At 74.8% G+C, this 57,671-nt stretch carries 45 protein-coding genes and 1 pseudogene (2 of these 46 only partly in view); 21 read left to right on the forward strand and 25 right to left on the reverse strand.

Going from position 1 to position 57,671, the window contains the following annotated elements:
• From B446_RS28835 to B446_RS28845, 3 genes are all read right to left on the reverse strand, one after another.
• Positions 1-1,253 carry the 5' portion of a hypothetical protein gene (locus B446_RS28835; protein ID WP_020942963.1) on the reverse strand. It extends 91 nt beyond the left edge of the window, so only the first 1,253 of its 1,344 coding nucleotides appear in the window; its start codon is at positions 1,251-1,253; its stop codon lies beyond the left edge, outside the window.
• Positions 1,254-1,476: 223 nt separating this feature from the next.
• Entirely contained in the window at positions 1,477-2,796 is a 1,320-nt protein-coding gene (locus B446_RS28840; protein WP_193384509.1) for a helix-turn-helix domain-containing protein, read from the reverse strand.
• Between the two features lie 348 nt (positions 2,797-3,144).
• Positions 3,145-4,782 (reverse strand): acyl-CoA dehydrogenase family protein, encoded by a 1,638-nt coding sequence (locus tag B446_RS28845; RefSeq protein ID WP_043476625.1) that lies wholly within the window; start codon positions 4,780-4,782, stop codon positions 3,145-3,147.
• Positions 4,783-4,912: 130 nt separating this feature from the next.
• Here B446_RS28845 and B446_RS28850 point away from each other — a divergent pair, with 130 nt between their 5' ends.
• The 3 genes from B446_RS28850 (at position 4,913) to B446_RS28860 (ending at position 8,245) form a co-directional block, all read left to right on the forward strand.
• Positions 4,913-6,088, forward strand: a complete 1,176-nt coding sequence (locus B446_RS28850) for a YihY/virulence factor BrkB family protein (protein WP_043476628.1) — start codon at positions 4,913-4,915, stop codon at positions 6,086-6,088.
• Positions 6,089-6,564: 476 nt separating this feature from the next.
• Positions 6,565-7,545 carry an AraC family transcriptional regulator gene (locus tag B446_RS28855; RefSeq protein ID WP_020942967.1) on the forward strand — a complete coding sequence of 327 codons (981 nt, stop codon included), beginning with the start codon at positions 6,565-6,567 and terminating at the stop codon, positions 7,543-7,545.
• Between the two features lie 10 nt (positions 7,546-7,555).
• Positions 7,556-8,245: a helix-turn-helix domain-containing protein gene (locus B446_RS28860; protein WP_020942968.1), complete on the forward strand. Its 690-nt coding sequence runs from the start codon at positions 7,556-7,558 to the stop codon at positions 8,243-8,245.
• Here B446_RS28860 and B446_RS28865 read toward each other — a convergent pair.
• Positions 8,225-8,629 carry a VOC family protein gene (locus B446_RS28865; protein ID WP_043479303.1) on the reverse strand — a complete coding sequence of 135 codons (405 nt, stop codon included), beginning with the start codon at positions 8,627-8,629 and terminating at the stop codon, positions 8,225-8,227. The two genes, B446_RS28860 and B446_RS28865, sit on opposite strands and share 21 nt — an antisense overlap.
• 105 nt (positions 8,630-8,734) lie before the next feature.
• Here B446_RS28865 and B446_RS28870 point away from each other — a divergent pair, with 105 nt between their 5' ends.
• A complete protein-coding gene (locus tag B446_RS28870) occupies positions 8,735-9,808 on the forward strand; it encodes a hypothetical protein (RefSeq protein ID WP_234967573.1) in 1,074 nt (357 codons plus the stop codon).
• Positions 9,809-9,875: 67 nt separating this feature from the next.
• Here B446_RS28870 and B446_RS28875 read toward each other — a convergent pair whose 3' ends face one another.
• The 4 genes from B446_RS28875 to B446_RS28890 all read right to left on the reverse strand — a co-directional run bounded on the left by B446_RS28875 (position 9,876) and on the right by B446_RS28890 (position 12,884).
• Entirely contained in the window at positions 9,876-10,754 is an 879-nt protein-coding gene (locus tag B446_RS28875) for a GNAT family N-acetyltransferase (protein WP_020942971.1), read from the reverse strand.
• 485 nt (positions 10,755-11,239) lie between these two features.
• Positions 11,240-11,869, reverse strand: a complete 630-nt coding sequence (locus B446_RS28880) for a VOC family protein (RefSeq protein WP_020942972.1) — start codon at positions 11,867-11,869, stop codon at positions 11,240-11,242.
• Between the two features lie 8 nt (positions 11,870-11,877).
• Positions 11,878-12,063 (reverse strand): DUF397 domain-containing protein, encoded by a 186-nt coding sequence (locus tag B446_RS28885; RefSeq protein ID WP_020942973.1) that lies wholly within the window; start codon positions 12,061-12,063, stop codon positions 11,878-11,880.
• Positions 12,060-12,884, reverse strand: a complete 825-nt coding sequence (locus tag B446_RS28890; RefSeq protein WP_043476631.1) for a helix-turn-helix domain-containing protein — start codon at positions 12,882-12,884, stop codon at positions 12,060-12,062. The genes B446_RS28885 and B446_RS28890 overlap by 4 nt, the downstream gene beginning before the upstream one ends.
• Before the next feature lie 278 nt (positions 12,885-13,162).
• On the opposite strand from B446_RS28890, the gene B446_RS28895 reads away from it, so the two are divergent.
• Positions 13,163-14,026 (forward strand): isocitrate lyase/PEP mutase family protein, encoded by an 864-nt coding sequence (locus B446_RS28895; protein ID WP_020942975.1) that lies wholly within the window; start codon positions 13,163-13,165, stop codon positions 14,024-14,026.
• Positions 14,023-14,286 carry a hypothetical protein gene (locus B446_RS28900; protein WP_020942976.1) on the forward strand — a complete coding sequence of 88 codons (264 nt, stop codon included), beginning with the start codon at positions 14,023-14,025 and terminating at the stop codon, positions 14,284-14,286. The genes B446_RS28895 and B446_RS28900 overlap by 4 nt, the downstream gene beginning before the upstream one ends.
• 105 nt (positions 14,287-14,391) lie before the next feature.
• On the opposite strand, the gene B446_RS39310 is transcribed toward B446_RS28900, so the two are convergent.
• From B446_RS39310 to B446_RS28915, 3 genes are all read right to left on the reverse strand, one after another.
• The gene (locus tag B446_RS39310) at positions 14,392-14,595 is read right to left on the reverse strand and encodes a hypothetical protein (RefSeq protein ID WP_020942977.1); all 204 of its coding nucleotides are present in this window, start codon (positions 14,593-14,595) and stop codon (positions 14,392-14,394) included.
• A 127-nt stretch (positions 14,596-14,722) separates the two neighbouring features.
• A complete protein-coding gene (locus tag B446_RS28910; protein ID WP_020942978.1) occupies positions 14,723-15,754 on the reverse strand; it encodes a DMT family transporter in 1,032 nt (343 codons plus the stop codon).
• Complete coding sequence (locus B446_RS28915; RefSeq protein WP_020942979.1) at positions 15,751-16,356, reverse strand: TetR/AcrR family transcriptional regulator; 606 nt, start codon at positions 16,354-16,356, stop codon at positions 15,751-15,753. The genes B446_RS28910 and B446_RS28915 overlap by 4 nt, the downstream gene beginning before the upstream one ends.
• Before the next feature lie 200 nt (positions 16,357-16,556).
• Between B446_RS28915 and B446_RS28920 the strand changes: the two genes are divergently transcribed.
• Positions 16,557-18,125, forward strand: coding sequence for a carboxylesterase/lipase family protein (locus tag B446_RS28920; RefSeq protein WP_193384510.1), 1,569 nt, complete (start codon positions 16,557-16,559; stop codon positions 18,123-18,125).
• A 19-nt stretch (positions 18,126-18,144) separates the two neighbouring features.
• On the opposite strand, the gene mmuM is transcribed toward B446_RS28920, so the two are convergent.
• A complete protein-coding gene (mmuM, locus tag B446_RS28925; RefSeq protein ID WP_020942981.1) occupies positions 18,145-19,080 on the reverse strand; it encodes a homocysteine S-methyltransferase in 936 nt (311 codons plus the stop codon).
• Between the two features lie 120 nt (positions 19,081-19,200).
• Between mmuM and argG the strand changes: the two genes are divergently transcribed.
• The 3 genes from argG to B446_RS28940 all read left to right on the forward strand — a co-directional run bounded on the left by argG (position 19,201) and on the right by B446_RS28940 (position 23,045).
• Complete coding sequence (gene argG / locus B446_RS28930) at positions 19,201-20,649, forward strand: argininosuccinate synthase (RefSeq protein ID WP_020942982.1); 1,449 nt, start codon at positions 19,201-19,203, stop codon at positions 20,647-20,649.
• Positions 20,650-20,851: 202 nt separating this feature from the next.
• A complete protein-coding gene (locus B446_RS28935) occupies positions 20,852-22,636 on the forward strand; it encodes a DUF2264 domain-containing protein (RefSeq protein WP_020942983.1) in 1,785 nt (594 codons plus the stop codon).
• Positions 22,637-22,676: 40 nt separating this feature from the next.
• Entirely contained in the window at positions 22,677-23,045 is a 369-nt protein-coding gene (locus B446_RS28940; protein WP_020942984.1) for a VOC family protein, read from the forward strand.
• A gap of 24 nt (positions 23,046-23,069) precedes the next feature.
• Here the strand turns inward: B446_RS28940 and B446_RS28945 are convergent, their stop codons facing one another.
• From B446_RS28945 to B446_RS28965, 5 genes are all read right to left on the reverse strand, one after another.
• A complete protein-coding gene (locus B446_RS28945) occupies positions 23,070-23,786 on the reverse strand; it encodes an alpha/beta fold hydrolase (protein ID WP_020942985.1) in 717 nt (238 codons plus the stop codon).
• On the reverse strand, positions 23,779-24,363 hold the full coding sequence (locus B446_RS28950; RefSeq protein WP_043476634.1) for a TetR/AcrR family transcriptional regulator: 585 nt from the start codon (positions 24,361-24,363) through the stop codon (positions 23,779-23,781). The genes B446_RS28945 and B446_RS28950 overlap by 8 nt, the downstream gene beginning before the upstream one ends.
• Positions 24,364-24,403: 40 nt before the next feature.
• Complete coding sequence (locus tag B446_RS28955; protein ID WP_020942987.1) at positions 24,404-27,274, reverse strand: glycoside hydrolase family 2 TIM barrel-domain containing protein; 2,871 nt, start codon at positions 27,272-27,274, stop codon at positions 24,404-24,406.
• 67 nt (positions 27,275-27,341) lie between these two features.
• The gene (locus tag B446_RS28960; protein WP_020942988.1) at positions 27,342-28,589 is read right to left on the reverse strand and encodes an ROK family protein; all 1,248 of its coding nucleotides are present in this window, start codon (positions 28,587-28,589) and stop codon (positions 27,342-27,344) included.
• A gap of 165 nt (positions 28,590-28,754) precedes the next feature.
• Entirely contained in the window at positions 28,755-30,032 is a 1,278-nt protein-coding gene (locus tag B446_RS28965) for an FAD-binding protein (protein WP_020942989.1), read from the reverse strand.
• Between the two features lie 144 nt (positions 30,033-30,176).
• On the opposite strand from B446_RS28965, the gene B446_RS28970 reads away from it, so the two are divergent.
• The 5 genes from B446_RS28970 (at position 30,177) to B446_RS28990 (ending at position 37,614) form a co-directional block, all read left to right on the forward strand.
• The gene (locus B446_RS28970) at positions 30,177-31,184 is read left to right on the forward strand and encodes a hydroxyacid dehydrogenase (RefSeq protein ID WP_020942990.1); all 1,008 of its coding nucleotides are present in this window, start codon (positions 30,177-30,179) and stop codon (positions 31,182-31,184) included.
• Between the two features lie 157 nt (positions 31,185-31,341).
• Positions 31,342-32,661: a radical SAM protein gene (locus B446_RS28975; protein WP_020942991.1), complete on the forward strand. Its 1,320-nt coding sequence runs from the start codon at positions 31,342-31,344 to the stop codon at positions 32,659-32,661.
• Positions 32,662-32,831: 170 nt separating this feature from the next.
• Positions 32,832-34,334 (forward strand): cellulose-binding domain-containing protein, encoded by a 1,503-nt coding sequence (locus B446_RS28980; protein WP_020942992.1) that lies wholly within the window; start codon positions 32,832-32,834, stop codon positions 34,332-34,334.
• 305 nt (positions 34,335-34,639) lie between these two features.
• Positions 34,640-35,734: a ribosome small subunit-dependent GTPase A gene (gene rsgA, locus B446_RS28985; RefSeq protein ID WP_020942993.1), complete on the forward strand. Its 1,095-nt coding sequence runs from the start codon at positions 34,640-34,642 to the stop codon at positions 35,732-35,734.
• A gap of 461 nt (positions 35,735-36,195) precedes the next feature.
• Positions 36,196-37,614, forward strand: a complete 1,419-nt coding sequence (locus B446_RS28990; RefSeq protein WP_020942994.1) for a DNA-3-methyladenine glycosylase 2 family protein — start codon at positions 36,196-36,198, stop codon at positions 37,612-37,614.
• A gap of 272 nt (positions 37,615-37,886) precedes the next feature.
• On the opposite strand, the gene B446_RS28995 is transcribed toward B446_RS28990, so the two are convergent.
• Positions 37,887-41,195: a TIM-barrel domain-containing protein gene (locus tag B446_RS28995; RefSeq protein WP_020942995.1), complete on the reverse strand. Its 3,309-nt coding sequence runs from the start codon at positions 41,193-41,195 to the stop codon at positions 37,887-37,889.
• Positions 41,196-41,511: 316 nt separating this feature from the next.
• Between B446_RS28995 and B446_RS29000 the strand changes: the two genes are divergently transcribed.
• A complete protein-coding gene (locus B446_RS29000) occupies positions 41,512-42,786 on the forward strand; it encodes a GDSL-type esterase/lipase family protein (RefSeq protein WP_020942996.1) in 1,275 nt (424 codons plus the stop codon).
• A 42-nt stretch (positions 42,787-42,828) separates the two neighbouring features.
• Here B446_RS29000 and B446_RS29005 read toward each other — a convergent pair whose 3' ends face one another.
• Positions 42,829-43,311: a DUF456 domain-containing protein gene (locus B446_RS29005; RefSeq protein ID WP_020942997.1), complete on the reverse strand. Its 483-nt coding sequence runs from the start codon at positions 43,309-43,311 to the stop codon at positions 42,829-42,831.
• A 45-nt stretch (positions 43,312-43,356) separates the two neighbouring features.
• Positions 43,357-44,346 (reverse strand): helix-turn-helix transcriptional regulator, encoded by a 990-nt coding sequence (locus B446_RS29010; protein WP_020942998.1) that lies wholly within the window; start codon positions 44,344-44,346, stop codon positions 43,357-43,359.
• Between the two features lie 922 nt (positions 44,347-45,268).
• Here B446_RS29010 and B446_RS36495 point away from each other — a divergent pair.
• The 3 genes from B446_RS36495 (at position 45,269) to B446_RS29030 (ending at position 49,554) form a co-directional block, all read left to right on the forward strand.
• Entirely contained in the window at positions 45,269-46,933 is a 1,665-nt protein-coding gene (locus B446_RS36495) for a protein phosphatase 2C domain-containing protein (RefSeq protein ID WP_420010349.1), read from the forward strand.
• Positions 46,934-47,002: 69 nt separating this feature from the next.
• Complete coding sequence (locus B446_RS29025) at positions 47,003-48,745, forward strand: pyruvate dehydrogenase (RefSeq protein WP_020943001.1); 1,743 nt, start codon at positions 47,003-47,005, stop codon at positions 48,743-48,745.
• 359 nt (positions 48,746-49,104) lie between these two features.
• The gene (locus B446_RS29030; RefSeq protein WP_020943002.1) at positions 49,105-49,554 is read left to right on the forward strand and encodes an ATP-binding protein; all 450 of its coding nucleotides are present in this window, start codon (positions 49,105-49,107) and stop codon (positions 49,552-49,554) included.
• Between the two features lie 94 nt (positions 49,555-49,648).
• On the opposite strand, the gene B446_RS29035 is transcribed toward B446_RS29030, so the two are convergent.
• On the reverse strand, positions 49,649-50,692 hold the full coding sequence (locus B446_RS29035; RefSeq protein WP_020943003.1) for a DUF2637 domain-containing protein: 1,044 nt from the start codon (positions 50,690-50,692) through the stop codon (positions 49,649-49,651).
• 415 nt (positions 50,693-51,107) lie between these two features.
• Positions 51,108-51,615, reverse strand: a pseudogene (locus B446_RS29040) (iron-sulfur protein); the annotation flags it as partial.
• 168 nt (positions 51,616-51,783) lie between these two features.
• Between B446_RS29040 and B446_RS29045 the strand changes: the two are divergent.
• On the forward strand, positions 51,784-52,581 hold the full coding sequence (locus tag B446_RS29045; protein ID WP_020943005.1) for a GntR family transcriptional regulator: 798 nt from the start codon (positions 51,784-51,786) through the stop codon (positions 52,579-52,581).
• 749 nt (positions 52,582-53,330) lie between these two features.
• Here B446_RS29045 and B446_RS29050 read toward each other — a convergent pair.
• The 3 genes from B446_RS29050 to B446_RS29060 form a co-directional block, all read right to left on the reverse strand.
• Entirely contained in the window at positions 53,331-53,897 is a 567-nt protein-coding gene (locus B446_RS29050; protein WP_020943006.1) for a DUF2231 domain-containing protein, read from the reverse strand.
• Positions 53,898-54,035: 138 nt separating this feature from the next.
• The gene (locus tag B446_RS29055; protein ID WP_043479323.1) at positions 54,036-54,818 is read right to left on the reverse strand and encodes a hypothetical protein; all 783 of its coding nucleotides are present in this window, start codon (positions 54,816-54,818) and stop codon (positions 54,036-54,038) included.
• Between the two features lie 151 nt (positions 54,819-54,969).
• Positions 54,970-56,643 (reverse strand): PucR family transcriptional regulator, encoded by a 1,674-nt coding sequence (locus B446_RS29060; RefSeq protein ID WP_020943008.1) that lies wholly within the window; start codon positions 56,641-56,643, stop codon positions 54,970-54,972.
• A gap of 346 nt (positions 56,644-56,989) precedes the next feature.
• Here B446_RS29060 and B446_RS29065 point away from each other — a divergent pair, with 346 nt between their 5' ends.
• A protein-coding gene (locus B446_RS29065) for an FAD binding domain-containing protein (RefSeq protein ID WP_020943009.1) crosses the window boundary here: on the forward strand, positions 56,990-57,671 show its 5' portion. Its footprint extends 212 nt past the window's final position; only the first 682 of its 894 coding nucleotides appear in the window; its start codon is at positions 56,990-56,992; its stop codon lies off the right edge, out of view.

The following is a 57,671-nucleotide window of genomic DNA, read 5'->3' on the forward strand; positions in this document are numbered from 1 at the left end:
GACAGCGCCCCCGGGCCCTGGGCCCAGCAGCGGTGGGAGGCGTCCGAGCCGCAGCGGTCCGCCTTCGCGCCCTTGCGGTCCTGCCGCCAGAGGCCGCCGTGACCGTCGGTGTCCCCGCCGTTCGCGGACACGTGTCCCACATACCAGGACGGGCCGGCCGCCCCGGGCCGCCGGTACGACAGCACGCCCCGGATCCCGGTCGCCCGGGTGCGGTAGGCCTCGACCGGGTCCACCCGCCCGGCGGCGCCGGTGGCGAGCAGTCCCTCGCGGGCGGGGTCGGTGCTGAACGCGTACCGCCACAGCCGTGCGCGCCGCTCGCTGCCCGGGGCCGTCCACTCGGCCGCCACCAGGCTGTCGGGCGCGGTGCCGCGGTCCAGGGACAGCCCGGCCGGGCAGGGCGGCCCCGAGGCGCCGCAGCGGCCGGCGGTGAAGCGGTAGGAGCCCACGGCGGGCATCACGTACCGGTACCCGCCGCCCGACCAGCCGCCGTGCACGCGGCCGATCGCGGCCCGGTCGGCGGTGGTGCGCTGGATGCGGTCGAGGTCGTAGACGTAGAGCGCGTCGGCGCTGCCGCCGCGCGTGGTGACCAGCAGCTTGTCCTGGTACCAGACCATCCCGGAGACCCCGGAGGCCAGAGCGCGGTAGTCGCGGCCGCCCTCGACCGGCACCACCAGGAGCACCCAGCGGTAGACGGGGTGCCGCGGGTCGTCGGCGTCGACGAACGCGACCCTGGCCAGGCCCCGCTCGGCGGCGGGCCCGGTGGCGGTGTCATGGGTCCAGCCGGTGAGGATCACACGGTGGCTGCCCCAGACGCCGTCGTCGTCGGCGTCCCCCGAGGTGGTGACCGAGGCCGGCTGCCAGGCGGTGTCCGCGGTGTCGGCCCGGTCCCAGCAGTAGGCGCGGGTGACGGCCGGGGCGACGGGCAGGGTCTCGCGGTCCTCGGAACCGCAGCCGGCGCCCTGGCGCAGCGAGCGGTCGGCGCTGCGCAGTACGGCGTCCACGCCGACCGGGCGGCCCATGGAGGCGGCGAGCCGGTTCAGGGTGCGGGCGGGCACGAGGTGCTCGCGCAGCCGCAGCGGGGCGGTGTCCGCCCGGGAGGTCAGCGGCCGCAGCGCGCCGGGGTTCGCGGCGACGGTGGCCTGAGAGGCGCTGATCAGGGTGGCGGTCGCGGTGAGCGCCAGCGCGGCCCCGGCGAGGACCGCGCGCAGAGCCGCGCCCCGCCTGCGTCTGCGGTGTCTGCCGCGTTGCTTCATGTCTCCTCCCGAGCGGGCCAACTGCGCCTGGTGGTCCGTGAGTTGACCAAGGAGCAGGTGGGGAGGCCCATAGGGATGCTACGGCAGTAACGGGCGCCGTGGGGCCAAGACCCGCAAATATGCGGAAGGCACGCGCACGGAACGGACCGCCCCGCACACCCCTCCGCCCGCGCCTCGGGCCGCACCTCGGCCCGCCCCTCGGGCCGCCCCTGCGCCCGTCCCGTCAGCCGGCCCCGGCCCCGGCCGTCGCCCTGCGCCGCGCGACCGCCGGTGCCGTCGAGCGGGGCAGCAGGTCGCGCGGGTCCTCGGGCAGCAGCACCTCGACCTCCGCGTCCTCCCGGAAGCGGTAGGGCCGGTGGCGCAGAACCTCCCCCAGATAGCGGCGGATCCGGGACATCTCCGCCCGTACGGTGACCGTGCGGGACGGATCGCCGAACAGGTCCTCGGCGAGTGCCGCCGCACCGCGCCCCGTGCGGTGTTCGGCCAGCAGGTACAGCAACTCCGCGTGCCGGGGGCTGAGTTCCCGGGACCAGGAGCCGGCGGTCCCCGTCACCGTCACCGAAGTGCGGCCCGCCCGGCCCAGATCCAGCTCGACCCTCAGGCCGGTGGCCGGCGGCGGTTCCTCGGCGGCACGCAGCAGCCAGCCGCCGGCCAGCGGCTCCACCGCGCAGGTGCCGAGCGCGGGCAGCCGGTGCGCGCCCGGCGTCAGCGACCTGGGCAGCGACACGCGCCGCACGTACGGCATCCCCGTGACGGCCGCCGTCCAGCCGTCCCGGTCCACCGCCAGCGCCCCGCCGTCCAGCCGGGCCAGTATCGGCGCCGCCACCGCCCGCAGCCCCTCCAGGGAGTCCCGGTGCAGTTCCCGCAGCCGGGCCTCGGCGAGCCTGGCCACCGCGTCCACCCAGGCGAGCGTCGCCGGATGCATGGTCTCCAGCGGGCCGCTGACGTCCACCACGCCCAGGAGGCTGCCGTCCCGGGGATCGGTGATCGGGGCGCCCGCGCAGGTCCAGGAGGTGTGGGTGCGCACGAAGTGCTCACCGGCGAAGACCTGCACGGGCCGGCGCACGACCGCGGCCGTGCCCACGCCGTTGGTGCCGACGACGTCTTCGCGCCAGTCGGCCCCGAGTTCGAACCCGAGCCCGTCGGCCTTGCGCAGCACCGCGGGGGAGCCCTCCCGCCACAGGACGCGTCCCTCGGCGTCCGCGACCACCATGATGTGCGCGTCGGCGTCCGCGACCGAAAGCAGCCCCTGCCGCAGCACGGGCAGCACCCGCCCGAGCGGCGACTCCTCCCGTCTGCGCCGCACCTCCTCGGCCGACAGCGGCCGGGACCGCACGTCGCGGTCGGGGTCGACGCCGCCGCGCAGCATCCGCCCCCAGGACTGCTCGATCACCGGGCGCGGCGCGATCCGCGCACGTCGTCCGGACAGCGTCGCCTCGCGCACCTGGTGCAGCACCCGCGCCGCCTGCGCCGCGTCCACGGCGGCCAGGCGCGCCACGTTCACCGGCGGGTTCACCACTGGGGTCCTCCCGGGAAAAGGCATCGAACACAACTGTCAAGCCGTCCGGGCGGCGGTTTCCGGTCCGGCCGTGCCTCCCATAGTGCCGTCCGGCACGGGCCGGAGGCACGCACTCCGTCCACCGTCACCGACAAGTTGCAACCCCCTGCAACCCTGGCGATTCACCCGCCAGTGGCCGAGACTTGACCACGACGCCGCCCCCGGGCGGCGTTTCGTGCCCTTCAACGGGCCCATGAGGCGGGGGTGGTGCCGTGTCGGCGCAGCACCACCCCCAGCCGCAAGCAGTCCAGCCGCAGACGCTCCGGCCGCCGGCCCCCGGCAGGCACGCGCCCCGGGCAGGCGCCCGCCCTCCGCAGGGACCCGCGCCGCCGCCTACGGCACCGGCCGGGCCCGTTCCACCACCGACGCCAGGTCCAGCCCCGACGGCAGGGTGCCGAAAGCCGCGCCCCGGTCGCCGCCGAGACGGGAGGCGCAGAACGCGTCGGCCACCGCCGGCGGCGCGTACCGCACCAGCAGGGACCCCTGGAGCACCAGCGCGAGCCGCTCCACCAGGCGCCGCGCCCGGGCCTCGACCCCGTCCAGGTGGGCGAGTTCGGTGAACAGGTCCTTGACCGCACGGTCCAGCCGGTGGTCGGCGCCGTGCGCCCGCCCGATCTCGGTGAGGCACGCGTCCAGCGCGCCCGGCTCGCGCCGCAGCGCCCGTAGCACGTCCAGCGCCTGCACGTTCCCCGCGCCCTCCCAGATCGAGTTCAGCGGCGACTCGCGCACCAGCCGGGGCAGCCCCGACTCCTCGACGTACCCGTTGCCGCCCAGGCACTCCGCGGCCTCCACCGCGAGCGGCGCGCAGCGCTTGGTGATCCAGTACTTGGCGGCCGGCACCGCGAGGCGCAGCAGGGCCAGCTCCTGCTCGCCGCCGTCGTCGTGGGCGGCCGCGAGCCGCAGCGCCAGCGCGGTCGCCGCCTCCGACTCCAGCGCCAGATCGGCCAGCACGTTGCGCATCAGCGGCTTGTCGATCAGCTTCCCGCCGAACGCCTCCCGGTGCGCGCAGTGGTGGACGGCCTGGGCGACCGCCTGCCGCATCAGGCCGGCCGAGCCGAGCGCGCAGTCCAGCCGGGTCGCGGCCACCATCTCGATGATGGTGCGCACCCCGCGCCCCTCCTCGCCGACCCGGCGGGCCCAGGTGCCGTCGAACTCGACCTCCGCGGAGGCGTTGGACCGGTTGCCCAGCTTGTCCTTGAGCCGCTGGATCAGGAACGTGTTGAGCGTGCCGTCCGGCAGCACCCGGGGGACCAGGAAGCAGGTGAGCCCGTCAGGGGCCTGCGCGAGCACCAGGAAGCCGTCCGACATCGGCGCCGAGCAGAACCACTTGTGCCCGGTCAGCGCGTACGTCCCGGCCTCGGCGAGCGGCCGCGCCCCGGTGGTGTTCGTCCGGACGTCGCTGCCGCCCTGCTTCTCCGTCATGCCCATGCCGAACAGGGCGCCGGCCTTCGACGCGGCCGGCCGCAGGTCCTGGTCGTAGATCGTGGACGTCAGCAGCGGCTCCCACTCGGCCGCCAGCTCCGGATCCGCCCGCAGCGCGGGCACCGCCGCGTGCGTCATCGACAGCGGACAGCAGGTGCCCGCCTCGACCTGCGTCCAGACCAGGAAACCGGCCGCCCGGCGCACATGCCCCGCGGGCCGCGTCCAGGCGGCCGTCAGCCCCGCCGAGACCCCCTTGCCGAGCATCCGGTGCCAGGCCGGGTGGAACTCGACCCGGTCGATCCGGTGGCCGTACCGGTCGTGGGTGCGCAGCCGCGGCGGGTACTCGTTCGCGAGCGCACCCCACTCCTGCACCTGCGCCGCGCCCGCCGACGTCCCGAGCGCCGCCAGTTCGGCACGCACCTCGTCCAGCGTGTCCGCCGCGGTGTGCCGCTCGACGGCCTCCACGAGGGCCCGGTCGGCGGTGAAGACGTCGTAGGCCACCAGCGGAGGCGGCTGGTTCGTCACGGTGTGGGTCGAGTTGCCTGCCATGATTGCGAACCTACCCGGGATCGCGGCGATGCTGGCATCCAGAGTGGCACAGCGCGCCCGCCGGTGCGCCCGGCCCGTCCACCGGCACCGGAAGGTGAGGCGGGCCCGGTCCGGCGGATACGGTTGGATCGTGCAGCCAGGAAGTGAAACCCCCGAGCGGCCCCCGGGCCGGCTCCACCGGGCCAGAGCCCTCTACCGCAACGTCTCCAAGCGCAGGACCGCCTGGCTGCTGCTCAAGGACACCGTCAACTCCTGCATGGAATACCGCATCCTGGGCCTCGCGGCCGAGGCGGCGTTCTTCACCCTGCTGTCCGTGCCGCCCCTGCTGCTGAGCCTCATCGGCCTCCTCGGCTACGTGGACGCCTGGACCGGCGCCGACACCATCGCCAGCCTGGAGCACAACCTGCTGGACGCCTCCCGCACGGTCCTGTCCGACCGGGGCGTCAAGGAGATCGCCGAGCCGATCCTGCACGACGTGATGAAGGGCGGCCGACCCGACGTCATCTCCATCGGCTTCCTCTTCGCCCTGTGGTCCGGCTCCCGCGCGGTGAACGTCTTCATCGACACGATCACCGTCATGTACGGCCTCGACGGCGTCCGCGGCATCGTCAAGACCCGGATGATGTCCTTCCTGCTGTTCATCGTGGCCCTGCTGATCGGCTCGGTGGCGCTGCCCCTGATGGTGGCCGGACCCGACGCGGTGGTGCGCGTCGTGCCCTGGTCGGCGACGGTCGTCCAGGTCCTGTACTGGCCGGTCGTCATCGTGCTGTCCATCGTCTTCCTGACCACGCTCTACCACGTGTCCGTGCCCGTCCGCTCCCCGTGGATCGAGGACGTGCCCGGCGCCCTCGTCGCCCTCGCCATGTGGGTCCTCGGCAGCTTCCTGCTGCGCATCTACCTGACCAGCACGATCGAGGGCGCCACCATCTACGGCTCACTCGCCGCCTCGGTCGCCGTCCTGCTGTGGATCGGCGTGTCCGCCTTCGCCGTGCTCGTCGGCGCCGCCGTCAACGCAGCGATCGACCGCGTCTGGCCGGCCGCCGCCACCGGCGCCGCCCGCGCGGCCAACGAACGGGTCCTGGAGGCCCAGGTCGCGGAGTACGTCGCCCGCGCCGCCGCCGCCCGCGACAGCGACCCCGACGACCCCGACATGCCCTCCGAGTTCCCCGAGCGCTGGTCCCGCTTCCTCCCCCCGGAGGACGTGACCGCCCGGCTGCGCACCCACGCCCGTAACCCCCACCACCACGCGCACAAGGACCACGGCGCCGGCGGCCCCGAAGGCGACACCCGCCCGCCCGGCAGGTGACCACCCGGCCGGCACGGCCACCCGCGCCCCACCGCCCACGCACGACCGCCGGCACGGCCCGCATGCGCCACCACCCGCGCACGACCGCCGGCACGCCCCCCCATGCGCCACCACCCGCGCACGACCGCCCGCGCACGACCGCCGGCACAGCCAACCGCGCACCGTCGCCCGCGCATGACTGCTGGCATGGCCACCCCGCGCACCACCACCCGCGCACCACGGCCCGCACATCACCGGCCACGCACGACCGCCAACACGGCCCCCCCACGCCCCGCCGCCACCGACGCGTCGTCGCCGGCACCACCACACAAGCACCGCAGCGCCGCCCCCGTACCGCATCGCCCCCGGCGGCTCGGCCCGCCCGGCACGGCCCGCGAGCGTGCCGCACGGCAACGGCTCCGCCCGCGAACGGCACCGCCCCGGCGGTTCCGCCCACCCGGCGCCCGCGCCCCGGCCCGCGCCTCTACCCTGACCCCATGGACGCTCCTCCGGGCCCGGTCACCCCCTCGCGCGGGGACCCCCTCGCCAGCCTGCTGGACGGCCCCCGGGCCCGTGGCGCCTTCATGATCCGCGCCTGCTTCGAGCCGCCCTGGGCGGTCCGCGTGGAGGACCGCGCCCCGCTCACGGTCATGCTGATGGCACGCGGCGACGCCTGGATCACCCACGACGCCGACGGCGACGGCGAACCGGTCCGGCTGCGCCCCGGCGACCTGGCCATCACCCGCGGCCCCGCCCCCTACACCTGCGCCGACGCCCCCGGCACCGCCCCGCAGGCGCTGATCCTGCCCGGCGGCGCGTGCCACCACCCCGACGGCCGCCCGCTCAACGGCTCGATGGACCTCGGCGTCCGCACCTGGGGCGACCGCCCCGACGCCCCCACCGTCATGCTGATCGGCACCTACCTCGTGCGCGGCGAGATCAGCGGCCGTCTCCTCGACGCCCTGCCACCCCTGCTCACCCTCCCCGCCGAGACCTGGCCCAGCCCGCTCGTCCCGCTGCTCATGGACGAGGTCGTCCGCGACGAACCCGGCCAGGAGGTCGTCCTCGACCGCCTGCTCGACCTGCTCGTCATCAGCGCCCTGCGGGCCTGGTTCTCCCGCCCCGGGGCCGCCGCGCCCGGCTGGTACGGGGCCCTCGCCGACCCCGTCGTGGGCCGCGCGCTGCGCCTCATCCAGGACGACCCCGCCCACCCCTGGACGGTGTCCGCGCTCGCCGCCAAGGCCGGCGTCTCCCGCGCCGCCCTGGCCCGCCGCTTCACCGAACTCGTCGGCGAGCCGCCCATGACCCACCTCACCGCCTGGCGCCTCGCCCTGGCCGCCGACCGCCTCCGCGACACCGACGACACCCTGGCCGCCATCGCCCGCCAGGTCGGCTACGGCAGCGCGTTCGCGCTCTCCAGCGCCTTCAAACGGGTCTACGGCGTCAGCCCCCAGGAACACCGCGCCCGGGCGGCGTAGCCTGGCCCACGTGTACCAGGAGCGGCCGTCCCGGCTGACCGGCGCGGTGGTGTGGTGGCGCACCCCCGAGGACCCCGCCGTCCGCCCGGTGCTGCCCGACGGCTGCATGGACCTGCTGTACAGCGAGGGCCGGCTGCTGGTCGCGGGCCCGGACACCCGCGCCCACGTCCCCGCCGGGCCGCCCCGCGCCTGGGCGGGCGTCCGCTTCCACCCCGGCACCGCACCCACCCTGCTCGGCGTCCCCGCGCACGAACTGCGCGACACCCGAGCCGAGTTGACCGACCTGTGGCCCGCCGACCGGGTCCGGCGCCTGCGCGACCGCCTCGCGGCCGCATCCGACCCCGCCACCGCCCTGGAGGACATCGCCCTGGACCTGGCCGCCCGCGCCGCGCCCCCCGACCCGCTCCTGCGCCTGCTCGTCGAACGCCTGGACGCGGGCCGCCCGGTGGCCGCGACGGCGGACGAACTCGGCATCGGCGCCCGCCAGTTGCACCGCCGTTCGCTGACCGCGTTCGGCTACGGTCCCAAGACCCTGGCCCGCATCCTGCGCCTGCGGCGCGCCCTCGCGCTCGCCCGCTCCGGCGTCCCGTACGCCGAGACCGCGGCCCGCGCGGGCTACGCCGACCAGCCCCACCTGGCCCGCGACGTCCGGGAACTCGCGGGCACCACGCTCGGCGCGCTACTCGGCCCCGGCGGCTAGCGGCGCGAACAGGTCGACGCCGTTGCCGTCGGGATCGTGCACGGTGGCGTAGCGCTGCCCCCAGAACGCGTCCCACGGCTTCAGCTCCCCGTGGTACCCGGCGCCCACCAGATCCTCGTACACGGCGTCGACCTCGCCGGGCGAACCGCACCGGAAGGCGAGCGCGACCCGCCCCCCGCCGGCGGGCGCCCGCCACTCGGGATGGAACGACCGGACGGTCGCCTCGGTGTCCAGCGCGAGCACCAGCTCACCGGGCAACTCGGCCTCGACGTGAGGCTGTTCCTCGGCCCCGTCCGGGAAGACCAGACCGAGGCGACGGTAGAAGGCGAGCGAGGCGGCCAGATCGGAGGCCACCACGCCGATCACGGCGAATCGTGGAGTCATGACCGCACCGTAGGGCCGCCACCAGCGGCCGGTCTTGAACGAATCGGACACGGCGGCGCGGCCCGCACGTCGCATAACCGGTTGCGCACCCCCACCGCCGTCACGATGATCCGACTGTCCGAGGACGGGGAGTGGCTGTTGGCCGACATGTTCGTGTGCGGGGAGTGCGGTACGGAACTGACCGCTCCCGTCACCCGGGTGGCGTTTCCGGTGCGTGCCCACCACCACTACGGGCACGAGATGCTGCCCGCCCTGATGGAGCCGGGCACCTACGCGGTCGACCCGGAACCCCGAGGCGGACCCTGGCGGCCCTGGGCCGAGGTCGGGGAAGAGGCGGCGGCGGCCCTCGGGGTGTTCGCCCCGGTGCACTCCCTCCCCTCCGGACCGCCGGGCGCGGTCGTCGTCGCGCCGGGCGACACCCGCGCCACCGTGTTCATCGCGGGCCGGTGCGACGGCTACTGCCTGGGCCTGGACGGCCGCGACGGCCCGAACCTCGCCTGCGAGAGCTGCGGCCGGGCGGTGGCGACCCGGATGGACGACTGCTCGATCTGGCAGGCCGTCTGGCTCGACCCGACCGCCGTGCGACGGGTCCCGGGACCCGAACCCCGGACCGCCGACTGGACCACCCTGCTCGCCGAGGAGCGCGGCACACCCCCCGTCGAACAGCCCGGCCGCTGGAGCCCCCAGTGGGAGGCGTCCGCCGGAGCGGCACTCGCCCACCTGCTGGCCGCCTCGGCGGGCGAACCCGTCGCCCTGCCCGCGGGACTCCTCTCCGACATGTTCGGCCGCGCCCTGACCCTGCTGCTCCCGCCCGGACGCCCGGCGCGGACGCTGTCCCTGGCCGGGCCCGGCCTGCCCGTGCCCACCGGCGCGGAGATCGTCGTGGTCCCGGTGCACCCCCGGACCGGCGACCCGTGGCGGCCGCCCGGCGAACCGGCGACCGTACCGCTGCCCCTCGACGTGTGGCTGGGCCTGGCCTTCCCGCAGGACCGGTCGCTGCTGCCGGTGACCGGCGGGCTGCCCCGGGACGTACGGCGCGACGACCCGCTGCCGGCCCACCCGAACTGGATGTTCCGCCCCGACCGGTGGGTGTTCCTGCGCACGCTGGCCCGGCTCCCCGAGGTCCGCCGGCCGTGGCTGCGCGCGGTCTACGACCGGCTGCGGGACGAACGGTGCTAGGGCGTGTATCGGAAGCGCGGACAGGCCGGGCGGGGTGATGCCCCCGGCCCGGCCTGTCCGCTCTCTGCTAGAGGTCGAGCTGATGCTGGTGTGTCGTGTGCGTGGGTGTGTAGCCGAGACCGTCGTTGATCCGTCGCATGTGCGCGTTGCTGTCGGCGGTGTCGGTCAGGAGGCCATCGAGGTCCGGATAGTCCCTGTGGGCCTGTCGGATCGACTCGGCCTTCATCCATCGGCCGAGGCCGTGACCACGGTGCTCGGGCAGCACGCCCGTGCCGTAGTGCTGGCCGTCACCTGCGCCGTTGCCGGGGATGACGAGTTCGGTGAAGGCGGCGATCGAGCCGTTGGAGGCGTCGATGGCGACAACGGTGTGCAGGTGGTCGCCTCGCTGTTCGACGGCCTTCGCCGCGGCCCGCACGCGGTCCACGTCCCAGGCCACGGTGCCGTACTCGGCGTCGTCCATGGGCATGTCGTCCATGGCGCGGCGTGAGGCGGCGAACGTCTGGGCGAGGTCGTCGGGGACGGTTCCCTGCCATGACGTCAGCCGGTAGCCGGGATGAGGACGCTCGACGATCCCAGCGAGGACGGTGGTGTCCACCTCGGCCATTGCCAGGCGGGTGTACCTGAAGGTGAGGACCTTCCGGAAACCGCGCGCCGCCAGGAAGCGGTCGCCGGGCGATCCGGCTTCTGCCTGTGCGACGACGCGGCGTCGGGCGTTGTCCCGGGCGGTGGTCACGGCGGTGTCGAGGAGCCGGGAGCCGACGCCCTTGCGGCGCTCCGCAGGATGAACGCAGAGGTCGAGCTCGGCCAGATGCTCTTGTCCGCCGTCGAGCAGGCGCAAGAAGGCGGTCCCGGCAGGGATGGAGTCCGCGTCCGACGCCAGCCAGGCGAGACGCCGGCCGTGCGGCCCGCAGGTGGGGTCGGTCAGTGGGGTGATGCGAAGGGACAAGGTGTCTCCGTCGTGAGGAGGTGGCACAGGTCAGTACGCGAGCTCAACTCCTGGGCACTCGTGCGCATGTGCTCCACACCTCCTCATCGACAGCGCCGGCCTGCACCGATGCGGGCGGCTGGGTGAACCTAGCCGGCTGACGGACCTCTGGGCAACGGATTAACGAAGAGGCGGTATGCGTGTGTGGTCACAGCCACTCGGCGTTGACGATGAGGTTCCAGGCCGTTCCGTCACCGTCGTCGCCGTCCCACCAGGTTGCGAACGCGCCGGCCAGCCGTTGCGCCTTGGCTTTGGCGCTCTTGCCGGTGTAGGTGGTGGCGAGTTCGACGTCGTGGTCTGTGAGGGCTGGTTGTCAGTGCAGCCTCATTCGATGAAGTCCTGCTGCCCCTGTCGAAGAAGTACATCCAGGGGGACCCGGAATCTTCAGATCTCCACACCCCACGCTTCTTGATCGCTACGACCTTGATCGATCTTCGCGACAGGCCCTAGAAGGTCACCGGACCCCGTGGTGTCTCCACGGTGAAGGACAGCGCGAACGGCCCCTCGCTCACCGGGAGTTCGGTGCCCAGCGCGGCCAGCGCGAGCCGCACCCCGGCCGGGTCGGGCGCGGTGGCCCGGACCTCCAGCAGCGGCGTGACGGGCAGCCCCGAGCCGGTCGGGTGCACCGAGTCACCCCAGTCGATGAGGAACGGGACCAGCCCGCCGTGGGGCGCGGTGCCGCTGTCGGTCAGCCGCCACCGCAGCAGGGTGCCGTCGGGCGTCCGGCGGCTCATCGGGTGCACCGGCCCGGGATCGTGACCGCGCTCGCGGGCCCCGGAGACCGTCGCGTCCAGATCGGCCGGGCTGATCGCCCAGGTCACGGTGCGCGGCCCGGCCAGCCGGTCGACCCCGAACGGCCGCAGCTCCACCGGCTCCGGCTGCTCCGGGTCCGGCCCGATGATCTCCAGATAGCTCCGCCCGCCCAGCGACACCAGGTGGTTGCGGGTGCCGAGCCCCACGTGCACCCCACCGGGCGCGGGCGTCACCCCCGTCCGCCGCTCGAACTCGGCGACGGTCGCGGCCAGTTCGGGCGTGGCCAGCACGAGGTGGTCGAGCAGCGGCGGAATCCGGCCCATACCCGGCCTCAGCCCCTGCCGGGCAGCTTCAGGAACGCGGCCCAGGCCGCCGGGGTGACCGTGAGGTGAGGGGAGGCGGGGGTCTTGGAGTCGCGGACGCGGACGGAGGTGGGCTCGGAGGCCACTTCTACGCAGTTGCCGCCCTCGTCACCGCTGTAGCTCGACTTGACCCACTTCAGTGCCGTGCCACTCATCGCTCTCCCAGCAGACGGTCCAGCAGTTCCCTCGTGTCCTCGGGCGTGAGGGCCTGTGACCGCAGCATCGCACACTTCTGCGTGAGGATCCCCACCTCATCAGGGTCAGCGATCAGTTGACTGCCGCGCTGCGTCTCCACATAGGCCAGCCGCTGGTGTTCGGGCGTCTCCAGCAGGACGAACGGGCCGTTGAGTCCCGCGTGAGTCACGCGCTCCAGCGGCAGTACCTGAAGCATGAGACCCGGCAGTTCGGAGCACGCCAGCAGATGCCGCAGCTGCTCGGTCCAGACGTCCCTGCCCCCGATGGGCGCCCGCACCACCGGCTCCCAGATCACGAAGCAGGTGATCGGCGGCTGCCTGCGGTGCAGGATCGCCCGACGGTCGATCCGGGCCTGGACCAACTGCACGACACCGTCGTCCGGGTAAACCGGGACACGGCTGCGGAACACCGCCTCCGCGTACGCCTCCGTCTGCAAGAGCCCCGGCACCACCTGGTTCTCGTACGACGAGATGGCGATGGCCTCCCGCTCCTGGTCCAGGAACTCCTCCGCCCACATCGGGACGAGGTCCACCTCGGGCATCCTGCTCACCGCGACCGACAACGTGCCCTTCGTGTCGAGGAGTTCGTCGAGCTGTTCGGCGACATCCGGCTTCAGCGGCCGTCTGCCCTGCTCGATCGACGCGATCATCTCCTCGCCCAGGACGGACCGCTGCCCCAGCGCGCTCTGGGTGTACCCGGCGGCCTCGCGGTGGAGGGCGAGCAGTGCGCCCACCATCTTCAGCGCCGAGGCGTTCTTCCGTGCCCGTCGAGTCGTGCCCATGCGGTCGCACTCCCAGCCGCTCGCGTACGTACCGTCCCATGATGGACACCGTGCGTGACGCGAGGTGCCTGAATGCCGAAATCTTCTCCTCAGGGGCGGGGACGGCTCCCCGAGTGACGTTTCTGCGGTGAACCTGTTGCGCCAACGGGGTGAGTAAAGCGGGTGTACAGCACAGGTCATGTGAATACCCAGGGAAGCTCTTGTCTTGGTAAAGGGCGTCGAGGCGCGGTGGACCGGACCCCGGACCCGCGCCACCCACCCATTGGAGGAGCCGGACCTTGAGTTACGGAAACAAGCTGCGCGAGCGGATCGCCGGGCCCGGGACCACACCGCTGATCGGCGTGTACGACATGTACTCGGCGTCGATCGCGGCCAAGCACTACGACGGGATGTTCGTCTCGGGCTTCGGCTTCGCGGCCTCGTACTACGGCCTGCCGGACATCGGCTTCATCGCATGGCCGGACATGGTGGCCTTCGTCCAGCGGCTGCGGGGCGCGTTCCCGCACCACCACCTGCTGGTCGACATCGACGACGGCTACGTCGACCCCGAGGTCGCCTGTCACGTCGTCGAGGGACTGGAACGGATCGGTGCATCCGGGGTCATCCTGGAGGACCAGAAGCGGCCCCGCCGCTGCGGGCACGCCGACGGCAAGCAGGTGCTGCCGCTGGACGAGTACCTGGAGAAGCTGGAGAAGGTTCTCCAGACCCGCAAGGACCTGGTCGTCGTCGCCCGTACGGACGCCACCGACGAGCACGACATCCTGCACCGCGCGGAGCGGCTCGCCGCGACCGACGCCGACGTGGTCCTGGTCGACGGGGTGCGCAGCGTCGAGTGGATCGGGCGCATCCGGGAGGTGGTGGGCACCAAGCCGCTGCTGTTCAACCAGATCGCCGGCGGCAAGTCGCCGCGCCTGTCGCTCGGTGAGCTGTCCGACCTCGGCGTCGATGTCGCGATCTACAGCACCCCCTGTCTGTTCGCCGCCCACGAGGCGATGAACTCCGCGCTGGTCGACCTGAAGGCGGCCGACGGCCGGCTGCCCCGGCTGGACCCGTCCGCGGGGGTCGGTGTGAAGGCGTCGACCAGTCTGCTGGAGCGGAACATCGCCCCCGAGCGGCTGCAGCCCGAGGGCGTGGGCGTGTGACGGCCGGCCCCGGGCCCCGGTTCGGGGCCGCCACGATGATCGCGGCGGCGCTCCTCGGCGCCGCCGCGGTGCCCGCCGCGGCGGGCGGCGGCAGCCTGGTCACCGTCATCGACAACTCGCACGCCGACTCCATCCTGGAGGTCGACCGCACGGCCAACGTCCAGACCGGCAGCGGCACGGCCGGCAGCGACCACGACGGCAGCGCCGTCGACGCCATCCAGGCCATGCTCGGCGAGCGGCCGTCGGACGGTGAGGACTGACGTCCGGTCGGACGGCGAGGACTGAGGTTCGGCCGGGCGCGAAGGGCCGGGCACCCGTGCGGGGTTGCCCGGCCCTTCGCGCGACCCGTGCGGGCCGGCGACCGCTCAGTCGCCGCCCGGCCTCGGGTGGCCGCTCCCGCCGGGGTCCCGGTCCTGCTGCGGGGCGTGCCAGCCGCCGGGCACGGCCACGGCGGTGCGGCGCAGGGCGGGCGCGACGGTCCGGCTCGCGGCCTGCGCGGTGCCGTAGGCGGTGACCAGGGCGACGGCGACCGCGGCCAGGGCCGCCGCACCGCGCGTGGAGGGGCTCATGCCAGGTAGAACGGCCCCCGCCGGGGGCGGTCACCGCGGTCCGCCCGAACGAGCGAAGGGCGGCGCGCCCGCAGCGGCCTCGTGCGCCGGCCGGGGTGACCGGTCGGCCGGCGCCCCCGCGGGGCGCTCACCGGCCGCCGTCCGCCCCGGCGGTCCGGCGGGCCGACCCGCGCCGGGCCGCGTCACCGGCGTGCCGCGCCGCGAGGCGCCGGCCGCGGTGGAGGCCGCCACTCGTCGGCACGGTGAGGACGGCCAGGCAGACGATGACGAGGGCGACGCCCGACCAGCCGGTGGCGGGCAGACGTTCACCGACGACCAGCACGGCGAGCACGGCCGCGACGGCCGGTTCGAGCAGGGACAGGGTGGTGGCGGTGCTGGCCGGCACATGGACGAGGCCCCAGCCGAACAGCACGTACCCGGTGAACATCGGTACCAGCGCCATGTACGTACCCACCGCCGCGTTGGACCAGGACCCGACCAGCGGCGCGCCGGTGACCAGCAGCACCGGCAGCAGGAGCAGCCCGCCCAGGCCGAAGACGGCGCCCATCGCCGCCCGGGAGGGGATCCCGCGGGTGATGAGCCGGTGCGCCGCCCAGGAGTACGAGGCGTAGGTCGCGGCGGCCACCAGCCCGAGACCGACACCGAGCAGCGTCGCCGTCGCGGAGGCCGACCTCCCGGCACCGCCCCCGCCCCCGCCGTCGGCGGCGTGCGCGGCCTCGGCGACGCACAGCAGGACGGTGCCCAGCAGCCCGAGCGAGGCCGCGGCCGCCCAGCGGCGGGTCAGCCGGCGGCCGTCCACGACCCGCTCGATCAGCGCCGAGGCGAGCGGGGCCGTGCCGATCGACACCACCGTGCCCACGGCGACCCCCGCCAGGTGCATGGAGCTGTAGAACGCCAGCGGGTAGACCGCCACGGAGACCGCCCCCAGCAGCACCGTGCCGCGCCGCTCACGCAGACCCGTACGGTGACGAGCGATCCGCGGCACGGCGAACAGCGCCTGGAGCAGCCCGCCCAGGCCCATCGCCACGGCGCCGATGGCCAGGGGGCCCACCTCGGGCGCGAAGGTGGCCGCCGTGCCCGTCGTCCCCCACAGCACGGAGGCGGCGAGCACGCACAGCGCGCCGATCCCCGCGGAACCGCCCCGTCCGCCGCCCGTCACAGCCGGTCCAGCAGCGCGGCGGCGATCGCGCGGGCGTGCCGGACCCGGTCGCCGTCACCCTCCAGACCCGCGCGGGCCATCGCGCCCTCCAGCAGGAAGGCCAGGTGCTCGGCCGTCGCACGCGCCTCGCCGGGCCCGTCGGGCAGCAGCTCGGCCAGGTGCCCCGCGATCAGCCCCTCGACCTCCTCCTTGTGCGCGCGCACCACGGCCCGGCCCTCGTCACCCGCGGGCAGCTCGGCGGCGGCGTTCAGCAGACCGCAGCCACGGAACCCGCGCTCGTAGGCGCACTCCGCGTGGTCGGCGTACGCGTCGAACACCGCGAGCACGCCCTCGCGCGGCCCGCGGGCCCGCTCCAGCCGCGCCCGGTAGAGGCCGAGCCACTCCTCGTGCCGGGCGTCGAGATAGGCCCGCACCAGCTCGGCCTTGGAGGAGAAGTTGTTGTACAGGCTCATCTTCGCCACGCCCGCCTCGGCGGTGATCGTGTCGATGCCGGTCGCGGCCACCCCGTCGGCGTAGAAGCGCCGGGCGGCCGCCGCCAGCAGACGCTCCCGGGCCGGCCGCCGCCTCCCGCGCGCCGCCGCACTCGTCCCCGTGTCACCCATGCGCAATCCCCATGACTAGGTAGGTCGGTCTACCTAATGTAAGCCATGGCCGGGTCCGCCGTCCCACTGCTCGCGGGGACGGCCGCCGTGACCCCACGGTCACCCCGATGGCGCAGCCCACGGTCCGTGCACCGGAATACATCCGTGCGGTGTGGTGCTCTGTTGTGAACGGCACTGGCACGGCGAAGGGCTGGTGGGCGATGACGGCAGAACAGACGGGCCCCGTGGTCCGCACACCCCACGGGGCCGTACGCGGCCGCTACGAGCACGGCATCGCGGTCTTCCGGGGCATCCCGTACGCCGCCCCGCCCTTCGGCTCCCGGCGGTTCAGGCCGCCCGAGCCGCCCGAGCCCTGGGACGGAGTCCGCGACGCCGGCGCCTTCGGGCCCACCCCGCCGAAACCGCCCTACTCCGAGGCGTTCGCCCGCTACCTCTCCGACCCGGTCATAGCCGGTGACGACTGCCTCAACCTCAACGTCTGGACCCCCGCACCCGGCCCCGCCGCCCGGCTGCCCGTCCTCGTCTGGCTGCACGGCGGCGCCCTGACCAGGGGATCCTCGGCCGTACCCGTCTACGACGGCCGCACCTTCGCCCGTGACGGCGTCGTCTGCGTCTCCGTCAACTACCGGCTCGGCGTCGAGGGCTTCGGCCTCTTCCCCGACGCGCCCCCCAACCCCGGCCTGCACGACCAGCTCGCCGCCCTGCGCTGGGTGCACGAGACCATCACCGCCTTCGGCGGCGACCCCGGCAACGTCACCCTCGCCGGACAGTCGGCCGGCGCGATCAGCGCCGGCGCCCTCATCGCCGCACCCCAGGCCCAGGGCCTGGTGCGGCGCGCGGTCCTGCAGAGCGGACCGCCCGAGACCCTGGAACGCGACAAGGTCCGGCGCATGGTGCGCCGCATGGCCAACCGGCTCAAGATCCCCGCCACCGCCGAAGCCTTCGCCGCCGTCGACCGCGACCTGCTGCTGCGCACCCAGGCCGACATCGGCCGGCTGAGCAGCCCGGTCCTCGGCGGCCCCTCCTTCGGCATCGTCGAGGACGGCGACCTCGTACCCCGCGACCCGCTGCGCGCCCTCGCCGACGGCGAGGCCGCCCGGGACGTCGGCCTCCTCATGGGCTGGACCCGCGACGAGTACCGGCTCTGGCTCGTGCCCGGCGGACTGCTCGACCGCGTCGACCGGCTCGGCGCGGTCGCCCTGGCCGGCGCCATGGCCCGCTGTCACGCGGGACACGAGGTGCCCCGCCGCTACCGCGCCCTGCACCCCGACGCCGGCACCGCCGAGATCGTCGGCCAGATGGTCACCGACCACCTGCTGCGCATCCCCCTGCACCGGCTGGCCGACGCCCGCCCCGGCAGCTCGTACGTCTACGAGTTCGCCTGGCCGTCCCTCCTCTCCGGCCTCGGCGCCTGTCACGCCCTGGAACTCGGCTTCGTCTTCGACACCGGCGACGTCCCGGAGTCGGCCAAACTGGCCGGCGAGGGCGCCCCGCAGGAGCTGGCCGACGCGATGCACGCGGCCTGGGTGCGGTTCGCGGCCACCGGCGATCCCGGCTGGCAGCCGTGGGACGACACCCGTCCGGTGCGGATCTTCGGCGACGGTCCACCGCATATCGCCTACGGTCCACGGGATCCTGAGGTCGCCCTGTGGTCGGCCGTCCCCACAGTCCCGGAACCCACCCCCGCCTCCGACGCCCGGCCCCCCGGAGCCGAACGGGCATCGGCGGTCCGCCGCCTGCGCCGGTCGGTGGGGGCGCGGCGCAGGTGAGACGGGCGGCGGGTGCTCCCTACGCCGCTCCGGCGGAGCCCAGCGCCCGGGCCACGGCCGTGATCGCCCGCGGTCCCACCCGGCAGCAGCCGCCGATCAGCCGCGCCCCCGCGTCCCGCCACCCGGTGACCTGGTCGCCGCCGAAGGTGCTCCGGCCGGTCCAGGCCCGGGCCTGCGCGTCCCAGACCTCGCCGCTGTTGGGGTAGACGACCACCGGCTTGCCCGTCACCCGTGCCGCCGTCTCCACGGCGTGCCCGACGTCCTCGGGAGCGCAGCAGTTGACCCCGACGGCGATGATCTCGTCGGCGTCGGCGGCCAGGGCGAAGGCGTCCGCCAGGGGCTGACCGGCCCGGGTACGGCTGCCGTCGACCGTGTACGACAGCCAGGCCGGCACCCCAAGCCCGCGCACCGCGCGCAGCAGCGCCGCCGCCTCGTCCGCGTCCGGGACCGTCTCCAGCGCCAGCACGTCCGGCGCGGCGGCGGCCAGCACCTCAAGGCGCGGCCGGTGGAACCGTTCCAGCTCCGCGACGCTCAGCCCGTACCGGCCCCGGTACTCGGACCCGTCCGCGAGCATCGCTCCGTACGGCCCGGCCGACGCCGCCACCCACAGCGGCCGCGTCGCCCCCGCCCGCCGTGCCTGCCGGGCGGCCTCGCGGGCCAGTCCGACGCTCGACGCCATCAGCCGCGCGGCCTCCTCGCGGCCCATGCCGCGCCTGCCGAAGCCCTCGAAGGTGGCCTGGTAGCTGGCGGTGATCGCCACGTCCGCGCCCGCCGTGAAGTAGGCGAGGTGCGCCTGGGTGACCGCCTCCGGGCGTTCGGCCAGCAGCCGCGCCGACCACAGCTCGTCGCTCAGGTCGTGCCCGGCCGCTCCGAGCTGGTTGGACATGCCGCCGTCGAGCACGACCGTGCCGGTGGCGAGGGTGTCGGCGAGGCTCGGGGAGGTGTCGCTGGTCATGCCCCGACGCTAGTCGAAGCGCGACGCGAAACGCCTGGCCGGTCCAGCAGGCGGGCACCCGGCGGGAGCGTGTGACCACCGACGTTTGCATGAAGATGCGGAACGTTGCATAATTTTGCTATGTCCAAGGTCCTCACCTCCCTCCCCACCGGCGAGCGGGTCGGTATCGCCTTCTCCGGCGGCCTCGACACCTCCGTCGCCGTCGCCTGGATGCGCGACAAGGGTGCCGTCCCGTGCACCTACACCGCCGACATCGGTCAGTACGACGAGCCCGACATCGCCTCCGTGCCCGGCCGTGCCTTCGCGTACGGCGCCGAGATCGCCCGGCTCGTCGACTGCCGAGCCGCGCTGGTCGAGGAAGGGCTGGCGGCGCTCGCCTGCGGCGCGTTCCACATCCGCTCGGGCGGCCGCCCGTACTTCAACACCACGCCGCTGGGGCGCGCCGTCACCGGCACGCTGCTGGTCCGGGCCATGCTCGAGGACGGGGTGCAGATCTGGGGCGACGGCTCCACGTTCAAGGGCAACGACATCGAGCGGTTCTACCGCTACGGTCTGCTCGCCAACCCGCACCTGCGGATCTACAAGCCCTGGCTGGACGCCGACTTCGTCACGGAGCTGGGCGGCCGCAAGGAGATGTCGGAGTGGCTGCTCGCCCACGGGCTGCCCTACCGGGACTCGACGGAGAAGGCGTACTCCACGGACGCCAACATCTGGGGCGCCACCCACGAGGCCAAGACCCTGGAGCACCTCGACACCGGTATCGAGACCGTCGACCCGATCATGGGCGTGCGGTACTGGGACCCGTCGGTGGAGATCCCCGCCGAGGACGTGACGATCGGCTTCGACCAGGGCCGCCCGGTCAGCGTCAACGGCAAGGAGTTCGCTTCTCCGGTCGACCTCGTCATGGAGGTCAACGCGATCGGCGGCCGGCACGGCATCGGCATGTCGGACCAGATCGAGAACCGGATCATCGAGGCCAAGAGCCGCGGCATCTACGAGGCGCCCGGCATGGCGCTGCTGCACATCGCGTACGAGCGTCTCGTCAACGCCATCCACAACGAGGACACCATCGCCGCGTACCACAACGAGGGTCGGCGGCTCGGCCGGCTGCTCTACGAGGGCCGCTGGCTGGACCCGCAGGCGCTGATGGTGCGCGAGTCGCTGCAGCGCTGGGTCGGCGCGGCGGTCACCGGCGAGGTGACCCTGCGACTGCGGCGCGGCGAGGACTACTCGATCCTCGACACCAGCGGCCCGGCGCTCAGCTACCACCCGGACAAGCTCTCCATGGAGCGGACCGAGGACTCGGCGTTCGGCCCGGTGGACCGCATCGGCCAGCTCACCATGCGGAACCTGGACATCGCCGACTCCCGCTCGCGGCTGGAGCAGTACGCCGGCCTGGGCATGGTCGGCACCGGCCAGCGCACCCTCGTCGGCGCCGCGCAGGCGGCCTCGACCGGCCTCATCGGCGCCATGGCCGAAGGCGGCGCCGAGGCGATCGCCTCGCGCGGCGAGGTCGCCGACGAGGAGGCGATGCTCGACCGCGCCGCGATGGAGTCCGGCACGGACTGAGCCGGCCCGGACCCGGCCGGACCGGGCCGGACCACGGTGAGGACCGAGGCGGGCCCCGGCGGACTTGTGCCGCCGGGGCCCGCCGCGCGTCGTGCCGCACGCGCCGGCGGCGAAACCCCGCCCGGCACCGGATGCCCGGGCCCGACCACGGGTAGCGAAGGCCGGGAAGGCCGCCCGGGCACGGGACTCGAGCAAGCCCGGGATGGCCAGGAAGGCCGGCAAGGCCAGGAAGGGAAGGACCGCGACCGTGATCCACCTGCCCGCCGAGGACCGCACGACGAGCCCGTACACCGGCTACACCCGCGCCCACTGGGAGACCGCCGCCGACGCCCTGCTCGCCGCCGTGGAGCCGTGGGCCACCCCCGACCGCGCCCTCTACCACCTCCCCGGCGACCACGTCAGCCACTCCGGCCGGCTCTCCGACGGCCTGGAGGGATACGCCCGCACCCTGCTGCTGGCCGCCTTCCGCCAGGACGAGACCGTCCTCGGCCGCTACGCCGACGGCCTGCGCACCGGCCCCGGCGGCGTCTGGCCGGACGTCACCGACCGCGGCCAGCCCCTGGTCGAGGCGGCCTCCGTCGCCCTCGCCCTGCGACTGACCCGCCCGCTGCTCTGGGACCGCCTGGACCAGCCGGTGCGGGAGCGCACGGCCGCCTGGCTCACCGACGCACTCACCGCCGAACCCTGGCCCTGCAACTGGGAGTTGTTCCCCGTCACCGTCGGCGGCTTCCTGCTGGAGATCGGCCACGAACCCGAGGCGGCCCGCAGGGCGGTCGACCACGGCCTGGAACGCATCGAGGACTGGTACGTCGGCGGCGGCTGGTACACCGACGGCGACGGCCGCAAGTACGACTACTACAACGGCTGGGCCATGCACCTGTACCCGGTGCTGCACGCCCGGCTGACGGGCGACGACAAGCTCCTCGACCTCTACGGCGGCCGCCTGGAGGCCCATCTCGCCGACTACGCCCACCTGTTCGGCGGCAACGGCGCACCCCTGCACCAGGGCCGCTCGCTGACGTACCGGTTCGCGACCGCGGCCCCGCTGTGGCTCGGCGCGCTCACCGGACGGACGCCCCTGCCGCCGGGCGAGACACGCCGGCTCGCGTCCGGCGCGCTCAAGTACTTCCTGGACCGCGGGGCCGTGGACGGCCGGGGTCTGCTGACGCTCGGCTGGCACGGCCCCGACGAGACCGTCCTGCAGAGCTACTCCGGACCTGCCTCGCCGTACTGGGCCGCGAAGGGCTTCCTCGGCCTCCTGCTGCCTGCGGACCACGAGGTCTGGACGGCACCCGAGCAGCCGGGACCGGCCGGACGCGCCGACGTGCTACGCCCCGTCGATGGCCCCAACTGGCTCCTCCAGTCCACGCGTTCGGACGGCGTGGTCCGGCTGCACAACCACGGCAGCGAGGACGTCCGGTACGACCCGCACTACACGCGCTTCGCGTACTCCACCGTCACCCGCCCCCGCACCACCCCACCCGACAACACCGTCACGATCGGCGGCGACCACCTCCGCTCGGGCATCGTCCCGCTGGGCGTGGGGGAGGACTGGGCGGCGTCCCGGTACACCGTGACGTCCGGGGCGCGGGTGACCGGCCTGGTGGTGGCCGACGGCGCGGTGGAGGTACGGGCCCACCTGGTCGCGGGAGCGGCCCCAGGCACCGAGGTGCGCATCACCGGCTGGGCGCCGGGCGGGGACGAACGGTCCGAACTGCTCCCGGTACACGGCCTGTCGGACGGTCACGCCCTGACCGGTGTGCCCGCAGTGACGGGCGTGAGCGGCGGATCCCCCACCCTGTTCGTCGTCGTCGCCCGGCTCACCGGGGACCCGGACCCCGCCCCCCTCGCGGACCTGGTGACCGTCGAGGTGCGCGACGAACGGGAGTTGACCGTCCACTGGGCCACGGGACGGGCCAGGCGCTTCCGCTTCACGGCACCGGGTGACGGGCCCGGCGGCACGTCGTGGTCGGTGACACCCGACTGACGTCGTTGCCGCCAACACCCCTCTCCAGCAGAATCCGTCCATGACTTCCAAGATCCGGCACGTGACCGTCGACTGCGCCGACGCCTACACCCTGGGCACCTTCTGGTCGAAGGTGCTGGAACAGCCCCTGCACGAGGACGACCACCCGGGCGACGAGATGGCCCTGATCGAGGGCGCGGGCCTGCTCTTCGTCACCGTGCCGGACGCCAAGACCGTCAAGAACCGCGTCCACCTCGACCTCCAGCCCCAGGACCGCGGCCGGGACGAGGAGGTCGAGCGACTGCTCGCCCTCGGCGCCACCCAGGTCGACGACCGGCGCCGCCCCGACGGCACCGGCTGGGTGGTCCTCGCCGACCCCGAGGGCAACGAGTTCTGCGTCGAGCGCAGCCAGGCGGAACGCGACGCCTGACGACGCCTCGCCCGCGGGCCGGCCCTACGACGAGCCGCGCCCGCCGGAGCGGAGCGTGTCGGCGAGCAGATCGGCGAACTCCACCGGGTGCTCAAGGGCCCCCAGATGCCCACCCGGGAACGGAACCAGCGGACACCCGATCCGGTCGGCCAGCGACTTCGAAACCCGATACAGCAGTTCACCCCGCGACGCGGCGCCCGCGGCGAGGGTGAGACGACCCGGCGGGATGCCGGAGCCGGGGGAGTGGGCGGTGAACGGGCGCAGGACATGGGCGAGGAAGACACCCATCGGGGTCGCGGAGGGGCCCTCGGCGGCCGGCCGACCGGGCCCGTCGAGCCGGTCGATCAGCTCCTCGCGCCGCTCCGGGCCGTCCGGCAGCACGGTCACGCACGGCGGCTCGTGCGCCACGACGTGCGCGAGCCGCCGTGGATGCCGCTGCAGCAGGTCGAGCGCCGCGACACCGCCGGAACTGGTCCCGCACACGTAGGCGCGCTCGCCCGCCGGAAGGACCGCGTCCAGCACCCGGTGCGCCCCCTCGCTCCAGTCCGCCGGCCGCTGGTCCGGGACGGCGAGGCCGAGCCGGCCGTGCGCGAGGCCCAGCGGGTCGTACGTCACCACGGTGAAGCGGGACGCCAGCCGGTCGACGAGCGGCCCGAGCCCCATCGGGTGCCCGGCGCCGCCCGGCACCAGCAGCAGGACGGGACCACTGCCCGTGACGTCGTGGTACGGCGGCTCAGTCATGACCGTTCGTCTCCCGGGGCCAGTGGGTGAGGGCGAGGTGCAGGGCGTCGACCGCCTTGTCCCAGGAGGCCTGGACACTTCGGTCGGCGCCGAAGCCGCCGGTGGACTCCAGCACGCAGTAGCCGTGGAAGGTGCTGCGCAACAGGCGCACCGCGTCCGTCAGATCGGGCTCCCGCAGACCGTAGGCGCGCAGCATGCCGTAGGTGATCTCGGCGGTCCGGCGCAGGGCGGCGGAGTCGGCGATCAGAGCCTGGTCGATCCGGATCTGGGTTGCCGCGTACCGCCCCGGGTGGCGCAGGGCGTAGGCCCGGTAGGCGCCCGCGAACGCGACCAGGGCGTCCTTGCCGGCCCGCCCGGCCACGGCCTCGGCGATCTCGTCGATCAACTCGCCGCCCGCATGGAGCGCGAGCCGCGTCCGCAACTCCTCCAGCCCGCGCACGTGCGAGTACAGACTCGCGTCCTTGACCCCGAACCGCCGGGCGAGCGCCGACACGCTGACCTTCTCGAACCCCACCTCATCGGCGAGCTCGGCGGCCCCCACGACCAACCGCTCCACGGTGAGCCCCGCACGAACCATGACCCGCCTCCTAGGATGCCTAGGAACTACCCTAGGGTATCTAGGTGCCGCGGCGGGGCACCGTGGAGAAGACGAAGGAGAACCGCGCCGGCTCGGCCCGCAGGTGGTACCGCGGCAGGGGGCCGGGGCCGCAGGACTGGGAGCCGAGGCCGTGGTGGGCGTGGTCGAGGTTGACCCACACCGTGTCGCCCGGGACCAGGTCGGTGCGGTGGGTCGCCGCGTCCAGTTGCTCGGTGGTCCAGCGGCGGGCGGTGAGGGAGAACTCCGGGTCGCCCTCGACGCGCAGGCCCCCGAGCTCCGCCCAGCGGACGTCGGCGCGGGCGCCGTTCTCCTGGGGGCGGACGTAGGGCGTCTGCAGATCGTCCACGGTCGACTGCCGACGGGCGACCGACGACGCCGTCCTGCTGTCCGGATACGCCTCGCCCGGGCCGCCGCCGTACCAGCGCACGCGGTCGGCCCCGGACAGGCCGAAGCGGATGCCGAGGCGGGGGAGCGGCACGGTCCAGTCGCCCTCCGGGCGCACGGACACGGTCAGCCGTACGCGCTCTCCGTCCGACGTCCAGCGGTACACGGTCGACAGTCCGAGGTCGCGGGCGGCGGGCGCCACCCGGGTGCGGACCGTCAGCGCGTCGCCAGCCGGCTCCACCGCGTCCAGCCGGTGCCGCACCCGGTGCAGACCGAGCCTGCGCCACAGCGGGCCGTAGCGGACGTCGGACTGCCAGGCGGCGCCGTCGTCGTTGTCCGTGGTGGCCCGCCACACGTCGAGGCGCAGCCCGGTGACGTCCACCCCGCCGATCGTGCGCAGCGCGCCGGTGCGGGCGTCGAAGACGGCCGGCCCGAGGGTGAGGGTGCCGGAGCCGGGCACGGGCCGGGCGGTCGGCGGCACCGACGGCACCCGGCGCGCGGACGCCGTGAACTGTCCCCAGGCGACGACGTGGTCCTTCGGCGCCCAGGGCGCGTCGGCCGCGAGCCGCGCCCGGACCGTCCAGTGGGCCTCGCCCGCCCCGGCGGCTTCCGGCGGCTCGGGCAGCTTCACCTCGGCCGACTCGCCCGGCGCGAGCGGCGGCACCGACAGGGCGCCCGTCGCCGCCGTCTCGCCCTCCACCTCGTAGGACCAGGTGAAGGCGAGCGCCGACAGGTCGGTGAAGTCGTACTTGTTGGTGATGCGTACCGTGCCGCCGGCACCGTCCCGCTCGATCGCCACCGGCTCGACCACCTTCTTGAACTCGATCAGGCCGGGGGAGGGCCGCCGGTCGGGGAAGAGCAGGCCGTCGCAGACGAAGTTGCCGTCGTGCAGCTCCTCGCCGAAGTCGCCGCCGTACGCGTAGCCGTACCGCTCGTCCGCGATGCCGTGGTCGATCCACTCCCAGACGAAGCCTCCCTGGAGCCGGCCGTACGTCTCGAAGAGCCGCTGGTAGTCGGCGAGTCCACCGGGGCCGTTACCCATCGCGTGGGCGTACTCGCAGAGGATGAAGGGGAGTTCACGGCGCTTGCCGGTGCCGCCGTCCAGGCCGCGGCCGATCCGCTCGACCTCGGCGTGATCGGCGTACATCCGCGAGTACATGTCCGTGTCGCGGCAGTCGGGGTCGCCCTCGTAGTGCAGCAGCCGCGAGGAGTCGCGGCCGCGGATCCACTCCGCCATCGCGGTCAGGCCGCGCCCGGTACCCGCCTCGTTGCCGAGGGACCAGATCACCACCGAGGGGTGGTTCTTGTCCCGCTCCACCATGCGGGCGGCCCGGTCGAGCAGGGCCGGGGTCCAGCGGTCGTCGTCCACGGGGTTGTCCCGCCAGCCCTGCTCGGTGAAGCCGTGCGTCTCCAGGTCGCACTCGTCGACCACCCACAGACCCAGCTCGTCGCACAGGTCGAGGAAGGCGGGATGCGGCGGGTAGTGGGAGGTGCGGACCGCGTTGACGTTGTGCCGCTTCATCAGCAGCACGTCCTCCCGCATGGTCTCCAGGTCGAGCGCGCGGCCCCGCTCCGGATGCCACTCGTGCCGGTTGACGCCCTTGAACAGCACGGCCCTGCCGTTCACCTCGATCCGGCCGTCCACGAGCGCGACCGTGCGGAAGCCGACGCGCAGCGGCACCCGCTCGCCCCCGGTGGCCAGCACCCCGTCGTACAGCCGCGGCCGCTCCGCCGACCACGGCTCCACCGGCACCGTCACCGTCTCACCGGTCACGGTGTCGATGCCGAGAGCGGGCACGGTCACCCGGCCGTCCACGTCGGAGTCCACCCGCAGCGTGCCGGTGCCCGAGGCGTGGTCGTAGGAGGCGTGCACGAAGAAGTCGAGGACGCCGCCCGGCGGCCGGTGCAGCAGCGTGACGTCCCGGAAGATGCCGGGCAGCCACCACTGGTCCTGGTCCTCCAGGTACGAGCCCGCCGACCACTGGTGCACACGGACCGCCAGTACGTTGCCCGTGGGTTTCAGCAGATGGCCGACCGCGAACTCGTGCGGCAGCCGGGACCCCTTGAACTCGCCGATGTCCGTGCCGTTCAGCCAGACCCGGGCACAGGACTCCACGCCGTCGAAGCGCAGCACCGCCCCGCCGTCCGCCGGCCAGTCGCCGGGCAGGTCGAACACGCGCAGGTGGTCGCCCGTGGGATTCTCGGTCGGCACCCGGGGCGGGTCGACCGGGAACGGGTAGAGGTGGTTGGTGTAGACGGGGGACCCGTGCCCCTGGAGGACCCAGTGGCCGGGCACCGTGACCTCCGCCCAGCCGCCGGCGTCGTACCCCTCCTCGGCGAAGGAGTCGTCCTCGGCGTCCGCCGTCTGCGACAACCGGAAGCGCCAGCTTCCGTTGAGCGCGAGGGACCTGGCGTTCGAGGACGCGTACCGTGCGCGGGGCGGCAGGGCGCCGGAACCCGGCGAGACGTCCTCGACGTACGCGGTGGTCGGGCTGGGGATGGACATCGTTCTCCTAGCTCAGCGCTCGTCGGAGAGGGGACCCGGCGGCCCCGGCCGGCAGGGGTGGTGAGGGTCAGGCAGGCGGTGCGCCCGCCACCGCACGGCCCCGTGCGGCGGTCGCGCGGGACCGCTGCCCGGCGCCCTGCAGGGCCCCTTCCAGCGCGAACGTGGCCGCGCCCAGGGACACCGGATCGGTGGGAATGGGAGAGAGGACGATCTCGGTGGCCGCCAGCGGACGCCGGAGCGCGTGCCGGGCGACCGCCGCGCGCACCTCGTCCAGCAGCGGCTCGCCCAGCCGGGACGCCACCCAGCTGCTGAGCACGACCACCTGGGGGTTGAGCAGGTTGACCAGGTCCGAGATCCCGGCACCCAGATAACGGGCGGTCTCCCGGACCACCTTGAGCGCCACCGGGTCGCCCGCCGCGACCGCCCGGGCCAGCGCGTCCACGGTGGCCGTCTGGTCCGCCGGGTGCAACAGCGCTGATCCGGGGTCGAGTTCACGGATGTTCTGCATGATGCCCGGCGCGCCCACGTACGTCTCCACGCAGCCGTGGTTGCCGCAGTGGCACGGCCGGCCGTCCAGCACGAGCGTGGTGTGCCCCCACTCGCCGGCGCTGTTGCTCACGCCCCGGTGCAGCCCGCCGCCCAGGGCCAGACCGGCGCCGACACCCGTGCCGAGGTTCACCACCACGGCGTCCCCGCGCCCCCGCGCCGCCCCGAACCACAGCTCGGCCACCGTGCACGCCCGCAACGGGTTGTCCAGGTAGAGCGGTTGGGCGAGGTGCTCGGCGAGCAGGTCGAGCAACGGGACGCCGTGCCAGTCCAGGTTGGGCGCGTACGCCGCGACACCGGTGTCCCGGTCCACCTGGCCCGGCACGCTCACCCCGACCCCGAGCACCCGGTCCGCCCCGATCCCCGCCCGGGCGACCACCGAGCCGACGGCGGCGGCCACCTGGCCCACCACCCGCTCGGGCCGGCTCTCGCCCGGCCGCACCTCCTCCTCGGCGCGGGCCAGCACGTTCAGCGCCAGGTCGAACAGCTCGACGTGCACGTACGTCTCCGCGATGTCGACACCGACCAGCGCGCCTCCCGACGCGTCGACCGCCACCAGGCCCCGCGGCCGTCCGCCGGCGGAGTCCTCGAAGCCCACCTCGGTGATCATCCGCAGGTCCAGCAGCTCGCCGACGAGGGTGGCGACGGTGGCCAGGCTCAACCCGGTGGCGGCCGCCAGCTCCTGCCGGGAGACGGGGGACCCGGCGATGATCTGGCGCAGCACCTCGTAGCGGTTCGCCGTACGGATGTCGCGTGACGTGCGCTTCACGGAGCGGCCCCTCCCGTCCCTCGGGCCGGCCGGGCGGTCGGGCACCGGCGCGGCGCCAGGCTATGGCGTCGGACCGCTTTCGACAAGGGCTTAGGAAAGGGGCTGGAGAAAGTCCCCTCCCGGCCTCCGGACCGCCGGGGCGGAACGCCGGTTGCCGCCCGCGCGTCAGTCGCCCAGCAGCTCCCGCACGAAGGTGTTGGCGAACTTGCCCGTCGGGTCGAGGGATGCGGCCAGGGCGCGGAAGTCGGCCAGGCGTGCATACCGCCGCCGGACGACGGCCGACGGCATGGTGAACACCTTGCCCCAGTGCGGACGCGGATCGAAGGCGTCCAGCGCCTCCTCCAGGCGGCGGACCACCGGCAGTACGGCCGCCGTGTCCGCGATCCAGGTGAAGTGCAGGGCCACCGAGTCCCGGCCGTACGCGGGGCCGAGCCACTGCGGGTCGGCGGCGACGGTCCGCACCTCGCAGGTCTGCAGCACACCGGAGACAGCCGACCGCACACCGTCGACCGCGTACAGCGCGTCGACAGCGGCCGACCGCGGCAGCAGGTACTCCGACTGCAGCTCCGCACCACTGCTCGGCGTGAACTCGGCGCGGAAGTGCGGCAGCCGCTCGTGCCACGGCCCCGGCACCCCGAACTGCTGCGTGCAGTTGACCGCCGGCATGCCGGGCACCGGGTGCAGCGCCTCGGCCGCGGGCGCCGCCCACGGGAAGTCCACCGGCGCCCGGTCCGTGCGGCGCTTGAGCCACACCTGCCGGAACCCCGGCTCCCGCCAGTCGGTGAACAGACTCACGCTGTACGCCGACGCCGCCACCGCCTCGTGGTCGAGCCCGTCCAGCGGCAGCTCCGTGAACACGTGCTGCTCGACCTCGTACGCCGGCTCCAGGTCGAGGGTGAGCGCGGTGACCACGCCGAGCGCGCCGAGCGAGGTCACGGCCCCGTCGAACCGGGCGTCGCCCCGGGCGACGGACACCGTCGAACCGTCCGCCGTGACCAGCTCCACCTCCCGCACCGCCGCCGCGAGCGGACCGTTGCCCACCCCCGAGCCGTGGGTGCCGGTCGCCACCGAGCCGGCCACCGAGATGTGCGGCAGCGACGCCATGTTCGCCAGCGCCAGCCCGTGCCGGTGGACCGTGCGGGCCAGCTCCGCGTACCGCACCCCGCCCGAGACGCGCACGGTCCGGGCCGTGCCGTCCACCTCGATCACCGGCGGCAGTCCGGCGATCGACACCAGCACGCCCTCGGCGCCCGGCTCGGCGATCCGGTTGAAGGAGTGGCCGCTGCCCAGCACCCGCACCCTCGCACTGCCGGCCACCAGCGCCCGCAGCGCGCCGAGGGTCTCCGGGCGGTGGAACTCCCCGGCCGTGTACGTGATGTTGCGCGCCCAGTTGGTGACCGTCCGCGCCGGCTCCGCCCGGCCCGCCGTCCTGCCCGCCGCCATGTCCGCCGTCCCTCCGTCGTCCTGCCGAACCCCGCGCCCCGCCGTGCCCGGCGGACGCGCGGACGCGTTGACCCTCTCGTCCGCCGCGACCTACCGTAGAGACCGGTTTCTGTCCGTGCCGCACCGAGCCGGAAGGTCACCTCCTTGCCCGAGCGCCCGCAGGCCCTGCTCGCCATGACGGCACGGAACGTGCCCCACGTCCTCCCGCCGGACCTGCTCGCCCGGCTGCGCGAGTCGGTCGACGTCGACCCCGCTCTGGTGGCGCACGACTTCACCGACGACCGGGTACGGCGGGTCCTCGCCCGCACCGAGATCCTGATCACCGGCTGGGGCTGCCCCCGCCTGGACGCGGCCGCCCTGGACGCGGCCCCGCGGCTGCGCGCGGTGCTGCACGCGGCCGGCTCGGTCAAGGGCTTCACCACCCCCGAGGTCTGGCGGCGCGGCATCGCCGTCTCCTCGGCCGCCGCGGCCAACGCCCTGCCGGTCGCCGAGTACACGCTGGCCATGATCCTGCTCGCCGGGAAGAACGTCCTCGCCGCCCGCGACCGGCTGCGCGCCGACCGCGCCCACCCCTACGGCGACATCCTGCCCGGCGTCGGCAACCACGGCCGCCGCGTCGGCGTCATCGGCGCCTCCCGCATCGGCCGTCGCCTGATCGAGCTGCTCCGGCCGCACGACCTGCGGGTGAGCCTCACCGACCCGTACGTCGACCGGGCCGAGGCCGGCCGGCTGGGGGTCGACCTGCTGCCCCTGGACGAGCTGCTGCGCGGCTCCGACATCGTGACCCTGCACGCCCCGGCCACCCCCGAGACCAGACACCTGCTCGGCGCCCGGGAGCTCGCCCTGATGCCCGGCGGTGCCGTGCTGATCAACACCGCGCGCGGCGCCCTCGTCGACCACGACGCGCTCATCGCCGAGCTGCGCACCGGGCGGCTCAGCGCCGTGCTCGACGTCACCGACCCCGAGCCGCTGCCCGCCGACTCCCCGCTGTTCGACCTGCCCAACGCCTTCGTGACCCCCCACCTCGCCGGCTCCCAGGGCAACGAGGTGGCCCGGTTGGGGCTGACGGTGGTGGAGGAGGCCGAGCGACTGTCGACGGGCGAACGTCTTCAGTATGCGGTCGACCAGGCGGCTCTCGACCGGGCGGCCTGAACGGCCCCGCCCCGGGCACCCGGTGGCCGGGGCGGGGCGGACCGACGGCGCCCCCGCACCGGGACACACCGCGCGACGTGCGGGGACCCGGCACGTCCGACGCCGGAGCGGGGGCATACGGTGAGAGACGAACGCCTGACCCGGGAGGAGATTACGGATGGGCAACCGCACCGCGCTGGTCGAGGATCTGATGGAGCGCTTCCCGCATGTGCCGCGGGAGGCCGTCTTCAAGGAGGACCTGCTCCGGGGCGGCGTCGCCTTCGACCCCTCCGCCCTCAGCGACAACGAGAGCGGCGAGGTCAAGCCGAAGTCGTACTTCATCTTCTCCTTCGACCACGGCACCCTGCCGGAGCTCGGCGAGGCCGCGCTGCGCCGGCCCCCGGAGGAGATCATCCTCACCGGCGGCCCGTACGACCTGCGCCGTACCGTCGTCTCCGTCCGGGTGAACCCCGCCTCGCCGTACCGGGTCGCCGCCGACGAGGAGGGGCTGCTCGGCCTGTACCTGGACGGCAGGCGCATCGCCGACGTCGGGGTGCCGCCGATGCCCGAGTACTACCGGCACACCCTGTCCAACGGGAAGTCCGTGATGGAGGTCGCCCCCACCATCCAGTGGGGCTACCTGATCTACCTGACCGTCTTCCGGGTCTGCCAGTACTTCGGCGCCAAGGAGGAGTGCCAGTACTGCGACATCAACCACAACTGGCGCCAGCACAAGGCGGCCGGCCGGCCGTACACGGGCGTCAAGGACGTCGAGGAGGTCCTCGAGGCCCTGGAGATCATCGACCGGTACGACACCCAGAAGGCGTCCACCGCCTACACCCTCACCGGCGGCGCCATCACCAAGACGGTCGCCGGACGCGACGAGGCCGACTTCTACGGCCACTACGCCAAGGCCATCGAGGAGCGCTTCCCCGGCCGCTGGATCGGCAAGGTCGTCGCCCAGGCCCTGCCCAAGGACGACGTCCAGCGGTTCAAGGACTACGGCGTGCAGATCTACCACCCCAACTTCGAGGTGTGGGACCGGCGCTTGTTCGAGCTGTACTGCCCCGGCAAGGAGCGCTACGTGGGCCGGGACGAATGGCACAAGCGGATCCTGGACTCCGCCGAGATCTTCGGCGCGCGCAACGTCATCCCGAACTTCGTCGCGGGCGTGGAGATGGCCGAGCCGTTCGGCTTCACCACCGTCGACGAGGCCATCGCCTCCACCACCGAGGGCCTGCGCTTCTTCATGTCGCACGGCATCACGCCCCGCTTCACCACCTGGTGTCCCGAGCCCACCACCCCGCTCGGCAAGGCCAACCCGCAGGGCGCGCCGCTGGAGTACCACATCCGGCTGCTGGAGGCCTACCGCGCCACGATGGACGACTTCGGGCTCTCCTCGCCCCCCGGCTACGGCCCGCCCGGACCCGGCCGCGCGGTGTTCTCCGTCAGCTCCTTCATGGACAGCCTCCCCGCCGCCGAGCCCGCGGAGGTGTGACCCCTCCCCGCGCGGCCGCGGTCACGTCGTGCGATCCTGCGGTCACCGGAATCGCATAGGCCGCTTGTCAGTTGTGACGAGGACGTGAAAGGCTCCTGCCCGCCGCGAGGTTCCCTCCAACTCCTTCCCCCCGATGGTGAGTTGGCCTCGCGCGTAGATGCAGGAGCCCCATGTCCGACCTGCCGACCCCCCAGGACGCCACCGAGGCGGCACTCTTCTCGGAGTGCTGGGACGCGGTCCTCTCGTACGCGGACCTGTGCACGTCCGGCGCGCTGACGGCACATCAGCTGGCGACCGAGGCGTTCACCCTCGGCATGCGCGAGGTGCGCGCCGCCGGGGCGCTGCCCGCGCGCGGCCCCGGCGGGCGCGCGGGCCGGCTGCCCATGATCGCGGAACTGCTCACCGCCGTACGCGCGACGGCCGCCGCCTGGGAGGCCGACGGGCAGGGGCACCGGCTCGACCCCGAGCTGCGGCTGTGGCTGAACTCCGAACAGGCGGCCCGCTACACCGGCCCGCCGCTGCGGCGCCCGGTCGCCCTGCGCGGCCTGCGCGACCTCCAGGAGGCGGACGCGTCGCTGTTGTGGCTCGCCGAGGTGGAGGCGCTGCCCCTGCCCGTCGTGGCCCGCCGGCTCGGCCTCGACCCGGACACCGTCGCCGACGAACTCGACCAGGTCCGCTCCCTGTTCCGGGGCCGCTGCCACCGGGCCCACCTGGACACCCCGCTCGACCCGCTGTGCCGCAGCTACGCCCGGCTGCTGGACGCGGTCACCCGCTCACCGGCCGCCGAGACCCCGGGCGACCTCTCCCGGCACCTCGCCACCTGCGTGCGCTGCGCCGAGGCCGCCGCCTGTCTGCGCCTGCACGGCGGTGGACTGCCCGCCGCGCTGGCCGGCGGGGTCGTCGGCTGGGGCGGCCTCGCCTACCTGGAGCGCCGCCGCCGGGCCACCGAGGTCCGGCTCGGCACCGGCGGCCCGCCCGCGGCCGACGGCGCCGAGACGAAGGAACCCGCCGCCCGCGCCCGCGTGCTGCGCAACGGGCTGCTCGCCGCCGCCGTACTGCTGTCGGCGCTCGCCCTCGGCGTCTCCATGATGCCGTTCGGCGGCTCCGGCGACGCCGGGGCGGCCGCCCGCGACGACCGCCAGCCGGTCGCCGACCCCGCCGCGCCCCGCACCCCCGCCCGCACCCCCGCGGCCTCACCGTCCGCGTCCGCCGGGCGCTCCGCCTCCGGCCCGCCCTCCACCACCCCGTCCAAGGACGCCACGAAGGCGGAGGCCGGGCGGAAGAACCCCGGCCCCGAACCGCAGGGCACCTCGTCCGCCACCCCCGGCGGCACCCCGAGCCGCAGCACCGCCCCCGCCGCCGGCTGCCGGGTCGCCTACCACCTGGACAGCCAGTGGGCCGTCGGATTCCAGGCCACCGTCACCGTCACCACCGACAAGGCCCTCACCGGCTGGCAGGTCGCCTGGAACTTCCGCGACGGTCAGCAGGCCGGCCAGATGTGGGACGCCACGGTCCACCAGAACGGCTCCCGCGTCACGGCCACCGCGGCCGACTACAACCGGGCCGTGCCCGCGCACGGCAGCCTGTCGTTCGGATTCATCGCCTCCTGGCAGGGCGAGAACCGGCCCCCGCACGGATTCACCCTGAACGGCGCGGCCTGCGCCACCGGTTGAGCGCCGCGGTGCCGCCGACCGGGTGCCGCGCGCCCCGGACCGGGTGCCGTCCCCGGCAGGAGCCGGGGCCCGGCGGCGGTGACGGAAAAACCCGTTGACGGGCGGCGCCCCGGGGCGGGAGAGTGATCACACACGCCGGAGCGGTGTGCGAAGCGCGAGCGGAGACGAGGAGGTGTCGACCGATGGCTGTCACTGTGCCGGGCCCTGCCCTCATCCAGGAACACCTCAAGTCCACCTCCGTGGCCACCGGCTGACCTGACCGCGCCGTACGCGCACGCCGGGGCCACCCTTGTGAAGGGTCTCCCTTGACTTCCAGCTCCGCTGCTCTCTCCGCGCTCGCCCCCTACGGCTGGGACGACGCCTGGGCCGACGCGTTCACCCCCTACGAGGCCGAAGGGCTGCTGCCCGGCCGGGTGATCCGGGTCGACCGCGGCCAGTGCGACGTGGTCACCCCGGGCGGTGTGCTCCGGGCCGACACCGCCTTCGTCACCCCGCACGACCCGCTCCGGGTCGTGTGCACCGGCGACTGGGTCGCCGTCGAACCCGGCGGCAGCCCCCGCTACGTGCGCGCGTACCTGCCGCGCCGCACCTCCTTCGTGCGCTCCACCTCCTCCAAGCGGTCCGAGGGGCAGATCCTCGCGGCCAACGTCGACCACGCCGTCATCGCGGTGTCCCTCGCGGTCGAACTCGACCTCGGGCGCGTCGAGCGGTTCCTCGCGCTGGCGTGGGAGTCGGGCGCCCAGCCCGTGGTCGTCCTCACCAAGGCCGACCTCGTACCGGACCCGGTGACCCTCGCCCACCTCGTGCAGGACGTCGAGACGAGCGCGCCCGGCGTGCCCGTGCTCACCGTCAGCGCCCTGCACGGCGACGGCCTCGACACCGTCGTCGCCCTCGTCGGGTCGGGCACGTCCGTGCTGCTCGGGCAGTCCGGCGCGGGCAAGTCCACCCTCGCCAACGCGCTCGTCGGCGAGGACGTGATGGACGTGCGGGCCGCCCGGGACGTCGACGGCAAGGGCCGGCACACGACCACCACCCGCAACCTGCTCGCGCTGCCCTCGGGCGGTGTCCTCATCGACACCCCCGGCCTGCGCGGCGTCGGCCTGTTCGACGCCGGCGGCGGGGTGGAACAGGTGTTCGCCGAGATCCGGGAACTGGCCGAGCGGTGCCGCTTCCACGACTGCTCGCACGAGTCCGAGCCCGGCTGCGCGGTCCGCACCGCGGTCGAGGACGGCGAGCTCCCGGTCCGGCGGCTGGAGAGCTACCGCAAGCTCATGCGGGAGAACCAGTGGATCGTCGCCAAGACCGACGCCCGGCTGCGCTCCGAGATCAAGAAGGACTGGAAGCGCAGGGGCGCCCAGGGCCGCGCGGCGATGGAGGCCAAACGGGGCCGCTGGAGCTGACCACCGCTGCCGCGCAGGGGAGACGGCGGAGGCGGGTCGGGGCGGGGGCGACGGCACCGTCGCCGCCCGCCCCGACCCGCGCGGGCTTCCCCGGCCTTGCCCCGCGCGGGCGGCGTTCCCGGCTGCCCCGGGCGGGTGTCGTTGCCGGCCTTGCCGCGGACGGCCGGTGCGCCCGGACCTCGCTCCGGGCGGGCGGCGCTCCTGCCGGACCTTGCCCTGCGCGGGCGGCGCTCCTGCCGGACCTTGCCCTGCGCGGGCGGCGTTCCTGGCCCTGCCCTGCGCGGCTGGCGTCTCCGGCCATGCCCCGCGCGGCCGGTGTGCCGGACCTTGCCCTGCGCGGGCGGCGCTCCTGGCCCTGCCCTGCGCGGCCGGGGACACCGCCCCGCCCCCCACCCTCCGCGGGCTCCGTGTCCGATTTCCGCCAGCCCGTCCGGGCGTCCGGTCGGACAATGGGACATGTGATGGACGAGGACAGCAGGTACGAAGCGGTGCGCAGCCGGGACGGGCGGTTCGACGGGGCGTTCTTCTTCGCCGTCGAGACGACCGGGATCTACTGCCGGCCGAGCTGTCCCGCGGTGACGCCCAAGCGGCGCAACGTGCGGTTCTTCCCGACGGCGGCCGCCGCGCAGGGCTCCGGCTTCCGGGCCTGCCGGCGCTGCCGGCCGGACTCCGTGCCGGGCTCCGCCGAGTGGAACGTCCGCGCGGACGCCGTCGGCCGGGCCGTACGCCTGATCGCCGACGGTGTCGTGGACCGCGAGGGCGTCGCGGGCCTCGCCGCCCGGCTCGGCTACAGCGCCCGGCAGGTGCAGCGCCAGCTCACCGCCGAACTCGGCGCCGGACCGGTGGCGCTGGCCCGCGCCCAGCGGGCGCACACCGCCCGGCTCCTGCTGCGCACCACCGATCTGCCGATCACCGAGATCGCGTTCGCGTCCGGGTTCTCCAGCGTGCGGCAGTTCAACGACACCGTCCGCGAGGTGTACGCCGCGACACCGACCGAGGTACGGGCCGCCGCTCCCCGGTCCCGGGGTGCCCGCCGGGCCGCACCGGGGGCAGGCATCCCGCTCCGGCTCGCCCACCGGGGCCCCTACCAGGCGGCCGCCGTCTTCGACCAGCTCGCCCGGGAGGCCGTACCCGGCGTCGAGGAGGTGAGCGGCACCCCCGGCGGCCGCACCTACCGGCGCACCCTGCGGCTGCCCTACGGCACCGCGCTGGCCGCCGTCGGCGAGCGTTCCCGCGGCGCGAGGGCGGCCGGCGGCATGCACCCGGGCGGCTGGCTCGACGCGCAGGTGCACCTCAGCGACCCTCGCGACCTGACCACCGCGGTGCAGCGGCTGCGCCGGCTGTTCGACCTCGACGCCGACCCGTACGCGGTGGACGAGCGGCTCGCCGCCGACCCGGGGCTCGCCCCGCTGGTCGCCGCCCGGCCCGGACTGCGCTCGCCCGGCGCCGCCGACCCGCTGGAGCCCGCGGTGCGGGCCCTGGTGGGGGTGGCCGGGGCCGCCGAGCTGGTCCTGCGGTACGGCAAGGCCCTGGACGCGCCCTGCGGGAGCCTCACCCATGTCTTCCCCGAGCCCGCCGCCCTCGCCGGCGCCGAACCCGGCGGCCCGCTGGGCGCGCTGGCCGCCGCCCTGGCCGACGGCACCGTACGGCTGGACCCGGGCGCCGACCGCGACGACGCGGCACGAGCCCTGCTCGCCCTGCCCGGCCTCGCCCCGGCCGTGGTCGCCACCCTCCGCGTCCGCGCCCTCGGCGACCCCGACGTGGCTCCGCCCGGCGTCGACGCCCCGGACAGCTGGCGGCCCTGGCGGTCCTACGCCGTCCAGCACCTGCGGGTGGCGCAGACCGCCCGGACCGCGGCGGAGCCGGGCGCGCCGGGCTAGGAGGGAGCCCCGGGTCGGGCGGGACACGGCCCGGCCCCCGCGTCGCCCGCGGACGGCCCGCCGTACCGCTGGGCGCCCAGCGCCGTCACATGTGCGTCTCGGTGCACGCCCACGTCCACGTGTCTACGGCTGCGCCTGCGAGCGGCAGCATGAGCGCCGCGAGCAGCGCGGCGACGGGGGGACGGGCGCCTTCCGGGGCGCGAGAGGCGGACGGGGGCGACGGCGGTCAGCGAGGGCTCACGCTCACCGCCGGTTCCCCGCCGACCGCCGGCTCACGCTCGACGCCAGCTCACCGTCACCGCCTTGCGGATGCTTCGCGGGGGAAGGGTGACCCGGAGCGTGTGCCGGTCGCCGTCCCAGGACCAGGCCGAGGCCGGCAGGGGCCGGCCCGAGACCGTCACCGTCCTCGGGGCCTGCCGCACGCCCAGGAAGCGCACGGTCCACCGGCGCCGGTCCGCCTGCCCGGCGAACGTGCCGCGCGCGGCACCGATCGTCAGACGACCCGACGACGCCTGCTCCGCGTAGCGGGCCCGCACGGTCGCGGCGTGCTTCGAGACGGTGCCGCTCCCGTCGTCGTCGTACAGCGAGAGGCTGCCCGAACCGCCCGAGGCGACCGTGAGGGTGAGCCCGTCCCGCTCGCCGCGGACGTCACCGGGCACGTCCGTGGACCGGGTGGCGACGATGCCGCCGGAGCGCACGAACACCGGCATGGTGTCGAGCGTGGTGGTGATGTCGTACGTGGCCCCGCCGGCGGGCGCCGTGTAGCCCGCCCCGGTGAAGTAGTCGGTCCACCGCCCGGGCGGGAACCAGACCGACGTGGTGGTCCGTTCGCCGGGCCGGGTGACCGGGGCCACGAGCATGTCGGGCCCGTACAGGTACTCGCCGCCCGCCTTGTCGTAGGCGTTCTCCTCCTCCGGGTACTGGAGGTACAGCGCCCGGACGACGGGGACTCCGGTGGTGCTCGCCTCGCGCGCCAGGCTGTACGTGTAGGGCACGAGCGCCTCGCGCAGCCTGAGGAACTTCTCGGCCGACGCCCGCGCCTGGGACCCGTACTGCCAGGGAAGCCGGTCGCTGTGGTTGCTGTGCAGCCGGTCGATCGGCTGGAAGGTGCCGAACTGCACCCACCGCGCGTACAGGTCGTCGGGCAGCTTGGTGGTGCGGTGGGTCGTGCCGCCGGCGGTGTACGTCTCGGCCCCGGGGATGCCGTAGCCGTCGTTGTGGCCGCCGATGTCGTGGCTGATCGCGGACAGGCCCGTCGCGGCCGACTCATCGGGTGTGTAGCCGACTTCGGCGCGCAGGGTCCCCCAGTCGGAGGTGGTGTCCCCGGAGAAGTGGACGGTGGTGCGCTTGTCGGCCCAGGGCCCGGTGGGCAGCCCGACCCCGGCGCTGTAGCCGCCGGCCTGCAGCGAACCGTAGGCGCGGGACAGGACGAACCCGCGGTCGCTCGTCTCCGAAGTCAGGTCGGCGTACTGCTGGTTGATCCAGGCGTCCGGCGTGACGCCCGGCTGTGAGGAGCGAGAGGTGTCGCAGCACCAGTCCAGCCACCAGAAGTCGTTGCCGGCGCGGTCCATCGGCCGGTGCAGGTCGAGGTACGCCTTGAGCTGGTCCGGGTCGCCGAAGTCGAAGGTGTAGCAGTCGGAACCGGCCGCGGACGCGCAACCGCCCTTCACCAGCTTGCCCCTGGCCGTCGCCTGGGCCTGGGCGAACCGCGGGTCGCTGCCGAGGATGCTGGGATGCACGTTCAGCGTGTTGGCCAGCCCCTGGTCCCGCGACCAGTCGAAGAAGCCCTTCGGGTCGGGGAACTTGACCGGGTCGAAGTCCCAGCCGCTCCAGGTGTTCGGCGCCTTGAAGTCGGTGTCGGTGACGAGCACGTCCAGCGGCACGTCCGCGGCCCGGAACGCCGGGACGACGGTCTGCTCGTAGTCGGCCGCCGTACGGTCGATGTACTCGGAGTACCACACGCCGTACGCCCAGCGGGGCAGCAGCGCGGACGGGCCGGTCAGTGTGGCGAGGTCGGCCAGGCCCCGCCGGTAGTCGTGGCCGAAACCGAAGAGGTAGCCGTCCTGGTAGGGCCGCGCGCCGTGCGAGGGGCGCGGCGCCGCCTTCCTCGTCGCCGTGTCGTAGGCCGCGGACGCGGTGTCGTCGAGCAGGTACCAGCCGTCCCGGTGCAGCAGTCCGGGCGTGGTCCAGGGCGCCGGATCGGCATCGCCGTCGAGCCCGTCGAGGCTGCGCCGGTAGCCGCCCAGGGCGAGGTGCGGCGCGGGGGCGGGCTGCGCGAGGGGGGTCAGCGCGAGCGTGTCGACGTTGACGTGGCAGCTGTCCGCGTCGGGGCAGCTCAGGGCCACGTCCTGCGTCCCCTTCTTCAGGTCGACGGGCACGGACGCGGACTGCCAGGCGTCCCAGCCGTCGGTCGCCGGGAGGTCGAGGGTGCGGGCCGGTCCGCCGCCCGCCGTGATCTCGACGCTCCGCGTCGTGTGCAGGCCGTCGCTGCCGGTGCCGTTCGCGTAGCGCAGGTGCAGGAGGTAGGTGCCGTCCGCGGGGACGCCCGACACCGGCTCGGAGAGACCGGCACCCTGGTCGAGTTCGGCGACGAAGCCGTACCCGGCGTACCCCTTGTGGTCGGTGGCGACCTGCGCGGAGCCGGCCGAGCGCGCCTCCTCCGCCTCGCAGCCGGTGCCGAAGCGGCACCCCGGGACGGCGGCCGCCGCCCGCGTGGGATAGCCGGCGCCGGCGGCCACGAGGGCGACGCTGTCGATGTTGACGTTCCCGGAGTCGCCGGGAGCGCGGCGCAGCCGGACGGTGTGGTGGCCACCGGCGAGCGACAGCGGCAGCCGTGCCACCGCCCAGGTGTTCCAGTCACTCGTCTCGGGCAGCCGGAACTGCCGGTCGGCGCCGCCGTCCACACCGACGCTGAGCGTCCTGGTCTCGTGCTTGCCGTCGCCGCCCGCCGAGTTGGCGTAGCGCACGGCGAACTCGTAGGCGCCGGACGAAGGCGCCCGCACGTCCGCCGACAGCGAGTTGTTGTCGACGCCGAAGCCGGCCAGGAACCCCTTGCCGGTGAAGTCACGGTGGTCGGTGGCCAGTCCGGGCCCGTCGTACGCCTGGTCCTCGGCCTCGCACAGCGCGCCCGCCGCGCAGGTGCGGTGCCGCCAGGGCGACGCGAGGACGGACGACGGCCCCGCCTTGAGCCGCACCCTCAGGTTGTCCGCGTCGAACGGCCCCGTCCCGACGTCGTACCGGAGCGTCAGCGCGCTGGTGGTGACGGTCAGGACGCCGTCCTTCACGGAGGACGTGTACGGCGTCGACGGGAAGGCGTCCCGGCCGACGGCGTTGAAGGTGGCGTCGTCCTCGAACTTCCCGTCCCCGGCGTACTCGGTGCGTATCAGGGTGGGGGAGAGGACCTCGAACCGCGCGTCGGACACCACCACCGCCGAGGCGGAGGCGCGCGCCGGCTCCGTCGCGCCGTGCGCCGGGGCGGCGGGGGCGCCGAGCAGGCCGGACGCCACGGCCAGGCACGGGAACAGGCGGGACGCGAGGGTGATCCGCGTCCGGCGGCGGGATCGGGGAATCGGTGGGTGCACGGCACGCTCCACGGGTGGACGGCGGCGCTCTCGCGAGCGCGTCGGGCATGCGGCTGAGGCTTCGCGGGGGTCGCGCCAGTGCGGTCGGTACCACTCGGTACAACGTTGTAATGCGGCCGTTCCGCATGACAGCACGGCGGAATTCCCCGTGTCTACCCGCCGGACGGACATCGTTGTCAGCTGGCTGATCCCGACCCCGGCACGTCGCCCCTGACGCGCTGGGCCGGGCGGGTGGCGCGGCTGTGGCGGTCCGCGGTCGTGGGGCGGCCCTGTGGCACGGTCGCCTCCGACAGGGCCACGGAAGGCGGGCGTACGCATGGGCAGGACCGTAAGGGTCATCGCGGCACTCGGGCTCGCGGTGCTGCCCGGTACGACGGCACACGCCGCCGCACAGGCCGCGCGGCCGCCCCGAGCGGTGGCCCCCGCCCTGACCGCACCCGCCGCCCCGGCCCTCCGCCGAAGCGCCTGGACCGGCACCTGGGAGGCCGCGCCCTCCGGCACCGCCCCCGCACTGCCCGGCGCCGCCATCCGCAACGTCGTCCACCTCAGCACCGGCGGAAACGCGGTACGCGTCCGGCTCAGCAACCGGCTCGGCACCGCGCCGCTGCGGCTCGGCGCGGTCACCGTCGCCCTGCGGCGGGCCGCCGGGCCCGACGCGGCGCCCGGCACCCTGCGCACCGCCACCTTCCACGGCGCCCCCACCATCACCGTGGCACCGGGGCGCGACCTGCTCACCGACCCGGTCCCGCTGCCCGTACGGGCCGGGGCCGACCTCCTGGTCACCGTCCACACCCCGGACGACGACGGGCCGGCCACCTTCCACCGCCAGGCCATGCAGACCAGCTATGTGGCCCGGTCCGGCGCCGGCGCGGCGCAGGACGAGTCCGGTGCCGCCTACACGGCCACCACCGGCTCCTGGTACTACGTCACCGGCGTCGACGTCCGCGGCTCCGCCACCGGCAGCGTCGCCGCCTTCGGCGACTCGCTGACCGACGGCGTCGGCGCCACCACCGACGCCGACCGCCGCTGGCCGGACCGGCTCGCCGAGCACCTGCGCGTCCGCCGGGTCGGCGTCCTCAACGCCGGGATCTCCGGCAACCGCCTGCTGCGCGACGGTACGGGACCGAGCGGCCTGTCCCGCCTGGACGCCGACGCCCTCGACCGGGCCGGCGTACGGGTGCTGGTCGTGTTCGAAGGCATCAACGACATCATCAACACCCCCGGTCCGACCGCCACCGCCCTGACGGACGCCTACCGCACCCTGGTCGCCCGGGCCCACGCCCGCGGCATCCCGGTCGTCGGCGTCACGCTCACCCCGTACCGCGGCCACCGCCTCTTCGACGCGGCCCGCGAGGCGCTACGGCAGCAGGTCAACACGTTCATCCGCACCGGCGGCGCCTTCGACGCGGTCGCCGACGCCGACGCGGCACTCCGCGACCCCGCCGACCCGCAGCGGCTCCTGCCGGGCTACGACCAAGGCGACCACCTGCACTTCAACGACACGGGCCTGCTGGCTGTCGCCGACACCGTGGGGCGTGTCCTGGACCATCGGTTCGTGGGCCGTGCGGCGGGTGTACGGGTGCTGCGCTGAGGGCGGCCGGCGCCCTCCCCCCGGCACCACCGCACCCGGCCCTCACCCCCACACCACCGCGCTCAGCCAGGCCCCCGCGATCAGCAGGCACGCGAACAGTTCGGCGAGCACGCTGGAACCGCCCGCGCCCATCGTCGTGCGCAGCGCGGCCATCGCCTCGCCGTGGCCGCCGAGCCGCAGCCGCTCGTGCAGGTAGATCCCGGCCATGAAGCCGGGCGGCGCGCCCACCACCGGGATCAGGAGGAAGCCGAGGAGCGCGCCGGTGCCCGCGTAGACCGCCATGCGGGGGGTGGCGCCGCTCGCGCGCAGGCGGCGTGGCGGCAGGGCCCAGCGGACCACCAGGGACAGCAGCAGCACGGTGGTCGCCCCGACCAGGACGGCCCACGCCACCGGCTGCGGGTCCTCCAGCGCCCACCACAGGACCGCGGCCCACACCAGCCACGAGCCCGGCACCCCGGGCACCAGCACTCCGCACACGCCGAGCGCGATCAGCGCGCCGACCAGCAGGAGTTCCCACGCTCCCATCTGCCCAGAGTGCAGGAGTCCGCGAGTAGCCGCAGGTCAGAAAGGTCAGGCCGATCCTTCGCGGGCCACCCAGCCGCGTTCGTAGGCGTGCCAGCCCAGCTGCAGCCGGGTCGTCACCCCCGCCAGCTCCATCAGCCGCTTCACCCGCCGCTGTACGGTCCGCAGGCCCAGGTCGAGCTGTTTGGCCACGCTCGCGTCGGTCATCCCGGCCAGCAGCAGCGACAGCACCTCCAGATCGGTGGCGTCGGGACCGTCGGGCTCCTGTTCGGTCACCCCGGCCCCGCCCAGCCGGAGCGGCAGGGCGTCCCGCCACACCGACTCGAACAGACCGGCGAGCAGCTCCAGCAGACCGCTCGCGTGCACCACCAGCGCGGCCGGCTCGGCCGTGCGCGAGGTCAGCGGCACCAGGGCGAGGGAGCGGTCGGCGATCACCAGCTTCGTCGGCACCCGGTCCACCACCCGCACCCGCTCGTCCCGGCCGAGCGCCGCGGTGAGCTCGGCGAGCCCCCGCGGCAGGTCGAGCACGGACCGCTCCACCACCACCCGGTAGCGGACCCCGCGCCCGGCCGCCTGCTCCTCCGCCTCGTTCTCCGACCCGGAGACCACCACCGGGTTGCCGGTGACCAGCGCGCACACCTCCTCGGAGGCGCCGAGCTGGAGCTGGAGGAAGCGCTGGGCCACCGCGGAGGCGCCGGTCACCACCTCCACCAGGTCGTGCACCTCCGGTTCGGCCGCCGTCGCCCGGTACTCCTCGGCCAGCAGCGCCGCCGCCAGCTCCGCCTGCTCCAGCTCGTGCCGCTGCCGCGTGAGCAGCGCGCCCAGCGCCACCCCCGGCGGGGCCGCCACCCAGCGGCCCGGCCGGGCCGGGGACTGGGCCGCGAGCCCCTCCCGCTCCAGCCCGCGCAGCGCGCGCTCGGTGTCCGGCTCCGCCAGCGACAGGCGCCGCGCCAGATCGGACACCTCCGCGGCGCCCACGGACACCAGCGCCCGGTACGCCGACTCGTGCGTCTCGTCCAGGCCTATGGCTGCCAGCATCGGCCCACGTCCCTCCCTCGTTATCAAGCCACTCCGCCCGGTGTTGTCTGGCGGGAACCGGCCACGGCGTAAACCCGCCGCCGCACATCATCGCCGTACGGGCGGTGACTCTGCCAAGGTGGCACCACCGAAGGACGCGCGGCGGTGCATCGGACCCCTGGCCGCGTCCCCGGAAACCAAGCCGAAATCCCGCCAATCGACCGGCGCCGCCGTGTGCCCGGTCGCTGTGTGACGGTGACCCGGACCCCGCGGTGCGCGAACGCGCCACCGAAGCGCGGGAGCGGGTCACGCAGGATGTCGCCGGGCGGCCCTCCCGTGGGGGGTGGGGCCGCCCGGCGGCCATATGCCGCTTGCCGTACGGGAGTTCGGGCCGTCCCTCGACACGCCGTTCGACATGACAGGGCGAGCCGCATTTTCCCGATGCCCCGTTTTCATCCGGCCCGCGCGGTGGACAATTAGGGGCATGAGCCAGCAGGGGGGTAGGCCCGAGGGGCGCGAGGACGACTGGTGGAGCGAGCTGTACGGGGACGCCACGCAGGACACGGGTCCCACGGCGGCGCCCGACTCCCTGGACGACCGCTTCACCTCGGCGAGGAACGCGGTGGCGGGACGGCCCGGGGCAGCGCGGCGCGGCACGGGGAGACCCGAGCCGCACGACCCGGCCCCGGGGCCGGGTCAGCAGCCTGCGGAGCCCGTCGTCCCGGCGCAACGCACCCAGGCGCCCCCTGACGCGCCCGCACCACCGGCCGACGCGCCCGCGCGACCGGCGGCCGCCGCGCCGGTGGCACCGCCCGCAGCGCCCCCGGTACCACCGGGCGCACCCACGGCGCCCCACGGCGAGCCCCCACCACTCCCCGGCCCACCGGACGGCCCCGCCGCCCCCGCCGCAGCTTCCGGGTCACCCGCATCCCCCGCCACCCCCGTGGCGCCACCCGGGCCCACCGGCCCGACCGTGTCGACGCCCCCTGGCTCGCCCGCCGCCTCGACCGCACCTTCCGGGCCGCCCGTACCACCTCCCACCACCCCGGCGGGGCCGCCCGGCCCGACCGTCTCGACGCCGGCCGGCCCGCCCACGCCGCCCGCCCCGCCCACGGGTTCCGGCTCGCCCGCGGGTTCCGCTCCGCCCGCGGGTTCCGCCCCGCCCTTCGGAGCGCCCGCGGCCCCGGCCGCCCCGCCCGGGCCCCCCGGCCCGACCGTCTCGACGCCTCCCGCCCGGCCCGCGAGCGCGCCGCCTCCCGGCGCCCAGGCCGCCGAGCCGGGGCCGCCCGAAGGGCAAGGCACGCCGCCCGCACCATCGGCCCGCTGGACCTCCTCCCTGCCCGCCGCCCCCGCCACCGCGGCCCCCTGGGCCTCCCCACCCGCCGCGCCGACCCCCGCGCCGGCGGCGGAGCCGCACCCGCCGGCCACCGGCGCCCCGGCGGACTCCCGGCCTCCGGCCGTCACCGCGCCCTCGGCGGACCCCCGGTTCCCGGCCACCCCCGTGCCCCCGGCGGGCTCCTGGCCCCCGGCCACCCCCGCAACACCGCTCACCCCACCCACGCCACCCACGCCACCCACCCCTTCAGCGCCCTCCGCCGCTGCTCCCGCACCCGACCCCCTCCCGCCCCCGCCCTCCTCCTCCCTCGACTACGTCGGCTCCGGGCCGCCCACCTACGATCCCGAGCCCACCGCGCTTCCCGCCGCCGATCCCGACGATCTCGCCGAGCTGGTCCCCGACACCGTGCTGGACGGGGCCCGGTACGGGGCCTGCACCCTGCGGGCGGTGTCGTTGCGCGGGGACTCGGCGCGCTACCGGGGGGAGCAGCGGCGCGACGCGCTGCTCACCGCGCGGTTCGGGACGGGGGAGCAGGCGCTGGTGCTCGTGGCGGTGGCGACCGGCGCCCGGGCCACGCCGTACGCCCATCTGGCGGCGGCCGAGGCGTGCCAACTGATCGGGCGGGCCGTGGGCCGCAGCCACCAGCGGCTGGCGGAGGACATCCGGGCGGGCCGGCGCGGCGACCTGAAGTCGGGTCTGCACCGGCTGACCGACCGGGGCCTGGGCAAGCTGCGTGCCGGCGCGATCGAGCAGGACCTGGACCCGGAGGAGTACGCGGCGAGCCTGCGCTGCCTGCTGCTGCCCGCCGACCCCGACTGCCGCACCCGGGTGTTCTTCGGCGTCGGGGACGGCGGTCTGTTCCGGCTGCGGGACGGCGAGTGGCAGGACATCGAGCCGCGGGTCGCGCCCGCCGCCACCACCGGTGAACCCCTCCTCAGCTTCGGTTCGCCGCCCGCCGAGACGCCCGAGGGCGACCGGCTCACCATGGACCTCGGCATCCCGACCCCGCCGAGCCCGTACGAGCCGGCCCCGGAGCCGCCGCGCGAGCCGTTCCGGTTCCGCGCCTCGGTAGCCCGCCCGGGTGATGTGCTGGTGATGGCCACGGAGGGGCTCGCCGAGCCGCTGCGGGGCGAGCCCGCGCTCTGCGCCTACCTGGCCCGCCGCTGGTCCGACCGCACCCCGCCCGGCCTCGCCGCGTTCCTGGCGGACGTCCAGGTGCGGGTGAAGGGCTACGCCGACGACCGTACGGCGGCGGCCGTTTGGGAGGCGTGATCGCGGCCCCTGTGGATTGATGGACCGGGAGGAGCGGTTCCCGGTCCAGCGAAGGGGCAGACGCGAGCCATGGCCAGACAGAACGTCGCCGAGCAGTTCGTCGACATCCTTGTCCGCGCGGGCGTGCGCCGCCTGTACGGCGTCGTGGGCGACAGCCTCAACCCCGTCGTGGACGCGGTGCGCCGCAACGCGGGCATCGACTGGATCCACGTACGGCACGAGGAGACGGCGGCCTTCGCGGCCGGCGCCGAGGCGCAGATCACCGGGCAGCTGACGGCCTGCGCCGGTTCCTGCGGCCCGGGCAACCTGCACCTCATCAACGGCCTGTACGACGCCCACCGGTCCATGGCGCCGGTGCTGGCCCTCGCCTCGCAGATCCCCTCCAGCGAGATCGGCCTCGGCTACTTCCAGGAGACCCACCCGGACCGGCTGTTCCAGGAGTGCAGCCACTACAGCGAGCTGATCTCCAGCGCCAAGCAGATGCCCCGGCTGCTGCAGACCGCGATCCAGCACGCGGTCGGGCAGAGCGGCGTGAGCGTGGTCTCGCTCCCCGGTGACATCGCCGCGGAGCCCGCCCCGGAGAAGGCGGCGCAGAGCGCCCTCGTCACCTCCCGGCCCACCGTGCGGCCCGGCGACGCCGAGATCGACCGGCTCGTGGAGATGATCGACCAGGCGGGACGGGTCACCCTGTTCTGCGGCAGCGGCACGGCCGGCGCGCACGCCGAGGTCATGCGGTTCGCCGAGCTGGTCAAGTCGCCCGTGGGCCACGCGCTGCGCGGCAAGGAGTGGATCCAGTACGACAACCCGTACGACGTCGGGATGAGCGGGCTGCTCGGGTACGGCGCCGCCTACGAGGCCACCCACGAGTGCGACCTGCTGATCCTGCTCGGCACCGACTTCCCGTACAACGCCTTCCTGCCCGACGACGTGCGGATCGCGCAGGTCGACGTGCGCCCCGAGGTCCTCGGCCGCCGCTCCCGGCTCGACCTGGCCGTGTGGGGCGACGTCCGCGAGACGCTGCGCTGCCTGATCCCGCGGGTGCGGGAGAAGACCGACCGGCGCTTCCTGGACCGGATGCTGAAGAAGCACGCCGACGCGCTGGAGGGCGTGGTCAAGGCGTACACCCGGAAGGTCGACCGGCACATCCCGATCCACCCCGAGTACGTGGCCGCGGTGCTCGACGAGACCGCCGACGACGACGCCGTGTTCACCGTCGACACCGGGATGTGCAACGTCTGGGCGGCCCGCTACGTCTCGCCCAACGGCCGCCGCCGGATCATCGGTTCGTTCTCGCACGGTTCCATGGCCAACGCCCTGCCCATGGCGATCGGCGCCCAGTTCACCGACCGGCGCCGGCAGGTGATCTCCATGTCGGGCGACGGCGGGTTCGCCATGCTGATGGGCGACTTCCTGACGCTGGTCCAGTACGACCTGCCGGTCAAGGTGGTGCTGTTCAACAACTCCTCGCTGAGCATGGTCGAGCTGGAGATGCTGGTCGCCGGACTGCCCTCGTACGGCATCACCAACGTCAACCCCGACTTCGCGGCCGTCGCCCGGGCCTGCGGCGCCTACGGGGTGCGGGTGGAGAAGCCCAAGCAGCTCGCCGGGGCGCTGCGGGACGCCTTCCGGCACAAGGGGCCGGCCCTGGTGGACATCGTCACCGACCCCAACGCCCTGTCGATCCCGCCGAGGATCAGCGCCGAGATGGTGACCGGGTTCGCGCTGTCGGCCTCGAAGATCGTGCTGGACGGCGGTGTCGGCCGCATGCTCCAGATGGCCCGCTCCAACCTGCGCAACGTGCCCAGGCCCTGAACCGGGGCCGGACGACGCGCGCAGCCCCTGAACCGGGGCCGTAAGGGACGTTTTCCGGCCAGTTTCACGCCCTGTGACGGACCGTCTGCGGCGCGTGCCGGGCGTCCGCGACCGCCCGTGCTGGGGCCCCCGGGGCACGGTACGGCGGCCCTGCCGGGCGGGACACCGCCCGGGCGGGTCCGGCGGGCGGGGCGAGGGGGCGAACGGCCGTGGCCGAACAGAGGGACGTCCATGAGCCACCAGGACTGCCCGGTGGCCCGTTGGGCAAGGATCCCCGTGAACGTGTTCGACCAGGAGGGGCAGGGTCAAGCAGCGTGCGGGCGGGGGTCATGAAGAGGCAGGCACGAGGGGGCGGTCCCGTGGCCATCGGGGCCTCCTCGGCGAAGACGGGGGAAGAGTCCGACACCATCACCGAAGCGGCGCAGCCGCCCCCGCTCAGACGCAGGCTGGGGCGCGCGGACCTCAGGGCGGTGCCCGAGGCCCGCAGGGAACTGCGCGAACTGCTGCGGCACTGGGGCAGGCCCGGCCGTTCGGAGATCGCCGAACTGCTCACCAGCGAACTCGTCACCAACGCGCTCGTGCACACCGACGCCGACGCCGTGCTGATCGCGGTCGTCTCGGCGCGCGGACTGCGGGTGGAGGTAAGGGACTTCGTGGCGCGCAGGCCGCGCCTGCGGGTGCCCGACCTGACCGAGGACACGCACGGCCGGGGTCTGCTGCTGGTGCAGTCCCTGGCGGACGCCTGGGGCGTCCGGCCGCACGGGGTGGGCAAGTCGGTGTGGTTCGAACTGGGTGCCGAGGCCGCCTGACGGGAGACCGTACGGACACGGGGCGGGGGCGCGACCTGGTGGTCGCGCCCCCGCCCCGATGCCGGCCGCCCGTGTGCCGGGCGTGCCCGACGTCCTAGCCGAACTGCTGCTCCAGGTCCTTCAGTTTGCGCTCCAGGGAGTCCAGGCGCGGCAGAGCCATCGTGTCGTCCTCCGCGGTGAGGTCGACGGTGACGGGCTCAGCGCCCTTGCGGACCGGCTGAAGGGAGGGCCGAGAGCGTACGGGCAGCTGCTCCGGCGCGGATATGGCAGGCTCCGCGGACGCCTGCGCGGGGGCGCGCTCCACCGCCTGCACCTCGACCTGCCGGCCGCCGCCGCGCCCGACGAAGCCGCGGTGGCCCCGGCTGATGGCCTTGAGCTGGGCGCGCTCCATGCGCTCCTGGTCGCGCCTGCGCCTGCGGGTCTCCTCCTTCTGCCTGCTGTCCTCGCGGACCTCCTCGACGGCCTCGTCCAGGCTGCGCACGCCCTCGAGGAGCATCAGCGACCAGGCCTTGTAGGTCTCGCGCGGGGCACGCAGCCAGCGCACTATCCGGATCTGCGGCAACGGGCGCGGCACCAGGCCCTGTTCGCGCAGCGCGGCCCGGCGGGTCTGCTTCAGCGCCCGGTCGAACAGCACGGCCGCGGACAGGGACATGCCGGAGAAGAACTGCGGTGCGCCCGCGTGGCCGACGCCCCTCGGCGCGTGCACCCAGTTGAACCAGGCCGCCGCCGCGGCGAACATCCACACGAGTATCCGGGAGCCGAGGGCCGCGTCACCGTGGCTGGCCTCGCGCACCGCCAGGACGGAGCAGAACATCGCCGCGCCGTCCAGGCCGAACGGCACCAGGTACTGCCAGCCGTCGGTCAGGCCGAGGTTCTGCTCACCGAAGCCGACCAGGCCGTGGAAGGACAGCGCGGCCGCCACCGCCGCACAGCAGAAGAGAAGGACGTAGGAGGCCGTGCCGTAGACGGCCTCCTTGCGCCGGCGGCGCTCCTCGCTGCGCTCCCACGAGTCGTCCGCGCTCGCGCTCTCCCCGGAGGAGCGCTTTCCGCGCGCGAGCACCGCAACCGCCGCCAGCATGCCCAGGAGCAGTACGGCGCCGGGAAGCAGCCAGTTCAGCGATATGTCGGTCAGTCTCATCAGGGGTCCCTTGCATTGGGATAGGGCGTAACGCCCGCCATAGTGGCCCACGCCCGACGGCCCTCAGGGGGTTTCGGGGCAAGAGGCCGCCAAGGAGGTGCAAGGGAATGCCCAGGGCGGCGTTCTGCTCGAACTGCCGCATGAGGGGCGGGAGTTGAGTTCGAATAAGACTACCCGTACGGATGGTTCCCGGGAAAGTTCCCGAGAACTGTGAGGAAGTTGTGAACTGCTGTCCGCCGTACGGGTGGCCCGATCGTGGTGATCTTAGTCCACCGGGCGCCCGCCGTGTGTCTGAGGGTCCGTCAGATAGCAGCGTGCGCAGTCGATTTGGCGACACGGTCGATGTCGCACGTGCGCGGGCAGGTGGCGCGGGTGTCCTCGGGCCGCACCGGCGCGGCCGCGCGAGCGGGGGGACCCCGAAGGCGGCGAGCACCGGCTCCAGGTGCTCGGCGACGGCCGCGCGCACCTCGGCCCGCAGCGCCTCCCTCGTCGTCGACCACGACGGCGCCGGGCGGCGCGGCCGCCGGGTCGCCTGGCAGGCAGGCGAAGGAGGCGGGGCGCACGGCCATGCGGCCGGCGCCGCGGTCGTAGGAGACATGCGTCACGGACAGCCGGGGCACCCGGCGGTGCGGGAACCACGGAACGGTGATCAGCAGGGAGGCGGGCCACGCGTAGCGGTGCAGGCCGAAGCTCGCCACGACGTCCGGCCGCGCGGGGCGCCCGTAGTCCCGCAGCGCCTGCGCCTCGTCCCGGGCGAGGAACGCGTCGAGGCCGCAACCGCCGGGCGCGAGCCCGGCGGTGGTGAGCCATCCGTCACCGCGCGGCAGCGGGTCCGCCGGTCCGAGGACGGTCACGGCCGGGCCGGCGCCGGCCCTGGCGAGGCGGGCGTACGCGGCGGAGAGCGGTCAGGCCGCGGCGGGCATGGCGGTACCTCCGGTCCCGGCGGCGGGGGCGGACTGTGCAGGTAAGGCAAACCTAACTGGCTCGTGGGCAAGTTTGAAGTGCCGCCTTGTGCGCCTAAGGTGCTTGACGGACAAGTAACAACCCGCCGTTAATGACCCCTAAGTGCCGGCAGCCCGGAGGAGGAGCGCGTGGAGCAGGGCGTGCAGGGCGCCGCCGAGGCGTGGGCCCACGCCGGGCCGCAGGGCGCGGCCCGGGTGCCGGCGCAGGCGCGCGCGGCCGACCCGGTCCGCGAGCGCGACGCCGGACTGGCGGGCGCCCGGGGCGAGCACACGCACGGCGAGGCGCCGCTCCCGCGGCCGCGGCTCGTGCAGCGCTCCTCGGTGCGCGGCCAGATCCTGGACGCGCTGCGCACCTCCCTGGTGGCGGGCGAGCTGAAGCCCGGCGAGGTCTACTCGGCGCCGGTGCTCGGCGAGCGTTTCGGGGTGTCCGCGACACCGGTGCGCGAGGCCATGCAGCAGCTCGCGCTGGAAGGTGCCGTCGAGGTCGTCCCCAACCGCGGCTTCCGGGTCGTCGAACGGGGCGCGCGGGAACTGGCCGAGCTGGCCGAGGTGCGGGCGCTCATCGAGGTGCCGGTGATGCTGCGGCTCGCCCGTACGGTGCCCGTCGAACGGTGGGCGGCACTGCGTCCGGTCGCCGAGGCGACGGTGCGTGCCGCCTCCTCCGGCTGCCCCGCGACGTACGCCGAGTCCGACCGGGCCTTCCACCGCGCGCTGCTGTCCCTCTGCGGCAACGAGCAGCTCGTGCAGGTCGCGGACGACCTGCACCGGCGCGCGCAGTGGCCCCTGGTCGGGGGGCCGGTCCGGCAGCGCCGGGCGGACCTGCTGGCGGACGCGGCGGAGCACACGGCCCTGCTGGACGCGCTCATCGCACGCGACCTGGACGTGGTGCGCGGCCTGGTAGGCGAACACTTCGCCGGCGCGGCCTGACGCTACGACGCCCCGCGTCCGGGCTTCGCGTGCCGCGTCCGGGGTTCGCGTCCCGCTCCGGGTTCCGCGTGCGCGTCGCGCTTCGGGCCTTGCGTCCCGCTTCCGGGTTACGCGTGCGCGACGCGTCGGCGAACACTTCGCCGGCGCGGCCCGACGCTACGACGTCCCGCGTCCGGGCTTCGCGTCCCGCGTCCGGGCTTCGCGTCCCGCGTCCGGGCTTCGCGTCCCGCGTCCGGGCTTCGCGTCCCGCGTCCGGGCCTAGCGTTCCGCTCCGGGTTCCGCGGCCGCGTTCCGTTGCCTGGCCCGCGTCCGCGTTCCGCTCCGGGTACGGCGTGACGCACCCGCGTCCAGGCCCGGACCCGTGTCCCGCGTCGCGCCCCGGGTTCCGCTCCCGAGCCGCGCCCCGGTCGTCCGGGTCCCGCGTCCGGGCGCGGCCTGACGCACCCGCGTCCGGGTCTCGCGTCCCGCTCTCGGGTGTGGCGTGACGCTCCTACGTCCGGGGCCCGGGTCCCGCGTCCGGGTCTCGCGTCCCGCTCTCGGGTGTGGCGTGACGCTCCTACGTCCGGGGCCCGGGTCCCGCGTCCGGGTCTCGCGTCCCGCTCCCGGGCGCGGCCTGACGCACCCGCGGCCGGGTCCGTGTCCCGCTCCCGGGCGCGGCGTGACGCTCCTACGTCCGGGGCCCGCGTCCCGTGCCCGCGTACGGGTCGCCCACGTCCAGGCTCCGGTTCCCCGGCCCCGGGCCGTGGCGGTCAGGAACCGTCCTGCGAGCCGTGCGCGCTCTTCGAATAGGCGTCGTGCCAGGCGGCCTTCGCGCCGGAGTCGCCGATCCGGTACACGTCGACGACCGCCCCGGCCGCCACGGCCAGCGACAGGACGGCCACCACGATCCGCACCGGCAGCGCCGCCGCCCGGCTACCGCGCGCCGAACCCGCCGTGTCCACCGCGTCCGCCGAGCCGGCCGCGACCGTCGGGTCCGCGCCGGGGACCGCCCTCTTCGTGCCGCGTGCCGTCCACCACACGACCGCCGCCAGGACGAACAGGCCCAGCGCCCAGGGCAGCAGCCCGTCGCCCAGCTCGGTGTGCCGCCGGACCAGCGCGTCGCTCTCGACGTGCCGCTCGAGCCACTCGCCGGCCTGGGTGGTCAGGGGCACGCTGACCAGGGCGGCGAAGGCGAGCGCCGGCAGCAGCACCCCCAGCCGACGGGCCGCCCGGGGCCATATCGCGGCGGCCACCAGCGCCAGCGCGGTCAGCGGTATCAGCACGACGACGACGTGCACCAGCAGCACATGGGCCGGCAGGCCGTTGACCAGACTCACGGGAGCACTCCTGAGGGGGGTGGGACTCGGGGCGCGCCAGCCTGGCACAGGAAGCTCTCAGTTGCCTCTGAGCGCGCCCCCGGGCACGGCCGCCTCGCGCCACGACGTCATGCCCTCGCCCCGCCACCCCGCCCCCCGCTAGGCCGTGGCCGCCCCCGGAGCGGGCGGCGCCAACTGGCGAGCCAGCCAGGTCGGTACGCCCCCCAGCAGCCGGAACAGCCGTCCCGCCTCCTCCCGCAGCCGGGACGCCTCCGGCTCGGACTCCGCGTCCGCCAGGGAGGCCAGCGCCGGGGCCGTGCCCACCAGGTAGCCCAGCTCCTCGCGGATCCGCAGGGACTCGGCGAAGCCGTGCCGCGCCTCGGTCAACTCCCCGTCCCGCAGCGCGAGTCCGGCCAGATGGCGCCAGGTGAAGGAGAGCAGCAGCGGGTCGGCCTGGGCGGTGGCGCCCGCGTGCGCCCGGCGGTAGGCCGCACGGGCCGCCTGCGGGGAGCGGGCCAGGTTCTCGGCCAGCAGGCCCCGGCGGAAGTCCAGCAGTGCCCGGCCAGCTGCCCCCGGGGCGATCAGCGCCGCCGCCCGGCCCAGCGCGGCCCGCGCCTCGTCCGCCCGGTCGCGCACCCCGTGCAGGGTGGCCGCGTAGGCGAGCTGGCCGCGTTCGCAGGCGGCCGCCCCGCGCTCCTCGTCGGTGTGCGCCTGCGCCTCGGCCGTGCGCAGGGCGTCCTCCGCCTCCTCCCAGCCCCGCTCGGTGTACAGGCACCGCTCCACGAGCAGCGCAGCCCGCTGCAGGGCCAGGGCCGGGGTGTCCGGTGGCAGCAGGGCCGCCGCGTCGGCCCAGCAGGCCCGCGAGCGCAACCGCCATACCGCGGTCTGGAGTGGATCGTCACCGGCGGTCGTTCCATTACCAGACATGGCGGAATGCGCCACGTTGCCCTCCCCGAGCACGCCGTTGAGCTGTTGAGTGGTGGCGGCATTCCAGCACCAATGCCGGTGCCGGGCCAAGAGGGTGGGTGAAAGTTTTCACAAAGTAGGGGCCCGATGGCGTGACTTGATCGCCCGGCGTCACGCCCCGCCGGGTTCAGCTCATGCGCAGGGCCAGGAAGAAGTCCAGCTTGTCCTCCAGGCGCGAGAGGTCACGCCCCGTCAACTGCTCGATCCGCCCGACCCGGTAGCGCAGCGTGTTGACGTGCAGGTGGAGCCGGGTGGCGCAACGGGTCCAGGAGCCGTCGCAGTCGAGGAACGCCTCCAGGGTCGGGATCAGCTCGGCGCGGTGGCGGCGGTCGTAGTCCTTCAGCGGGTCCAGCAGCCGGGCCGTGAACGCGCGGCGGACGTCGTCCGGGACGAACGGCAGCAGCAGCACGTGGCTGGCCAGTTCCTGGTGGCCGGCCGCGCAGACCCGGCCGGGGCGGGCCGCGGCGACCCGGCGCGCGTGCCGGGCCTCCTCCAGGGCACCGCGCAGCCCCTCGGCGGAGTGCACGGCCGCGCTGACGCCGAGGGTGAGCCGCCCGTCGTCGTTCAGGCCCGCCGACAGCGGCTCCCGTACGGTCTGCAGCAGCGCGTCGGCGAGCAGGCCGGGCTCCGAGCCGTCGTGCTCGGCGGCCATCGCGGGCAGCGGGACCAGGGCGATCGCCTCGTCGCCGGTGTGGGCGACGGCGATCCGGTCCGAGGGTTCGGGGCCGGTGGCCAGCGGGTCGACCAGGATCTCCTCCAGCAGCGACTGCGCCACCGGACCGCCCTCGACCTCGTCGCCCTCCCACTCGACCCGGGCCACGACCACCTGCCAGTGCGGGGCCGCGCCGAGTCCGGGCAGCAGCACCGGCGCCGCGACCCGCAGCCGGGCGGCGATCTCGGCGGGCGCGGCACCCGTCTGCACCAGCTCCAGCACCTCCTGGGCGAGCCGGCGGCGGACGGTGCGCGCCGCGTCACGGCGGTCCCGCTCGACGGCGATCAGCTGGGTGACGCCCTGCAGCAGGTCGAGGCGCTCCTCCGGCCAGTCCCCGGCGTCCGCCTCGACCGCCAGCAGCCAGTCCGACAGCACGGACTCGCGCACGTCGCGGGCGGCCTGCGGGGAGCGTCCGGAGGAGCGGATCGGGAAGAGGGAGTACGTCGTCCCGGCGAGCGGCACACGGTGCGGCCCGCGGCGTCCCGTGCGGGCGGCGGCCAGGTGTTCGGCGGCCAGGCCCGCGCAGATCTCGGCGGGCAGCGCCGGACCGCCGAGCTTGGAGCCCGCGATCAGCCGGCCGGTGGGCGAGAGCACCCAGGCGCGCAGGTCCAGGTCGGAGCCGAGCAGGTCGAGCACCACGTCGGGGCCACCGCCCGCCGGGCCCGAGGTCATCATCCGGCGGTGCCGGTCCACCACCGCCGCCAGGTCGCCGGCCCGCTCGCCGGAGACCTGCCGTACGACGTGCTCGGTGATCGAGGCGAACGCCACCGACTCGTGCACCGCGAACAGCGGCAGCCGGTGCCGTGAGCACGCCAGGACCAGGTCGTCCGGCACATCGCCCAGCTCGGCCTCGCCCGCCGCCAGCGCCGCCACCCCGGCCTGCACCAGGAGGCGTACGAACGGTTCGGAGTCGTGGGCGTCCCGGCGCCAGGCCAGGCCGGTGAGCACCAGCTCCCCGCCGGAGAGGTAGCGGCTCGGGTCGCGCAGGTCGGTGGTCATGACCCCGCGTACGGAGCGGTCCAGCTCGTCCTCGCCGCCGAGCAGCCGCAGCCCCAGCGCGTCGGTGTCCAGCAGTGCGCGCAGCCGCATCTCGTCGCCGCCGTCCTTTGTCTCGAAAACTACGATGAATCCCGGTGGGGGGACCCGTGAGGCACCCGGTGCGCGGGTGCGCGGGCCGTCCGGACGGGGCCGTCCGGGCCGCATCCCGTGTGTCCCGGGGAAATCGGAGAGGTAACCGATGACCTCTGTTCATACGAATCTACAAGATGCCCGCCGTGGCCAGCCAACTCCTTCATGGTTTCGGTGACTGACCCCGCTGGAGTACGGAGCGGTGTACTGAGTCCACTCCGCGTTAACAGCACATGAACGAGCCGGGACCGCCGCACACGGATTGGCTCATCTGTAACGACTCACGAGACGAAGAAGAGAGCCGGTCATGGACTTCCTTCGCCCCGCCAGCTGGGAGGAGGCGCTCGCCGCGAAGGCCGAGCACCCCACCGCTGTGCCGATTGCGGGTGGCACCGACGTGATGGTCGAGATCAACTTCGACCACCGCCGGCCCGAGTACCTGCTCGACCTCAACCGCGTCGGCGACCTCTACGAGTGGGAGGTCGGCGAGGACACCGTACGGCTGGGCGCCTCCGTCCCGTACACCCGGATCATGGAGAACCTCCGGGCCGAGCTGCCGGGCCTGGCGCTCGCCTCGCACACGGTCGCCTCCCCGCAGATCCGCAACCGCGGCGGCGTCGGCGGCAACCTCGGCACGGCCTCGCCCGCCGGCGACGCCCACCCCGCGCTGCTCGCGGCGGGCGCCGAGGTCGAGGTGGAGTCGGCGGCCCGCGGCACCCGGCTGATCCCGATCGACGCCTTCTACACCGGCGTCAAGCGCAACGCCCTGCGGCCCGACGAGCTGATCCGCGCCGTGCACGTCGCCAAGGCCGACGGCCCGCAGCAGTACTCCAAGGTCGGCACCCGCAACGCCATGGTGATCGCCGTGTGCGCCTTCGGCCTCGCGCTGCACCCCGGGACCCGGACCGTGCGCACCGGCATCGGCTCGGCCGCGCCCACGCCCGTACGGGCCAAGGCCGCCGAGGAGTTCCTGAACGCGGCCCTGGAGG

It is taken from the genome of Streptomyces collinus Tu 365, from assembly GCF_000444875.1.
GTDB lineage: Bacteria > Actinomycetota > Actinomycetes > Streptomycetales > Streptomycetaceae > Streptomyces > Streptomyces collinus_A.

Excerpts from the sequence above, each read along its gene's own strand:
- B446_RS28840 (WP_193384509.1), bottom strand. The coding sequence starts at position 2,796 with ATGCCTTTTCCCGGGAGGACCCCAGTGGTGAACCCGCCGGTGAACGTG.
- B446_RS28845 (WP_043476625.1), bottom strand. The coding sequence starts at position 4,782 with ATGGCAGGCAACTCGACCCACACCGTGACGAACCAGCCGCCTCCGCTG.
- B446_RS28855 (WP_020942967.1), top strand. The coding sequence starts at position 6,565 with ATGGACGCTCCTCCGGGCCCGGTCACCCCCTCGCGCGGGGACCCCCTC.
- B446_RS28865 (WP_043479303.1), bottom strand. The coding sequence starts at position 8,629 with ATGACTCCACGATTCGCCGTGATCGGCGTGGTGGCCTCCGATCTGGCC.
- B446_RS28870 (WP_234967573.1), top strand. The coding sequence starts at position 8,735 with ATGATCCGACTGTCCGAGGACGGGGAGTGGCTGTTGGCCGACATGTTC.
- B446_RS28880 (WP_020942972.1), bottom strand. The coding sequence starts at position 11,869 with ATGGGCCGGATTCCGCCGCTGCTCGACCACCTCGTGCTGGCCACGCCC.
- B446_RS28885 (WP_020942973.1), bottom strand. The coding sequence starts at position 12,063 with ATGAGTGGCACGGCACTGAAGTGGGTCAAGTCGAGCTACAGCGGTGAC.
- B446_RS28890 (WP_043476631.1), bottom strand. The coding sequence starts at position 12,884 with ATGGGCACGACTCGACGGGCACGGAAGAACGCCTCGGCGCTGAAGATG.
- B446_RS39310 (WP_020942977.1), bottom strand. The coding sequence starts at position 14,595 with ATGAGCCCCTCCACGCGCGGTGCGGCGGCCCTGGCCGCGGTCGCCGTC.
- B446_RS28915 (WP_020942979.1), bottom strand. The coding sequence starts at position 16,356 with ATGGGTGACACGGGGACGAGTGCGGCGGCGCGCGGGAGGCGGCGGCCG.
- B446_RS28920 (WP_193384510.1), top strand. The coding sequence starts at position 16,557 with ATGACGGCAGAACAGACGGGCCCCGTGGTCCGCACACCCCACGGGGCC.
- mmuM (WP_020942981.1), bottom strand. The coding sequence starts at position 19,080 with ATGACCAGCGACACCTCCCCGAGCCTCGCCGACACCCTCGCCACCGGC.
- argG (WP_020942982.1), top strand. The coding sequence starts at position 19,201 with ATGTCCAAGGTCCTCACCTCCCTCCCCACCGGCGAGCGGGTCGGTATC.
- B446_RS28935 (WP_020942983.1), top strand. The coding sequence starts at position 20,852 with ATGGCCAGGAAGGCCGGCAAGGCCAGGAAGGGAAGGACCGCGACCGTG.
- B446_RS28940 (WP_020942984.1), top strand. The coding sequence starts at position 22,677 with ATGACTTCCAAGATCCGGCACGTGACCGTCGACTGCGCCGACGCCTAC.
- B446_RS28945 (WP_020942985.1), bottom strand. The coding sequence starts at position 23,786 with ATGACTGAGCCGCCGTACCACGACGTCACGGGCAGTGGTCCCGTCCTG.
- B446_RS28950 (WP_043476634.1), bottom strand. The coding sequence starts at position 24,363 with ATGGTTCGTGCGGGGCTCACCGTGGAGCGGTTGGTCGTGGGGGCCGCC.
- B446_RS28955 (WP_020942987.1), bottom strand. The coding sequence starts at position 27,274 with ATGTCCATCCCCAGCCCGACCACCGCGTACGTCGAGGACGTCTCGCCG.
- B446_RS28965 (WP_020942989.1), bottom strand. The coding sequence starts at position 30,032 with ATGGCGGCGGGCAGGACGGCGGGCCGGGCGGAGCCGGCGCGGACGGTC.
- B446_RS28975 (WP_020942991.1), top strand. The coding sequence starts at position 31,342 with ATGGGCAACCGCACCGCGCTGGTCGAGGATCTGATGGAGCGCTTCCCG.
- B446_RS28980 (WP_020942992.1), top strand. The coding sequence starts at position 32,832 with ATGTCCGACCTGCCGACCCCCCAGGACGCCACCGAGGCGGCACTCTTC.
- B446_RS28990 (WP_020942994.1), top strand. The coding sequence starts at position 36,196 with ATGGACGAGGACAGCAGGTACGAAGCGGTGCGCAGCCGGGACGGGCGG.
- B446_RS29000 (WP_020942996.1), top strand. The coding sequence starts at position 41,512 with ATGGGCAGGACCGTAAGGGTCATCGCGGCACTCGGGCTCGCGGTGCTG.
- B446_RS29005 (WP_020942997.1), bottom strand. The coding sequence starts at position 43,311 with ATGGGAGCGTGGGAACTCCTGCTGGTCGGCGCGCTGATCGCGCTCGGC.
- B446_RS29010 (WP_020942998.1), bottom strand. The coding sequence starts at position 44,346 with ATGCTGGCAGCCATAGGCCTGGACGAGACGCACGAGTCGGCGTACCGG.
- B446_RS29025 (WP_020943001.1), top strand. The coding sequence starts at position 47,003 with ATGGCCAGACAGAACGTCGCCGAGCAGTTCGTCGACATCCTTGTCCGC.
- B446_RS29035 (WP_020943003.1), bottom strand. The coding sequence starts at position 50,692 with ATGAGACTGACCGACATATCGCTGAACTGGCTGCTTCCCGGCGCCGTA.
- B446_RS29060 (WP_020943008.1), bottom strand. The coding sequence starts at position 56,643 with ATGCGGCTGCGCGCACTGCTGGACACCGACGCGCTGGGGCTGCGGCTG.